The organism is Shinella sp. HY16 (assembly GCF_028534175.1).
Classification (GTDB): domain Bacteria; phylum Pseudomonadota; class Alphaproteobacteria; order Rhizobiales; family Rhizobiaceae; genus Shinella.
Genome location: NZ_JAHYXL010000001.1, coordinates 2,162,854 through 2,217,234, shown reverse-complemented (window position 1 = coordinate 2,217,234; position 54,381 = coordinate 2,162,854). Strand labels below are relative to the sequence as shown.

Genomic DNA, 54,381 nt, shown 5'->3' with positions numbered 1-54,381 from the left:
GCGAAATGCCGAGCCGTTCGGAAATCTCGATCAAGGCGTCCACCTTGGCCTGCTTGCCGAGGATCGGCTCGGCCACTTCGCCGGTCAGCTTGCCGTCGGCGTCGATGAGCAGGTTGGCGCGGTTCTCGTCGAAGCCGAGTGTCGCGGCGATGCGGCTCGTGAAGACGGTGAAGCCGCCGGAGACGAGCGCCGTGTAATAGCCCTTCGCCTTCATGGTCGCGATCAGTTCGCGCCCGCCCGGCGTCAGCGTGATGCGCTTTTCGATGACCTCGTCGACAACGGAGACCGGCAGCCCCTTGAGCAGGGCGACACGCTCGCGAAGCGCAGGTTCGAAGGCGATCTCGCCGTTCATGGCGCGGGCCGTGATGGTCGCGACCTTGTCCTTGAGGCCGACTTCGGCGGCGAGCTCGTCGATGCATTCCTGGCCGATCATCGTCGAATCCATGTCGGCGATCAGCAGCTTCTTGCGCCGCGTTTCCGCTTCCTGGATGGCAAGGTCGACCGGTTCGCTGCCGATGACAGCGCGGATGGCCGCCTCGGATGCCTCGAGATCGCTGCCGTCGCGCAGCGCGATGTCGCAGGCAATGCCGTCGGCAAGCCAGTAGAGGCCGGACGCCTTGACCGCATCGGCAGCCTTTTCGGCGAGGGCGGGCGTCAGGACAGGATTTGACGGATTGGCGACAAGCGTGGCAACGAAAGCCATGATGAGAAACCTTGATCGAAAGCGGGACGCGATCCTGATAACGGGCCCGACGGCCAGCGGCAAGTCCGCGCTCGCCGTGCGGCTGGCGGCCGAGCACGGCGGCGTGGTGGTAAACGCCGACAGCATGCAGGTCTATGACACGCTCGATATCCTCACCGCCCGACCGCAGCCGGACGACATGGGGGGCATCGAGCACCGGCTCTACGGCCATGTGCCGGCCGGCGCGACCTATTCGACCGGCGACTGGCTGCGTGAGGCGACGTCGGTCGTCACGGAGTTGCGGCAGCGGGAAAAGCTGCCGGTCTTCGTCGGCGGAACGGGACTTTATTTTCGCGCGCTGATGGGCGGGCTCTCCGACATGCCGGCGATCCCCGAGGCCGTCCGCACGCGCCTGCGTGCCCGGCTTGTGCAAGAGGGGGCCGAAGCCCTTCACCACGCGCTCGAGATTGGCGATCCGCAAACGGCGGCGCGGCTGAAGCCGGCCGACGGCCAGCGCATCGTGCGGGCGCTGGAGGTGCTGGAGGCGACGGGGCAGTCGATCTCGGCCTTCCAGGCAGCGAGGGGACCGGCCGTCATCGATGCGGACAGGGCACAGAAGATCGTCGTCCTGCCGGACCGTGCGGTGCTCGCTGCCCGTATCGACCGGCGCTTCGGCGCGATGCTTGCCTCCGGCGCCGTGGCGGAGGTGCAGGCGCTGCTGGCGCTCGATCTTTCTCCAGCCATGCCCGTCATGAAGGCGATCGGCGTACCACAGATCGCGGCGATGCTGGCCGACGAGATGAGCGCGGCTGAGGTCGCCGAGCGCGGGGCGGCGGCGACGCGGCAATATGCCAAGCGCCAGATGACCTGGTTCCGCAACCAGCTCGACGAGAGCTGGCAGCGCATCGATCCGCTGGCCCCTACGGGCACGCCCGGCGAGCCTTTTTAGAGGTTTTTGCGATCGGCCCCTCCCAATGTCCTGACGCGCAGGACATTGGGAGGGGCCGTCGTGCTTAACGCCGGATCAGGCTGCTCAACGGCTTCTTGAGAAGCTGTTCGCGAATGGAACCCTCTCGCCGCGGCTCCTGCTGCTCGCCGAAAGCCGGTGCAGGACGCGTTACCGGCTGGCGGTAGGGATCGGCAGCGGCGCGCTGCGGTTCGGAGGTCAGCTCCCGGCGGATCGCCTCGAAACGTTCCTGGGGCGATGGGTCGTAGACACTCTGGGCGCCCGGCAGCATATCGGGTCGGTACGGCTCTGGTTGGGTCGCGGCGGCTGCTTGTAGCGTCTCGACGTAGCCTTCCTCGTCCTCGTAGGGTGCATCCTCGTAGCCGGTCGGGAGTGGCATGGTCTGGCCCTGGGCGGCAAGGTAAGAATTCTGGAAGCCGGAAATATCAGGTCCGGTGATGGCGCGCATGCGGGCGACGATGGAGCGCAGGTCCACACTTTGCGGCGTCTCCTCGTTGATTTTGACGCCGGTGCCGTTCGCCTTTGGCAGACGGCTGGTTTCGACACGCGAGAAGCGCATGCGCATCGGCACGGCCACGGCCTCGCCGAAGGCGATCGCTTCGCCATTGCCGATCGAGGAGATGAAGCTGGTCGTCGAGGACGAGGAGTTGGGGATCGCCGAGCGGATGATCTCCTGGTCGTGCTCGTTGGCAAGGCGCATGGCAAAGATCGTCGAGCACTGCGAGAGGATCGTCGGGTCGAGCTCGCCGGGGCGCTGGGTGATGATGCCGAGCGAGACGCCGTATTTGCGACCCTCCTTGGCGATGCGGGCGATGGCCTGGCGCGTCGGCATGAAGCCGAGCTTCATGTCGGCCGGCACGTAGCGGTGTGCCTCTTCGCAGACCACGAGCATGTGTACGCCGCCATTGCTCCACAGGCCGATTTCGAAGGCCATGCGGCAAAGCACGGACGCGACCGAATTGACGACCTCCGAGGGGATTCCGGCAAGCTGGAAGGTGGTGACCGGCTTACCGTCGCCGGGAATGCGGAAAATGCGGGCGATCGTGTCGAGGATCGTGTCGGTGATCGTGTTCGAGGAGAACATAAAATGGTAGCGCGGGTCATTGATCGCCGACATGATCTTGACCTTGAGCGAGCGCAGATGCGGCTTTTCCGCCCGGCCTTCGAGGCGTCCGATGCGTTCGTCGATGAGCGCCAGCAGATCGGCTATGCGGAAGGGCACCGGCGTATCCGAGGTCACCGAACTCTTTTCGCTGGTACGGCGCATCAGGCCGTTGTCGCTTGTTCCGCGGAAGGCGCGCTTGGCCTCCGGGATCAGGTCGCGCAGGATATCCATCTCCTCGTGCACCGGCGGGCGGCCGCGGAAGACCACTTCGGCGAATTCCTCGAGCTTGAACAGCCAGAACGGCAGGTCCAGCGTTTCGGTGTCGATGACGACGGCGAGGTCGCCGAAGGCCGAGGCGAACTCGTTGTGCGGGTCGAGGATAAGCACGCGCAGGCGCGGGTCGGCCTGGATCGCCTTATGCAGCAGCAATGTGACCGCGGTGGATTTGCCGACGCCCGTCGTGCCGACGACGGCAAAGTGCTTTTCCAGCATGGAGGGTACGTGGATCGTTGCGTCGAGCGTCTCGTCCTGCGTCAGCTTCCCGATGGCGCAGACATTGTTCTTGCCGGTATCGTAGACCTTGGCGAGATCCGAGGCGCGGATGCGGTGAGCGACGGCGCCGAGATGCGGGTAGTCGGTGATGCCGGCGGAAAACGCTTCGCGGCCGTCGGCTCCGACATGGACCTCGCCCAGCAGTTCCACCTCGATGCGGAAGACGGTGTCGTGATTCTCCACCCAGCTCTTCTGGTCGGTGGACATGGAATAGACGAGGGCGACGACGCGGTTGCGGCCAACGGAAATGGAAATGAGGCGGCCGACCGCCCACAGTTCCGTGAGCGCTGTCTCTCCACTTTCCGCAACGGCGCTGATGGTGGCGTGCGATCCGTTGCAGGCGACGACGCGGCCCAGCAGGCGGTTGCCCGTCGATACGCCATCCCGGCGATCCTGCTCTCCAGCCACGATGGAGCTTTGGAAATCATTGTTCAGCAATCACGGCACTCCTTGCCATCAATGGAGAAGTCTAGCGCCTGCCGCTTAATAAGACGTTTCGTCCCGGGGCGTCCTCGGCGGGCCTTTTCCCAAAGGGGGCGCAATTCGTGCCGTTTCGAAACAGGCGGAAAGGCGTTGACGCGCGCGGCCTTTGCCGTTAACACTTCGGCCCATGAAAAAACTGACGGCTATCATTCTTGTGGTGGGAAGGCGCATGGGCAGGGTGGTGTAACCACCCGGCGAAAGCACCCATGCGCGGTAAGCAGGCTCCTCCAAGGGGCCTTTTTTTATGCCCAGAAGTTCGATATTCACACCTGAAATACCAAAGAGACGGACGGAAATCCGATGAGCGGAACAGAAAATCAGATGACGGGCGCCGAAATTGTCTTGCAGGCCCTGAAGGACAACGGCGTAGAACATATCTTCGGCTATCCGGGCGGTGCCGTCCTGCCGATCTATGACGAGATCTTCCAGCAGGAGGACATCGAGCATATCCTCGTGCGCCACGAACAGGGCGCAGGCCATATGGCCGAAGGCTATGCCCGCTCCACCGGCAAGGTCGGCGTCATGCTCGTCACCTCGGGGCCGGGCGCGACCAATGCGGTCACGCCGCTGCAGGACGCTCTGATGGATTCCATCCCGCTCGTCTGCCTCACCGGTCAGGTTCCGACCACGCTCATCGGGTCGGACGCCTTCCAGGAATGCGACACGGTCGGCATCACGCGCCCCTGCACCAAGCACAACTGGCTGGTCAAGGACGTCAACGAGCTCGCCGGCGTCATCCACGAGGCCTTCCGCATCGCGCAGTCCGGCCGCCCGGGTCCCGTCGTCGTCGACATCCCGAAGGACGTCCAGTTCGCGACCGGCACCTATACGCCGCCGTCCGCCGCGCCGATCCAGAAGAGCTACCAGCCGAAGCTGCAGGGTGATGCGAACCAGATCGCGGCCGCCGTCAGCCTGATGCGCTCGGCCCGCCGGCCGGTCATCTATTCCGGCGGCGGCGTCGTGAATTCGGGGCCGGAAGCCTCGCGCCTCCTGCGCGAACTGGTCGAGATCACCGGCTTCCCGATCACCTCCACGCTGATGGGCCTCGGCGCCTATCCCGCTTCCGGCAAGAACTGGCTGGGCATGCTCGGCATGCACGGTTCCTATGAGGCGAACATGGCGATGCATGATTGCGACGTCATGGTCTGCATCGGCGCGCGCTTCGACGACCGCATCACCGGCCGCCTGAATGCTTTCTCGCCGAATTCGAAGAAGATCCACATCGACATCGATCCGTCCTCGATCAACAAGAACGTCCGCGCCGATGTTCCGATCCTCGGCGATGTAGGTGCTATCCTGGAGGACATGGTCCGCCAGTGGCGTGCTGCCGCCAAGGACTACGACAAGACGGTCCAGAACGACTGGTGGACGTCGATCGCCAAGTGGCGGGCGCGCAACTCGTTCGCCTACAAGGCAAGCGACGACGTGATCATGCCGCAATATGCCATCCAGCGTCTCTACGAGCTGACCAAGGACCGCGACACCTACATCACGACGGAAGTCGGCCAGCACCAGATGTGGGCGGCGCAGTTCTATGGCTTCGAGCATCCGAACCGCTGGATGACTTCGGGCGGCCTCGGCACGATGGGCTACGGCTTCCCGGCGGCGATCGGCGTGCAGGTCGCGCATCGCGACAGCCTGGTCATCGACATCGCGGGCGACGCCTCGATCCAGATGTGCATCCAGGAAATGAGCTGCGCGGTCCAGTATAACCTGCCGGTCAAGATCTTCATCCTGAACAACCAGTATATGGGCATGGTCCGCCAGTGGCAGCAGCTCCTGCACGGCAACCGCCTGTCGAACTCTTACACGGAGGCGATGCCTGATTTCGTCAAGCTCGCGGAAGCCTATGGCGGCGTCGGCATCGCCTGCGACAAGCCCGGCGATCTCGACGGCGCGATCCAGGAAATGATCGACGTCAAGCGTCCGGTCATCTTCGACTGCCGCGTGGCGAACCTTGCCAACTGCTTCCCGATGATCCCGTCGGGCAAGGCGCACAACGAAATGCTGCTGCCGGACGAGGCCACGGACGAAGCGGTCGCCAATGCGATCGACGCCAAGGGTCGCCAGCTCGTTTGATGTAGAGGTAGAGACAATTATGAACGCACACCTTCAGCCCACCGGCTCTGCCTATTTCATCGCCAAGGAAACGCAGGTCGCCGAGAGCCACACGCTCTCCGTGCTCGTCGACAACGAGCCGGGCGTTCTTGCCCGCGTCATCGGCCTGTTCTCCGGCCGCGGCTACAATATCGAGAGCCTCACCGTCTCGGAGACCGAACACGAGGCGCATCTGTCGCGCATTACCATCGTGACGCGTGGCACGCCCGGTGTTCTCGAACAGATCAAGTCGCAGCTCGAGCGCATCGTGCCGGTGCACCGGGTTGTCGATCTCACCGTTCGTGCCAAGGTGATGGGCCAGGAGCGGCCGATCGAGCGCGAGGTCGCGCTGGTCAAGGTCACGGGGTCCGGCGAAATGCGCGCGGAAACCCTGCGCCTTGCCGATGCTTTCCATGCCAAGGTCGTCGACGCCACCACCGACCACTTCATCTTCGAGATCACGGGCAAGTCGTCCAAGGTCGACCAGTTTGTGGCCGTCATGAAGCCGCTCGGCCTCAGTGAAGTGTGTCGCACGGGCATTGCCGCGATGAACCGCGGCCCGCAGGGCATGTGAGCCGATAACGGGCTGCCCGCGTTCGCTTTGGAGGCGGGAAAAAACATCACAGGGGCCTTCCGCCACAGTGCGAAGCCCCCTTTTTCGTTCCTAGATCATCTCCAGTGGCCGCTTGCGTGTGGGCGGCGGGAAGGCTTCGTCAAGGAGGCGCAGATCCTCCGAGGTCAGGCGGATTTCGGCGGCGCGGACGTTTTCACGCACCCGGTCCGGCGAACCGGATTTCGGGATGGCGATGACGCCGGGGCGGGTCAAAAGGAAAGCAAGGGCGATCTGCGCGGAGCTCGCCTTGTGGATGCGGCCGATCTCGTTCAGCACCGGGTGGCCGACGAGGCGGCCCTCGTCGAGCGGCGAATAGGCCATGATCGGCACGCCTTGCACCTGGCTCCAGCGTAACAGATCATATTCGATGCCGCGGCGGGCGAGGTTGTAGAGCACCTGATTGGCCAGCGGGCGCGCCGGCTCCGCCACGTCGAGCAGTTCGACCATGTCGTCCTGGTCGAAGTTGGAGACGCCCCAGGCGCCGATCTTGCCTTGCGCCTTCAGTGTCTCGAAGGCATCGACCGTCTCGGCGAGCGGATGGCTGCCGCGCCAGTGCAGGAGGTAGAGGTCTATATGATCGGTGCCGAGGCGCTTCAGGCTCGCTTCGCAGGCGGCGATCGTGCCGCTGCGGCTCGCGTTGTAGGGCAGCACCTTGCTGACGAGGTACACCGCGTCGCGCTGTCCTCTGATCGCCTCGCCGACCACGGTTTCGGCACCGCCATCGGCATACATTTCCGCCGTATCGATGAGCGTCATGCCGAGATCGATGCCGGTGCGCAGACTGTTCGCCTCTTCGGCCATCGAGGCATCGCCTTCGCCCATGTGCCAGGTTCCGAGCCCGAGGGCCGGCACCTGCCGACCGCCAGGGAAAGTGACTGCCGGTAGTTCCGCTTTCATGTTGCGCTCCGCTTGCAAGGGCCATGCATCAGCCATTCAAATTGCATGCATGACAAGAATTGGCTGGTCGTTGCAAGGAGATGGACTATCAATCGGAAAAAACAACCGGGATATTCAGGACCTCCCATGCAGATCGAGATTTTTCTGGCGCTTCTGGTCTTTGCCTTTACCACCTCCATCACCCCCGGCCCGAACAACATGATGCTGTTTGCCTCGGGCGTGAATTTCGGCTTCGTGCGCACGGTCCCGCATATGTGCGGCATCGGCGTCGGTTTCCTCGTGCTGCTGCTCGCCGTCGGCTTCGGGCTCGGCGCGCTCCTGGAGGCGGTGCCGATGGTCTACACGGTGCTGAAAGTCGCCGGCGGCGCCTATCTCATCTGGATCGCCTGGAAGATCGGCACGTCGCGCTCGCTGGGCGAGGGCAAGACGGGCGCGCGGCCGATGAGCTTCCTCGAAGCCGCGGTGTTTCAGTGGGTCAACCCGAAGGCCTGGGTCATGGCCGTTTCCGCCATGGCGACCTACACGAATTCGGCCAACTACACGATGAGCGTGCTGATCGTGGGCGTCGCCTTCGCCATCGTCAATTTCCCCAGCGTCTCCACATGGGCGGGCTTCGGCTCGGCGCTGCGCCAATGGCTGTCAGACCCGGTACGATTGAAGTGGTTCAACATATCGATGGCGCTGCTGCTTGTCGCAAGCCTCTGGCCGATGCTGCGCTAGCGGCGTACAACGGAAGCCGGACGGGAGGGATTGCCATGCACGACCACGATCATGACGACCATCATCACGACAACCACTTCTCGCCGATGGAAGCGCGCGTGCGTGCGCTCGAAACCATCCTGACGGAAAAGGGCCTGATCGATCCGAAGGCCATCGACGTCATCGTGGAGACCTACGAGACGAAGATCGGTCCGCGCAACGGCGCGCGCGTCGTTGCCAAGGCCTGGGCAGAGCCGGACTTCGCCGCCTGGCTGAAGCGGGATGCGACGGCGGCGATCGCCAGCCTCGGTTATACCGGCCGGCAGGGCGAGCATATGCGGGCGGTGTTCAACGATGGCGAGACGCACAATCTCGTCGTCTGCACGCTCTGCTCCTGTTATCCCTGGTCCGTGCTCGGCCTGCCGCCGGTCTGGTACAAGGCGCCGGCCTACCGGGCGCGTGCCGTCATGGACCCGCGCGGTGTGCTGGAGGAGTTCGGCGTCACGCTGCCTGAGGACCGGAAGGTCCGCGTGTGGGATTCGACGGCGGAGCTGCGTTATCTCGTCGTGCCTGCGCGGCCGGCGGGCAGCGAGGGGCTCGACCAGGAAGCGCTTGCCGACCTCGTGACGCGCGATGCGATGATCGGCACGGGGCTGGCCCTGTCCCCGGAGGGGCGGGCATGAACGGGCCACACGATCTCGGCGGCCTGCACGGTTTCGGTCCCGTTGCGCCGGAGGTGAATGAGCCATACTTCCACGCCGAATGGGAAAAGCGGGCACTCGGCGTAACGCTGTCCTGCGGCGCCTTCGGTGCCTGGACCATCGACGAGAGCCGCCATGCGCGGGAAAACATCCCGCCGGCCACCTATCTTGCCGCGAGCTACTACGAGATCTGGATCCGGGCGCTGGAAACGTTGCTGCAGCGCCACGGCTTCGTCAGCGGGGCGGAGCTTGCCCAAGGGCGGATGCTGGAAAAGGGCACGCCGCCCAAGCGCGTGCTGACGGCGGAGATGGTTCCGGCCGTTCTTGCCCGGGGCGGGCCGTGCGATCGTCCACTCGACACGGCGCCGCGGTTTGCCGCCGGCGCGCATGTACGCACTCGAAATTTCAATCCGGCGACGCATACGCGCCTGCCGCGCTATGCCCGCGGCAAGATCGGCGTGGTCGAGACCGTGCAGGGCGCTTTCGTCTTTCCGGATGACAGCGCGCATGGCAAAGGCGAGAACCCGCAATGGATCTATACCGTCGTCTTCGACGGCGCCGAGATCTGGGGCGAGGGGGCCGCACCCGGTCTCACCGTATCGATCGACGCCTGGGAGAGCTATCTTGAGCCGGTGTGAAACGCCCGCCGATTCGCCCGGCCTGCCGAAATCCCTCGAGGGCGATCCGGTCTTTGCCGAGCCCTGGCAGGCACAGGCCTTCGCCATGACGGTGCGTCTCCACGAACGAGGCGTCTTCACGTGGGGCGAATGGGCCGAAGCCCTGTCGCGTGAGGTTCACCGGTCCGGACGGGCGGTCGATGGCGCGGACTATTTCGATTGCTGGGTCGCCGCGCTTTCTACGCTGCTGGCCGCCCGTGGCGTTGCCAGCGAGGTGGAGCAGGCCGCGTTGTCCGACCGCTGGGCCCGCGCCGCCGAAGCGACGCCGCACGGCAGCCCCATCCTCCTCGAAAATGCGCCTGGCGATTAGCCGGGCCCGCAGGGCGTTTTTCCGAGGCGCAAACCCCTATTGACCTCAACCGTGGTTGAGCTTCCATAAGGCGCTCCATTCACTCAATGGAGACCCTGATGACGGACCAGCTGCTCTTTCGAAATGTGATGAGGATCAAGACCGGGCGCTTGCAACCCTTCTGCGCGGCCGTGCGTGCCGCGGTCGATTTCGTGGAGAAGAACGCGCCACAGCTGATGGTGCGGGCGTTCATCGACGAGGCGGAGATGCGGGCGGTCAGCTACCAGCTCTATCGCAATTCGGCGGATGTCCTGCATCACTGGGAAATGTCGGATGCGCATATCCAGCGCGTTTCCGAGCACTGCACCGTGGAGCGGCTGGAAGTCTACGGCAATCCGAGCGATGAGGTGGTGCGGGGCCTTTCGCTGTTCCTGGAGGACGGGCGCGGTGTGATCATGCCGTCTCTCACCGGATTTTCGCGCTTTTGAAAGCTCTCACGCCCGATCGGCGACGAAGCGGGCGAGCCAGGGGCCGAACAGGGTCACCAGGATGAGCCGGGCTGTCTGCAGCGCCATGACGAAGGCGACGTCGACATTGCTGGAGGCGGCGATGACGGCGATGGAATCAAGTCCGCCGGGGCTGGTCGAGAGATAGGCCGTCAGCGGGTCGATGCCGAGCACGAGGACCAGCAGGCCGGCAAGCAGGCCTGAAAAACTGATCAGCGCGACGATGGAGAGCACGGTGGGCAGAAGCGCCCGGCGCGCATGCAGGAGAATGGCGCGGGTGAAGCCGAGGCCGATGTTCCAGCCGAGCAGTGTGAAAGCGATGACGAGCAGCCATTGCGGCAGTTCGATCTTGACGGTGCCCGATGCATTGAGCACGGCGGCAAGCGCGAAGGGCACCAGGAAGGCGCCGGCCGGGATGCGCAGCTTCTGGCCGGCGAGGCCGCAGACGATGCCGACTGCCAGCATGGAAACGAGTGGCGGCAGCGGAACCGGCTCGAACCAGGCATGCGGCGGTACTGCCACCCCGTCGTGCCCGCCGAAATGGGCGACGAGCGTAGCAAGGCTGGCGACGAAGACGACGCGCAGATATTGCATGAAGGCGACAAGCCGGGCATCGGCACCATAGGCTTCCGCCATCATCATCATGGTCGAGGCGGCGCCGGCCGAAGACCCCCAGATCGCCGTCGTGCCGGGCAGGATGCCGGTGCGGGTGATCAGCCAGCCGCACAACGTGCTGACGCTGATGACGGAGGCCACGACGAGCAGCATGAGCGGCCAGTTCCGCTGGAAGGTGCCGAGGAAATCCTCGGAGACGGTGGTGGCGATCATCAGCGCCAGAACGACCTGGACGACAAAGAAGAAGATGCGCGGCAGGCGGATCGTTCCCCCGCCCAGCGCCACGGCGATGCCGGCCAGCATCGGCCCGATCAGGAGGGCAGCCGGAAAGCCGCCGAGTTCCAGCGGCACCGTTGTCACAACCGAGAGGGCGCCGACCGCGAGCCATTGCAGGGCGGCGGGCAGTTTGCCGAACCCCATAGGCGGGACGGTGCTCTTTGCGGGAGGAGAGGCGCGGGACAAGCATTGCTCCGGAAAATTGGGCTCTCAATAGCGCGGCAGGGCGCCTGCGAACAGGGGGAAATCGCCGAAGGGGCGTTTCCTGCCGCCGTATCGTGAAACAGCCATGTCCCCCTTGCTTCGCAGCGCCGAATCCTGCCAAGTCCGGACATGGAATTTGCACCCCAACAGGATGAAGCGCTGAAGGCCGTCGCGCGATGGCTGAAGGACGGGCGCGAACCGTTGTTCCGCCTGTTCGGTTATGCCGGCACGGGCAAGACGACGCTGGCGCGCCACTTTGCGGAAAATGTCGACGGCGAGGTGCTGTTCGCCGCCTTCACCGGCAAGGCGGCCCAGGTGCTGCGCTCCAAGGGCGCGAGCAATGCCAAGACGATCCATTCGCTGATCTACCGTCCGCGCGGCGAGGAAGAGGTATCGGACGAAGAGACGGGCAAGACCTCGATCGCGCCGATGTTCTCCATCAACCGCCAGAGCCCGGTGGCCAAGGCCGCCCTTGTGGTTGTCGATGAATGCTCGATGGTGGACGAGGCGCTCGGCAAGGACCTGATGAGTTTCGGCACGCCGATCCTCGTGCTCGGTGATCCCGGCCAGCTGCCGCCAGTGTCCGGCGGCGGCTACTTCACCAACCAGGAGCCGGACTACCTTCTGACGGATATCCACCGGCAAGCGCGCGACAATCCGATCATCCAGCTCGCCATGCAGGTGCGCGAGGGCCGGGAGATCGACTTTGGCGACTATGGTGCTGCGCGCGTCATCGGCCGCAACGAGGTGGACCAGTCGCTCGTGCTCGATGCCGATCAGGTGCTCGTCGGCACGAACCGCACGCGGCGGCGCTACAATCAGCGCCTGCGTGAACTGAAGGGGTTCACCACCGACTATCCGCAATCGGGCGACAAGCTAGTCTGCCTGCGCAATGACCCGGCTAAGGGCCTGCTCAACGGCTCGCTCTGGCAGGTGATGAGTTCGTCCAAGGAGACGGTGAAGCCCGGCATCAACCTGATGATCCGGCCGGAAGACGACGACATGGATCGCGGCGCGGCCAAGATCAAGCTTTTGAAGGCTGCCTTCGAGAATCTCGACGAGGAGATTCCGTGGTCGACCCGCAAGCGCTATGACGAATTCGATTTCGGTTATGCGCTGACCGTGCACAAGGCGCAGGGCTCGCAGTGGAACAATGTCGTTCTGTTCGATGAAAGTTACGCTTTCCGCGACACGCGCGAACGCTGGCTCTACACTGCCATTACGCGCGCCGCAGAAACGCTTACCATCGTGCGATAGATAGGACCCGCACGGCGGACCGCTCTTCAGGAAGCGGATGGAAGGGGCCGGTCGTCATGTCCGGCCCGTCTCATCGGTCTCAGTGACCGACGATGCCGAGCATGACCGCCTTGGCGACGGCCTGGAAACGGTTGTTGCTGTCGAACTTCGTGATGATGTTCTTTTCCATCACCTGCACTTCGCCGGGCTCGATTTCGAGAGCGCGGGCGATGCGGCTCGTCGGATAGCCTTCCGCCATCAGGGCGAGGCAGCGATGCTCGGCGGGTGTCAGATGGGCGCTGGGCGTGTTGTCGTTCGTCTCCGGCTCGTGGGAGGAGCTGAAGTCGAGCAGTTCGTTGATCTGCTGCATCTGCCGGCGGATCGTCGATTGCTGCGCCACCAACTCGCGCTTGCGCGCGGTCATGGCGTTGCGGAAGATGCCATCGGCTTCTTCCTGGTTTTCGGCAGCGGAAAGGCGCTCCAGCAGCTCCTGGATCACTGCGACGGGCATACCCGTCTCGCGGCAGGTGTTGACCACCGCCATCTGCTGGATTTCATCCGGGCCGTAGACCCGCATGGGGCCGACGCGGGCCGCGGTCAAAAGGCCCTTCTCCTCGTAGAAATGCAGCGTGCGGTGGGTCACGCCGAAGGCGTTGGCCATGTCCGCTATCGCAAGGCGCCCGTCGGGCAGGTTCTCCGGCAAGGGCGCGACCGGCAGAAAACGGATGGATCTGCGCGCGCCCTGCCGGCTGTCGGCTTTCTTCGACTCGTTGGTCATCATGAAAGCAGCTCGCAAACAAGTAGATTGGTCATGTGCTTAACCCCCGGTCGCCGGCCCGTGACCAGCTTCACTGTGAAGGCTGGGTGACAAGCCGGCTGACTATGCCCTTCATCGTTTCGCCGACTGTGCATGCCGATGAAACTGTATACGATCGTGCAAGGATTCTGAATCCCATATGCGACTCAATTGTGCAGGATTCTGAATCCGAGCGGCACACATTACCAATCCGCCCTGCATCGTAAAATAAACCCCCGGGGGGCATGTGCCTATCGTTATATCTAGGGATGTATTTTCTGGTGACGCCTCTCGGTTGGGTGCGGCAGATTCAACGCGTCAAGGTGGTGAAGGGGCTTTGCGTCGGCGACACGCCGGCAAGCGCCGCAGGCAGCAGATTGCAGGCGGCGGGCTCATCGGCAACGGGTGTTCCGTGCGGCGGGCCCTGTTCCACCTTCGCGAGACATTCCATGAGGTTGCTGGCCACGCCGATGCGCATGGCGTGGCGATAGAGCGGTCCGGCGGCCGTAAGGGTGCGGGCGGTGAAAGTGACCGCTTCATAGGCGATGCCGCCCTCGCTGCGCAGCTGTTCGCGCGAGAAGTGGCGTGTGAAGACCGTGGTGCCTGACGGTTCGTGGATCAACCGGGCATAGATGCCTTGGCCGTTCGGCCGGTTCTCGATGCGGATGGCATAGGACAGCGCGTGCGGTTCTTCCTCCTTGTGCGAACCGACGAGATGCACGGTTCTGTGGTAGCCGGCCGCTCCGGCAATGGCGCGGGCCAGCGCATTGCACTCGCCGCCCGATGGCCAGCATTGCAGGATGTCGAGGCTCGGCAGCGCCTGGACGCGTCCTGCAAGCTTGTTCTGCACCGACAGCATAAGCTGCGCCTTGGCGATCGCCACACTGGACGTGTCCGGATAGATCGAGGGCGCCAGGAAAAAGAGCGGCAGCAACGAGAGCAGGGCGAGCGGCGAGGAGATCGGCGCGGGAAGCCAGGAACGACGGGTGTCCGGCGTGTGCCGGGGTGTCCGCGTGACGGAGGGCAGCAGGTTCCGGGCTTCGTCCGCGGCCTCCGGCTTCTCGACGGCGGCGCTGTATTCCGGGACGTAGCTGCCGAGGGGAACGCGGATGCGCAGGCGGTCTCCAGCGCCCTCCGTTTCGTAATACTGCTCCAGCAGTTTTCGCAGCTTGCCGGCCTGGACGCGTACGAGCGGATCGTTGCCGGCATCGAAACCCGGCGGCCGTCCAAAAACGTCGATGCCGATGCTGTAGCCCTTCAGCTGGGCTGCTTTGCCGGAGAGTTCGTTCTCGACGATATAGGAAAGAAACGAGCGCAGCCGCTCGGACCGGGAGAATGCTTCGCTCGCGATGATGGCATCCAGCGCGCGCCGCACACGCTCGCACGCCGGCCTGTCGGTCCTGCTCATGGTGTCGCCACAGAGGAGACCATCGCTGCTGCCCGATTTCCTTTCCGTTCCCCAAGACGGGACGCCGCACACGGCATCCCCCAAAAATCACGGGGATTCTACCGGTGATTCTTGCGCAACGGCAAGGGGGCATGCACAGGCCCCCGCCACAAAGCCGCAAGACTGCGGTGCGCCTGGCCTTCGAGGCGATTGCCCTTGTGGAAACAACAGGCTAGACCTTGTGCCCAGCAAGAGGAGTTTGTGTCGCCATGCCTGCGAAACTGTCGGTCAATCTCAACGCCATTGCCATGCTGCGCAACCGTCGGGACCTACCCTGGCCGAGCGTCACCGGCCTTGGCCGGATCGCCCTTCAGGCAGGCGCAAGCGGCCTCACCGTGCACCCCCGGCCAGACCAGCGCCATATCCGCTTTTCCGATCTGGCGCCGATCCGAAGCCTCATCGACACCGAGTTTTCCGGTGCCGAGTTCAACATCGAGGGGTTTCCGGAAGAGAGCTTCATGCAGCTCGTCGAGGAGCACCGCCCCGAGCAGGTGACGCTCGTGCCGGATGATCCCTCCCAGGCGACCTCCGATCATGGCTGGGATTTCCGCAAGAATCATAATCTTCTGGGCAACATCGTCGGCCGGCTGAAGAAGCTCGGCCTGCGTGTCTCCGTCTTTGCCGACGGCGATCCGGACCGCGAGGCGCTGACCATCGCGAAGGAGGTCGGTGCGGATCGGATCGAGCTCTATACCGGCCCCTATGGCGGCTGCTACGACAACCCGGCCGAGGCAGTGCGGATTGCCGAACTGCTCGGGGAGACGGCGGATATCGCCTTCGAGCTCGGCCTCGACGTCAATGCCGGCCATGACCTGACCGTTGCCAATCTGCCGGCGCTCGTCGCGCGCATCCCGCGCCTTGCCGAAGTGTCGATCGGCCACGGCCTGACAGCGGATGCGCTGGAATACGGCATGGCGGAAACCGTCCGGCGCTTCTGCCGCGCCTGCGGCCAGGACGTCTGACAATCCGTGCGGCGCCCGTTCGAGCGCCGCACCCAAGGTTGGATCAACCGAGAAACGCAGCCTTGCTCGCGGCGACGAAGTCCTCGAAGGACGTCAGTGTGCGGCCGGAAAGCGCTTGTGCGTCTTCCGTCACCATGGCGATCTTGCCTTCACGCGTGTTGGCGTCGAAGGAGACGATGGTCGGCACGAAGCCTTCCGGCAGGCCGGCCGCCTTCAGACCCTCGGCGAGCTGGGCATCCGTGACGTGCACGACGGCAAGCGGCTTGCCGGTCGCCGCGGAAACGAGAGCGGCGATCTCCTCGGCCGTGTGCGTCTTCGTGCCGGTCAGGGTATAGGTGCGGCTCTCGCTGCCGGCCTTCAGCACGGCGCCGGCAAGGGCGGCGGCAGTATCGGCGCGGGTGATGTGGGCGATCCTGCCTGCGCCGGTCGAGGTGTACCAGGCGCCTGTCTGCAGCGCATGCGGCAGCGACATGAAGAGGTTTTCCGCATACCAGCCGTCGCGCAGGATCGTGTAGGGGATGCCGGTCGCCTTGATGGCCTCCTCGCTGCCGAGATGGTCGGGGGCGAAGGTGACGAGCGAATCGTCCGGCTGCGGCATCGACGTGTAGAGGATATGCTTCGCGCCGGCTTTCGCTGCGGCGGCGACGGCCGCCTTGTGCTGGGCGAGGCGCTTGCCGGGCGTGTCGAGCGCGTCGGTGGAGATGATGAGCACCTTGCCGGCGCCGGCGAAGGCCGCGTCGAGCGAGGCGGGATCGTCGAAATCGGCGGCGCGCACGGTGACGCCCTTGTCGGCATAGGAGGCGAGCTTCGCAACGTCGCGGGTCGTGGCGATGATGTTGGCGGGCGCAAGCTTGCCGGAGGCGAGAAGCGTGTCGATGACGAGGCGGCCGAGCTGGCCGGAAGCGCCGGTAACGAGAACTGTGTCGGTCATGTCTTTGCCTTTCTGGGGCCTTGCGGCCGGTCCTGCAGGCGTGGCGGGGAGACGCCCGGGACCTGCTGTGTGTTGCTCTCTTATTGAGACTTGCTCTTATCTGGTAATCTGTTAGGAGCTGTAAAGAAGGCAGTTTTTTATGCGGTGGTTACCTGGAGGGAACCGGCTATGAACAAGATCGTCGATCGCGCAGAGGGCGAGCGCGTGTTTCTGATCGATGGTGTTGCAATGTCGATGGACGATTGTCCGGTGCGCGACGTGCTGGACAGTGTCGGCGGCAAGTGGACGTCGCTGATGGTTCTCGGCCTTGCCGACGGGCCGCGCCGCTTTTCGCAGCTGCGCCGCCTCATTCCCGATATTTCGCAGCGCATGCTGACCCAGACGCTGCGCGATCTGCAGCGCGACGGTTATCTCACCCGCACCGTCTATCCCACCCAGCCGCCGAGCGTCGAATATTGCCTGACGCCGCTCGGCCATTCCTTCCTTGCGCTTCTGCGCTCCCTCGTGCAGTGGTCTACCGAGAACCACGCCGCGATCCGGACCGCCCGACAGGCCTACGACGCGGCTCAGGACTGACGCTTCGGCCGCTGCGCCGGACGTTGCATGCGGGAAAAGGGCCATGAAGCCACTCGATATCGGTATCGCCGGCGCCGGGCCCGCAGGGCTTGCGGCGGCGCTGTTTCTGGCGCGGGCGGGCCACCGGGTGGAACTGATCGAGCGCTTCGAGCAGCCGTCGCCCGTCGGTTCCGGCCTTCTGATGCAGCCGACCGGGCTCACCGTGCTCGATGCGCTCGGCCTTTCCCCGACCATTCATGCGCTGGGCAACCGCATCGACCGGCTGCACGGTGCCGATGCGCGGAGCGGCCGCACGGTGCTCGATGTGCGCTATGATGCGCTGGCCGGCGGCCGCTATGGCCTTGCGGTGCACCGGGCGGCACTCTTTACGACGCTGCATGATGCGGTGACAGCAGCAGGCCTGCCGGTCCGCACCGGCATCACGCTTGCCAAGGCCGAGACGCGGCAGGCCCGTACCGCCCTGCACGACCCCGAGGGCGAGATCGTCGGCGACTATGATCTGGTGATCGACGCGACGGGCGCCCGTTCGCAGCTTGCCGCTGCGTCCGTCGTGGCGCCCGATGTGCGCGAACTGCCCTGGGGTGCCTTCTGGGCGACGCTCGATTGTGACGGCATCCCGCATGATGCTCAGGCCCTCGCGCAGCGCTATGACGCGGCCAGGGTGATGATCGGCGTGCTGCCGGTCGGGCGGGGGCACGCGGGCGAGGGGCGCAAGGTCGCCTTCTTCTGGAGCCTGAAGGTGGCCGATGCGGACGCGGTGCAGCAGGCCGGTCTTGCCCGCTGGAAGGCGCGCATCCTCGATTACTGGCCGCAGACCGCGCCCTTCCTCGACCAGATCACGGACTGGGACCAGCTGACGCTCGCCCGCTATGCCCACCGCACCACGCTGCCGCCCGTGGCCGACGGCATCGCCTTCATCGGCGACAGCGCTCATTCGACCAGCCCGCAGCTCGGGCAGGGGGCGAACATGGCGCTGCTCGATGCGGCGGCGCTGGCGCATGCCCTGTCTACGGCCGCCTCCGTGGAGGAGGGGCTGGCGGCCTACGCGGCTGCCCGGCGCAACCATGTGCGGCTGTTCCAGCTGCTCTCCTACGTGTTCACGCCCTTCTATCAGTCGGATTCCCGGGCGATCGCCTGGCTGCGCGACCGGCTGGTGGCGACGGTCGCGAAAATACCGCCGGCACCGCAGCTCCTTGCGGCCATCGTTTCCGGCACGCTCGCCGACCCCTTCACACGGGCCGGGCTTCAGGAATGCCGCTGGCTGGAGCGCGCGTTGCAGGAGGCGTGACCAGCTCCTGCCAGCCGGCAAGGTCGAGCGCCCAGGTCTGCCCCATGAGATCCTGGCCAAAGCTGTGGTGTGGCTCCTCGTTCTCCAGCGTGAAACCGGCCGTCTGATAGATGCGGCGGGCGGCGGTCAGAATGTCGTTCGTCCAGAGCTCCAGCCGCCTGTAGCCGGCGCCCTGCGCAAAACGGATGCAATCCGTCACCAGTCGTGTGCCAAGTCCGTGGCCGCGCGCCGCCCCGTCGACATGCAGCAGGCGCAGCTTGGCCGTCGTTTCGCTCGCCTTCACCAGGAAGACGCTGCCGACGAGGGCGCCATCCCGCTCGGCGATCCAGCAATGTTCAAAGGCCGGGTCGAAATCGCGCAGGAACTTCGCGCAGATCTCGGCGACCAGCGCCTCGTACTCCTCGTTCCAGCCATAGGTCTCGGTATAGCTCTGCGCCTGGCTGGCAATCACCCTGCCCATATCGCCGGCCCGGTGGGGGCGGATTTCGATCGGGGCTGGAGGGTTTTTCCCGGCGAGCAGGGTCGTGACGTCACGGAGCGCCGTCGTCAACCGGCGCCGTGCGGTGGCGTCAAGCGGCGAGATCAGGGTTGCGATGCTCGCCCGCGACCGCGTGGCGAGGTCGGCTGCCACTGTCCGGCCGCTCTCTGTCAGGCTCAGCAACCGTCCGCGGCCATCGGTAGGGTCCTTGCGGATGTCGATGACACCGGTGCCGGCGAAGCTCTTCAACATGCGGCTGACATAGGCGGGGTCGAGCGACAGCTCCGTCGTCAGCTGCGAGGCGGAGGTAGCGCCGCCATTGGCGAGCTCGTAGATGACGCGCGCTTCGGTCAGCGTATAGGGCGTGTCGAGATAGGCGCGGTCGAGCACGCCGATACGGTTCGTATAGAAGCGGTTGAAAGCGCGGACCGCTTCGATCGTGTCCGCACCGGCTTCCTCATGGATAACAGCCGTCATGATGATCTCCTTCGATCACCATCGTTGCTATTTATTTGACTCAGTCAAGTAATTTGTGTGGTCGCCTGGGAGAGCTGGAGAGCAGATGCAAAAAAGGCCGGATTGCTCCGGCCTTTCCAATTCCAATGCTGTAGCGGCCTATCAGGCTGCGACGAGCTGGTCAGCCGACATCTTGCCGGACTTGCGGTCGCGGATCAGCTCGAAGCTGACCTTCTGACCTTCGTTGAGCGCTGCGAGGCCAGCGCGCTGAACGGCGGAGATGTGGACGAAAACGTCCGGCTCACCGCTGTCCTGCTGAATGAAGCCGTAACCCTTGGTCGTGTTGAACCATTTTACGGTACCAGTTGCCATGACGAAACCTTTCCTAAGCCGTCAAATCAATCTTCGGCCGCCGGGATGGCGACCATGGGAGGTCGAATTTGAAGGGTAGGTTCGTAACTGCAGGCGCGAGCGCCTGCAAATGCAGAAGTCAACGTTCAAATCTCGATGCGAGAGAAATAGGTGGTTCGGCGTTCCGGGTCAAGATGTGTGCGGGCCGGATCGCCTATGGTTTTCATTCGGCCGCCGGCAGCGCCGTATCGTTCGAGCATTGTGAAATCGGTAGCTGCCGGAAGCTGTGAATGGCGACGATCCGGCCTTCGGAGGCGTCGGTCTCCACTTTCATGCAGGCGCAGGCATAACCGTAGTTGCCGTTGGTTCGCACATAGTCGCCGGTGGAAATGTCGGGAATCCGGTCGAAACCGGCAGGCTCGTCGCCGGCACCCTGCGTCATGAGCGTCCAGGTTCCCTCACTGTCGTCCAGCCACCAGTTGGCGGGGGTCGGGTTCTGCAGCCAGCCGCAGCGGGTCTCGGCTGCCTGGGCAAGAGGGGCGGTGGCCAGCAGGGCGAGCAGGGTGCAAAGGATCGGCTTCTTCATCGTCGCGTCCTCAATTCTTGATTTTCTTGCAATGGAACGTGTCGCCGCTGGCCTCGGAGGCCCAGTCCATCTCGCTGGCGGTGATGTTGGCTAGGCCGATGCGGTAGTCGTCGGCGAAGGTCAGCGTGTAGGCGCCGCCGTCCTGTTCGCTTTTCAGGATCGGCATCGGTCCTTCGCCGGAATCATAGGTTTCGGCGGTGAAGGTGAAGGTCGAGACCTCGCAATCCCAGGTGCCGACATAGGGCGGCTCCTCGGCGGCGTGAGCCGACAGGGTGGAGAGAAGCAGAGCTGAGGCAAGGAGACGAAGCATGGGGCGGATCCGTCGCAGGAGAGCAGGCGCAGCTATAACGCGCAGCGCCTGCCTCTTATTCGCGTGTTGATCGGCCCATGCAAGAAAAAGTCCCGCCCTTGGCGGGACCGGTGGGAATCACGCCGGACGGCGCTTGTCGACCCGGTGATGATCGAGGAAGGCGGCGATCGCGGCCTCGCCGCACAGGCGGCGTTGCTCGACAAGGGCGCCGGCCAACTGGGCGGCGTCGCCGAACGTGCTGATCTCCGCTTCGGCTGTTGCCGGATTGCGGGCGAGCGTGTCGGAAACGATGTCCACCAGGGTGCGCGGCAGGATATCGGTGCACGTGCGCATGCTTTCGAAGACGGTGCCGATGGGCACGATCTGGTCCTCGTAGATCACCATCGGTTCGGCGCGCTCGTCCTCCCAGGCGTCGAGCGCTTCAAGGGCGGCGCCGAACAGCTGTTGCAGAGTGATGGGAGCATGTCCTTCGTGAAGGTCTGGCAGGAAATTCATCATTTTCTGTCTCCTTGGCGTAAGGGCGGTTGGCGTCGTACTCCTGACTGAAAGCCTGGATGCCGGCTTGCCGATGCGCGACGCGATCGGCCCTGCTGCACCGCAGGTCTCACAAATCTTAACGAGCGGAAACGGATTGGGAAGCGAAAAATTTTGTCCTGGGCGGGCCGTTTGCTCGTTTGATGGGGAGTTATGTTTCAAATCAGCGACATAGCGGAAAGAAAATTTCGATCTCATTGTGCGTTGCAGCGATTGTTGCATGTCGCATGGCCCGGTTGAAAAGAGATTCGGCAGGGCAAATCACCCTTCTTTTCTTCTTTGTCAGAAGGCTGTTGACCTTCGGCGCGCAGATCGCTAGAAAACGCAGAACCGTACGGTACGGTACGCAATCGATCGGGTGGATATCTTGCAGGTGTTCGAGCAGGCAAAGGCGGGGGCTGCGGCCGCGGGACTGACGGAACGTCAGGGCGCGGTGCTGGAGCGTGCGCTCGGCCTGCTGGTGGAGGGTGGCGAGCGGGCGTTGACGACGGCCGGTGTCGCCCGCGCGGCGAACTGTTCGAAAGAGAGCCTCTACAAGTGGTTCGGCGATCGCGACGGGCTGATCTCGGCGATGATCACCTATCAGGCCGGCAAGGTGCGTACGGTCGAGGTGGGGGCGGGCGCCCTGACGGCCGAGACGCTGCGCACGCATCTCGTCGCCTTTGCCCGTGACCTGATCGATGTGCTCTCGGGCGATGTGTCGCTGGCGTTGAACCGTCTTGCCATCGGCCAGGCGAGCCGCGAGGGCGCCGGTCTCGGCCGCCTCCTGCAGGAGCGCGGCCGCCGGCAGATCAGCAAGCGCGCTGCGGCCCTTCTGGAGGCGGGCCGCAAGGCGAAGCTGCTTGCCTTCGACAGTGCGGACGAGGCATACGGCACGCTCTACGGCCTGATCGTCTCGGACATGCATCTGCGCATGCTGCTCGGCGAGAATGCCGCAGCGCTCAAAAAGGAATTCTCGCCGCGCGCGGAGAAGGCGGTCGATGCCTTCCTGACGCTTCATGGCGTGAAAGGATAAGCCGGCAGGCGAACCCGCCGGTTCAATGGAAACAGACTAGCTAAGGGAAGGAACCATCCATGCGCGTCTATTACGATCGTGATGCCGATCTCAACCTCATCAAGGCGAAGAACGTCGCCGTCGTCGGCTACGGCTCGCAGGGCCGTGCGCACGCCCTGAATCTCAAGGATTCCGGCGCGAAGAACCTCGTGATCGCCCTCAAGGCCGGCTCGCCGACCATCAAGAAGGCCGAAGCCGACGGCTTCAAGGTCATGACCGTCGCCGAAGCCGCAAAGTGGGCCGATCTCCTGATGATGGCGACCCCGGACGAACTCCAGGCCGACATCTACAAGGGCGAAATCGCCGGCAACATCCGTGACGGCGCCGCCATCGCCTTCGCACACGGCCTCAACGTGCATTTCGGCCTCATCGAGCCGAAGGCTTCGGTCGACGTCGTCATGATCGCGCCGAAGGGCCCGGGCCACACGGTTCGCGGCGAATACCAGAAGGGCGGCGGCGTTCCCTGCCTCGTCGCCGTTCACCAGAACGCTTCCGGTAACGCCCTCGACCTCGCGCTCTCCTACGCCTGCGGCGTTGGCGGCGGCCGTTCGGGCATCATCGAGACCAACTTCAAGGAAGAGTGCGAAACCGACCTCTTCGGCGAACAGGTCGTTCTGTGCGGTGGTCTCGTCGAGCTCATCCGCGCCGGCTTCGAAACGCTGGTCGAAGCCGGTTACGCACCGGAAATGGCCTATTTCGAGTGCCTGCACGAAGTGAAGCTGATCGTCGACCTGATCTATGAAGGCGGCATCGCCAACATGAACTACTCGATCTCCAACACGGCCGAGTGGGGCGAATACGTCACGGGCCCGCGCATCATCACCGCCGAGACCAAGGCCGAGATGAAGCGCGTCCTCGCCGACATCCAGACCGGCAAGTTCACCTCCGAGTGGATGCAGGAATGGAAGGCCGGCGGCGCCCGCTTCAAGGGTATCCGCCGCAACAACGACTCGCACCAGATCGAGGAAGTCGGCGCCAAGCTGCGCGGCATGATGCCCTGGATCGGCAAGAACAAGCTGGTCGACAAGACCGTCAACTAATCGCTTCTGCTTCAGGCAGGACGATACCGGCCGGGCGGTTTTCCGCCCGGCTTTCTATTTCAGGCACCCTGAAATAATGCAGTGCATCCTTTTCCTTCTTTGCGGCGCAGCAAGTAATAAACTTGCCACGAGGCGCGAACAGGAACAAAATACGCGCGTGTTTCGTTCCGCTGTCGGGAGGAAAATGCGATGTCCACCATCATGCAATACTTCGCCTGGTTCGATCTCTTTATCCTGAGCAGTATAGCCATGCTTATCCTGCTCGGCCTTTACAGCGACCGCGCCACCTGAGCGTTGTGTTCCGCTGAAACAGGTGCCGGGGCAGGGATGCTGCGGCCAGATTAGACCCGCGCGAAACCTCGGGTCGCGGGCATGTTCTATTGGTGCGAATATTTAGGTCAGCATTATTGACATAAATACTGCGCCGTGATGAGGTGGGTTCAAACAACAAGCCCGAGGAAACCCCTATGTTCAAATGGGAACAAGCCTTCGCGACGCGTGCGTCGCGCATGAAGGCATCCGAAATCCGTGAACTGCTGAAACTCCTGGAACGACCCGACATCATCTCGTTTGCAGGTGGCATTCCGGATCCGGCCCTGTTTCCGAAGGAAGCCTTCTCCGCCGCCTACACCGATGTGCTGGCCGGCGAGGGCGCGGCGGCGGGCCTTCAATATTCCGTCAGCGAGGGCTACAAGCCGCTGCGCGACTGGCTCGCCGGCGAGATGGGCAAGATCGGCATCACCTGTTCGGCGGAAAACGTCTTCATCGTTTCCGGTTCGCAGCAGGGCCTCGATTATCTCGGAAAGCTCTTCCTGTCGCCGAAGGACACGGCGCTTGTCACCTGGCCGACCTATCTCGGCGCGCTGCAGGCCTTCAATGCCTATGAGCCGACCTACGACCGGCTGAACCTTTCCGGCAACCGCACGCCGGAGGCCTATCGTGCGACGGCGACGGAAGCCGGCGGCCGGGTGAAGTTCGCCTATCTCTCCGCCGATTTCGCCAACCCGACCGGCGAGACGGTCGACCGGGCGGGCCGCGAAAAGCTGCTCGAGCTCGCCGAAGAGCTGGAAATCCCTGTCATCGAGGACGCCGCCTACCAGTCGCTGCGGTATGACGGCGAGGCCATCCCGCCGATCCTGGCGCTGGAAATCGACCGCAAGGGCAGCATCGATGCGGCGCGTACCATCTATTGCGGCAGCTTCTCCAAGACGCTCGCGCCTGGCCTGCGCGTCGGCTACATCGTCGCCGCAGCTCCCGTCATCCGCAAGCTCGTTCTGATGAAGCAGGCGGCCGACCTGCATTCCTCGACCATCAACCAGATGGCCATCGCCCACGTCGCCGAGCGCGGTTTCGATGCACAGGTTGCGAAGATCAAGGCGGCCTATAGCGCGCGCCGCAACGCCATGCTCGCTGCCCTGCAGAAATACATGCCCGAGGGCGTCACCTGGACGAAGCCGGAAGGCGGCATGTTCGTCTGGGTCACGCTGCCGGCCGGCATGGACGGCGCTAAGCTGCTCGCCCGTTCCATCGAGACGGAGAAGGTCGCCTTCGTGCCCGGTCAGGCCTTCCATGCAGATGGCAGCGGCGCGAACACGCTGCGTCTCAGTTTCTCCTGTGCCGACGCTGCGACCATCGAGGAAGGTATTTCCCGCCTCGGCCGGTTGCTCGCCAGCGAGCGGCTTGCGGCCTGATCCGCTTCGGATGCGGTAGGGTTTGCCCCTCACCCTAACCCTCTCCCGGTAAACGGGGAGAGGGGACGTGGTCCATGAACCGGTCATTGGTTTGGGAAGCCGGCACTCCATATCCCTTCGCCCCGCTTGCGGGGAGAAGGTGGCCGGAAGGCCGGATGAGGGGCCTATTCCTCCAGGCAGGCCAGCGCCGATTCGAACACCAGATCCGGCAAGACCCCGAACGTATAGGGCGCATGCACGCGCTCCCATTTCTGGTGATAGTCCCGTCCCCACGGGCCGATATTGACCGTCGGGAAGGTGATCAGGCCGTCCGGCGCATCGTCGGTAAAGGCCGCCGATGGCGTGTTGGCGGCGAGCAGGCCGGTTTCGCCGGCCTCCGGCCGATGGCCGAAGAAGCTCATGTCGGAAATGCCGGCAAAGATCTGCTTGAACTTGATCGAGGTGCCGTGCCGCGCTGCGGCCTCCTCCATCACCGGCTGAAGCCGGGCCTGCATCCGGCGGCCGGCCTCGGACTGGTCGAGATGCACCAGCGGATAATGCAGGCTGCCGAAGCCGATGATCACCGCCGGGCCCTCGATGCCGGCCTCGGTCACTGCTGCCGACACGATCTCGCGGCTGACCTTCAGGGGATCGGTGCTGCCGGCAAGCGAGGCGTCGAGGGCTTTCAGCCGGGCGAGCGCCGCACTGCCGCCGCGCGCCGTCACCCGCTCCTGCAGTTCGGCATAGTCGAGCACGAGGCCGTCGGTCCTGCCCGCGTCGCGCCCGCGATAGCGCGCCGCGTGGGCGTCCTGCGTGCGAAGCGCGATCTCCAGCGCGCCGGAAACGAGTGTCCGGAAGTCGCCGATGATGTCGCGGGCGCTGCGCCGGTGGGTCAGCCAGTTGAAGGAGAGCCAGACGCGGTCCGGCGTCGTGACGTCGTAGCCGTCGCGGATGTCGCGCGCCTCGAGGCAGACGGGTGGCGGCGAGCGCTCGCCGAAGGCCTCGTCGCTGAGTTCCGGCACGGTGTCCATGGCGCGCACGATCTCGGCGCTGATGCGGTGGGCGCTCGCGCCGTTGAACGGATAGCCGGCATGGGTCGGCCGGCCGATGACGAAGGCGAAGGGCGCGAACTTGCCGATCGAACCGAGATAGACCGCGCGGCCCTCCTCGCCGTCGCGCTCGCAGCTCGAGGCATCGAGATTGATGCCGCCGACGATATCGAGGTCGAAGCGCCTGCTGATCTCCGGCAGCGCGTTGCGCAGGCTGCGCATGCCGCGTGAACGGTTCTCCTCGTCGGGCGTCGCGACGAAGAGAATGTTGCCTTCCTTGATCTCCAATCCGGCAAAGCGCTCCAGCGCTGCGATGCCGGCGGCAAGGCCGCTTTTCATGTCGAGCAGGCCGCGCCCGGCGATAAAATCGCCGCTTTTGAAATCCTTCAGCGCCTTGGTTTCCGCGGCATTCAGCGGCCGGCTTTCGAGTTCCTTCACCAGCGCCTCGGTCAGCGGCTCGGGATCGCAGGCGAGCGGCGCGAGCGTGCCGTAATTGGCGATCGAGACCGTATCGAAATGGCCGGCGAGCACCACCGTGCGCCGCCCGCTGCCGCGCACCAGTGCGCCGACGCTTCGCGTCAGCGGTTCGCCATGGCTATCCACCGTGAAAAGTTGCTCCGGGTGGCGGCTGAAATAGGGTGTTTCGGCAAGATGCGCCTGCAACTTCTGCGAAAAATCCGCCTCGTCCGGCGAACCCGTCACGCTCGGCCAGCGGGTCATCAGAAGCGAGAGCGCGCGGGTTCGCTCGGTTGCGATGGCATGTGCGGTGTCGTTTGTCATGGGACCTGCCGAAAGCGGTTGCATTGAAGGAAGCACAAGGCTAGCCAAGGACAACGGCAGGCGAAACGGCAATTTTTTGGAAAAATTGCGGGTCGTATTGTCGTTTCGACAGAAGAAACTGACAATTCGGCAGGTGTGATGGATACGATCGACCGCAAGCTCCTTGCCCTGCTGCGCAAGGATGGGCGCGCCTCGCTTTCCGCTCTCGCGGAAGAGCTGAAGGTCTCGCGCGGCACGGTGCAGAACCGGATGGAGCGGCTGACGCGCGACGGGGTCATTGCCGGCTTTTCCGTGCGCGTGACCGAGGCGGACGACCCGCATGCCGTGCGCGCCATCATGATGATCGAGATCACCGGCCAGAAGACGCTGGCCGCGATCCAGGCGCTGCGCGGTCTCCCGGAAGTCCGGGCGCTGCACACGACCAACGGCGCCTGGGATCTCGTGGCGGAAATCCACGCGGACAATCTCGTGGAGTTCGAGCGCGTGCTGCGTGGCGTCCGCGCGATGGATGGCGTTTCGAAATCGGAGACCAGCCTGCTGCTGACGACCTTGTGAGGGCGTGCAGGCCTACGGCATCACGATGTCGATTTCCTCGCCGGTCGAGGAATAGGTGATGCGTCCACCCTTCCAGCCATCGGCCGCCTCCAGTCGGATTTCAAGCGTTACCTTGCCGTCCGGCGAAGGCACCATGAAGCTGCCGTCCGGCGACATCAGCTGGCCAATCGAGAAGGTGTAGCGCGCCACGGCCATTTCCGAGCCCACCTGCAGGCGGGTGAAGGTGCGGGCTGTCAGTGCGCGGAGCTTTTCGGTGGAGAAGAAGGCGAGGTCCTGCATGCGGAAGAGCCGCTCCGGCCGGAACTCCGCATCCCACGGCATCATCATGCTCGAGGCGGTGATGCCGCGATCGTTGGCGTTGTAGTCGCGCATGGTGCCGGGCGTATCGGGCACTTCGGCGAGCAGGCTCATCGAATCCTTGCTGATGATGATTTCGGCAAAGCGCGCGTTCTTGCCGAACTGCTCGCCGATCGTGTCGAGCGTCTGCCATGCCGTGGCCGGATCCAGCCAGTTGCGCTTCGGCTTGCGGGCATCGGGCAGGTTGGCGGCGCGCACGGTGCCGTCCGTGGTCACCTCCACGGTGCCGCTGGCGCTGAACAGCGTCATTTCTCCCGGCTGGCCGAGATCGGTGAAATGCACCACCCAGCGCAGCTCGGGCTTGCCGGGGCCGTCTGTCGAGAGCTTCAGCATCATGTAACTCATCGTCGACTTGTCGTTCTGCCAGGCAGCCTTCGCCTTGTCGCGGATCATCGAGAGTTTCGAGAGGTCGACATCCCCGATCGAAAAGCCGGGCAGAGCCGATGTGCCGGGGAACATCGGCGACGTGATGGGCGAGCGCGTGACGCCGGAAATGTCCCAGGAATAGCCGACCGTGGTTTCCGGCAGGCTGGGATGGTCGGCCTTCACCTGCACGGATTTCGGATAGACCGTCAGATCGCGGACAATGGGCTTGCTGCCAATGACGGAGGCGAGGCTTTCCAGCGCGGCCTCCTTCGGCCAGTCCTCGTCCCTGAAGAAATCCATCTGGCGGGCGCGGTTGGTGTTGGAGAGGTCGCCGCCGATGATCGTGCCCTCGGCATCCGCATAGACGGTGGCGCTTTCACGCGGCGAAGCGACGTAGATCGCCCAGCGGATATCGCCATAGGAGGGCGTCGGCAGAAGGTTCACGCGCCGCGATATCTCGATCGACTGCACCGCGCCGCCGCCTTCGAGCTTGGCATAGCCGATGGCGCGGGTGGCGACCTGGTCGGCCTTGGCAAGGGGAACCGCTTCGAGCGGGAAGAGGCCGCTTGCAAGATCGGACACCATGGCCGGCGCCGATCGCGCGGACGGGCCGCCGACGATCTCGGCCTGGAAGAAGAGGAGGCGGGTCGCCTGACGCACCCGCCACTCATCCACGTCGCCGGTTCCGGCACCCTCGACGACGAGGTTCACTTCCTTTTCGGTGATTCGGATCGTGTGCACCCGCGGCGTCTTGCCGAGCGCTTCGGCGACCCGCCCTGCTGCGCGGGCGGCTTCGCCGGGGCCGGTAATGTAGCTTTCCGCGGCGCCGGCGGGCGAAAAGGCAAGGAGGAACAGCGCGAACCAGGCGGCCAGGAATGCCCGTACTGTGCAGGAAACAACACCCATGAGCGATCCTCCGCCCGCAACCGGAATGCGCATCATCCGCACTGGGTAACGGTGTGGCAAGCCGGTTTATTCCGCGAGCGACGAAAAGCGGCTTTCCATTGCCGGTCAGCCGGTTACACTTGCCCGGCATTGCCGGAAAACCTCGAAAGCCCCCATGTCGCTGCGCCTCGCCACGTTCAACATCGAAAACCTCATGACCCGTTTCGATTTCACGGGTTTTCGCAACCAGCTTCGCCAGGACCGCGTGCTGCGCCTCTTCGACATCCGCAACGAGGCGGAGTACCAGCGGCTGGAGGAGGCGCGCACCATCGCGCATACCGACGATGCCCGTCAGCATTCGGCGCTCGCCATCGCAGACGCGGATGCCGACATTCTCTGCCTGCAGGAAACCGACAACATGGCGGCTCTGCAGGCGTTCGAATACGGCTATCTCTTCCGCATGGTCGGCAATGGCTACCGGCAGAAATACCTGATCGAGGGCAATGACAGCCGCGGCATCGACGTGTCCGTGCTGATGCGTGAGGAGACGCGTGACGGCCAGCGCATCGAATGCGTCGATATCCGCAGCCATGCGGCGGTCACCTATCGCGATTTCGACCTCTACACGCCGGATCTCGGACAGGGCCACAATCCGGATGACAGGATCTTCAAGCGGGATTGCCTGGAGATGGACCTGCGCATTGGCGGCCGGCCGCTGACGCTCTATGTGGTGCATTTCAAGTCGATGGGGTCGAGCAGGGACGGTGTCGACGGGCGCCAATCGACCATGCCGGTGCGCATGGCCGAGGTGCGGGCGGTGCGCCGGATCATCGAGAAACGCTTCGGTGCCGGCCACACGGCGGACAAGGCCTTCGCGATCTGCGGCGACATGAACGACTATCAGGAGAAGCTGGCGGTCGAGGGCGACAAGCGCAACGGCTATCGTTTTATCCCCCGCAGGGAGCCGGTGAGCGCGCTTGACGCCTTCACGGTGGATGGTTTTGCCGTCAACCCGATGCTGCGCCGGCCGGTGGACGATCGCTGGACGCTCTATCACAGCCGGGGGCCGGAGGAGCGCCACCTCTGCCAGCTCGACTATATCTGGCTTTCGCCCTCGCTTGCCGAGCGCAATGCACAGCGCATGCCCGAAATCATCCGCGCCGGCCAACCCTTCCGAACACCCTTCCCGCCGGGGCAAGAGGTGGAACGGTATCCGCGCGTCGGCTGGGACCGGCCGAAGGCCTCGGACCATTGCCCCGTCGTGATGACGCTCGATCTGTAGGCGCCCGGGCGTGCGGGAAGCAGAAAGTCCAGGCGGCGCGCATGGCATGATTTTCCCTTGCCCGCTGCCTGTGCCTCGGGCAATTCTAGCACAATGCCTTCGGGCAAAAACTGAACAGGGAGAATACCTTGCCCCGTCGCTACGCCATCTATGATGTCTTCACCGACACGCGGCTTGCGGGCAATCCGCTGGCCGTCGTCTTCGATGCCGATGATCTCGACGACGGCACGATGCAGCGCATTGCCGGCGAGTTCAATCTTTCCGAGACCGTCTTCGTGAAGACGCCGGAAAACCCGGCGCACAGCGCGCGCCTGCGCATTTTCACGCCGGGCCGGGAGCTGCCGTTTGCTGGCCATCCGACGGTCGGCGCGGCAATCGCCATTGCCGAGGCGGGCGAGGGCGGCGAGGCCGGCCCGCGTGATCTCGTCAGCGTGCTGGAGGAGAATGTCGGCCCGGTGCGCTGCGCGGTGAAGCTCGGCATCCAGAAGGCGGCCTTCGCCGAGTTCGACCTGCCGCGCAAGGCGGCACGTCTGGAGGCGACGTTCGACCGGCAGGCGCTCGCCGATGCGTTCAGCCTGAAACCCGGCCAGATCGGCTTCGAGAATCACGTTCCCTCGCTGTGGAGCGCCGGCGTCGCCTTCGTGATGATCCCGGTGCACGATCTTGCGGCCGCCGCAGCGGTCGAGTTCGATCCGACGCTCTGGGAGCGCTGCGCGCCCTTCGCGGAAGGGCGGCTTGCCTCGGCCTATCTTTATTGCCGCGGCGGCGTCAATCATCTCGCGCGCTTCCATACCCGCATGTTCGCGCCCGATATGGGCATCGCCGAGGACCCGGCGACGGGCGCCGCGGTCGCCGCCATGTCCGGTGCCATCCACTTCTTCGACAAGCCGGTGGACGGCCACCATCCGCTGCTGATCGAACAGGGTGTCGAAATGGGCCGTCCCTCGTTCATTCACCTGCACCTCGATATTGCGGGCGGGGCGATCGCCGGCGCGCGCATCGGCGGCGAGGCGGTTCGCATCGCGTGGGGAACGCTGGATTTGTGACGGATATTTTGCGGTGCGGAAGAAATTTATCCGCAGACGCATCTTTTTTCGGGATGGCTATAGACAAGCTCCGCGAACGCCTTTATACGCCCGGTCAGACCGCTGGAGCGGTCAAGTGGGTGATTAGCTCAGTTGGTAGAGCAGCTGACTCTTAATCAGCGGGTCCACGGTTCGAGCCCGTGATCACCCACCATTTTTCTCTTAAGAGAGAAATGGTTACGCTGATTTCTTCCTGTAAAACATAAACTAGGCCCTAGGGGCCTCTCCGCTGATCCGGGACGTTTTCTGCCGTGCAGGTGCTTGCTGCCGAAGGTGCTGGCTGGGCCGGTTCTGCTGCGACCTTTTCAGGCGTATTGCTGACCGGCGCGGGTCTGGGCGGGGACCGGTTTTGGGGCGAACCTCTCCGGGAGGTCGGTGCCAAACTGCATCTGCCAATAGAGGGTCAGGATGTAGTTGCGCGTCAGCGGGGCGAGCGGCAGGGCGGGGGTGTCCTGGACCGGGGTCCATATCGCCTCGTCGATCTCCGTCGTCGGTGCGACCGTTTCATCCTGCAACCTGACCAGAAACACATAGGCGATGATGAGGTGGTCCGGCGCATCGGCCGACTCGGCTTCGAAGCAGCCGAAGGGTGCCATCCGCGAGGGCGGGATGACAAGGCCGAGCTCCGCATGCAGCCGGCGGGCAAGGGCCGCCTTGGGCGCTTCCCCATCCCGTATGGTGCCGCCCGCCTGCATGAACAGGGGCATGCCGCGCTTGCGCAGCAGGAGCGTCTCGCCGTTTTCGCGAACGACGAGGGCGACAGCGATGCGAATTTCTTCCTGCATGGTATCCGTCGGCCTCTTTCATCAGGGGACCCTTCGGCCGGTGTTTCGCCGCTTAGAGGCGCCGCCCTGTGGATTATCCCTATCGTTATATTTCATGAAATATAACGATAGGGAAGAGGGCGCGTTGCGCGTCTCTGCCCGATCGCCTCGCGAACCGGGAGCGCCTGGCCTCAGGTGAGGACGTAGTCGACCGGGGCGGGCATGGGCGGCAGGTCGGTTTCGCCGAGTGCGGAGCGCAGATGGATTTCGATCGTCGTGGCATAGGCCGAGATCGGCAGGTCGTTCGGCATCAGGCCAAAGGGCTCTTCCAGTTCCTCGCCGAGCGCATCGAGGCCGAAGAACGTATAGGCGACGAGCATGACGGCGAGCGGCGTCGCCCAGCCCAGCATGTCGGCGAAACCGAAGGGCAGGATGAAGCAGAAGAGATAGGCGGTGCGGTGCAGGAGCAGGGTATAGGCGAAGGGCAGAGGCGTGTTGGCGAGGCGTTCGCAACCGACCAGCGCCTGCGTCAGTCGCCCGAGGCTTTCGTTGAGGGCAAGGGCCTCGACGGGCGCGAGGCGGTTCTGGCGCAGCATGCGGCCGATCAATGCCGCCACGCTGTGCAGGATCGCGTCCGCCGGATGGGCGGGCAGCGCGGCCTCGCCTGTCGCCTGGCTGGTCGTTTCCCGGCGCAGCTGCCGGACGGCAGCGTGGCCGAAGGCGATGATCGCGGCGAGGATCTCCCGCCGCTCCTGCGACGGTGTGCCGGAGCCGTCGTCGAGCACGACCGTCTGCCGCGCGATATCGCGGGCGGTGTGAAGGATCTGCCCCCAGAGCTTGCGCGCTTCCCACCAGCGATCGTAGCAGGCGCTGTTGCGAAAGCTGAGGAAAATGGAGAGGGCGATGCCGATCAGTGTCAGGGGCGCAGGATTGACGCCGGGAACGAGGTTTGGCGCATAGCGGTGTGCGGTGACGACGGCGGCGGAGAGCACGCCGACTGCGGCGAGCTGCGGCCATGTGCGCAGGATCACCGACCCCTTCAGAACGAAGAACAGCATGAGCAGGCTGGGTCGAGGGCGAATGATCATGGGCGGCGATCGTCCGTTCGGCTATGGAGAGAGGATTCGGTTTGTAGAAGCATGGCCGTCGCTATATCTTTGAAAATACATCGTGCCGCCGGAGGGCCGGATGCGGCCGTCTTGTCGACGGAAGGACGCTTCCGGCGCCCGGAACGCCCTGCCGTGCAAAGGACCCTTGAATGACCGAACCCGCCGATATCCTCTTGTTTTCCTACGGCACGCTCCAGTTGGCAAGCGTTCAGCTCTCGTCCTTCGGCCGCCTGCTGGATGGCGAGGACGATGCGATGACGGGCTATCGCACGGACAAGGTCGAGATCACCGATCCGGAGGTGTTGCGCAAGAGCGGCGAGCGCTTTCATCTGATCGTCGTTCCCTCGGAGAAGGCGGAGGACGAGGTGCCGGGCAAGGTCTTCCGTATCACCGCGAAGGAACTCGCCGCGGCAGACGCCTATGAAGTCTCGGATTACAAGCGGGTCGAGGTCTTCCTGAAATCGGGCCGGCGTGCCTTCGTCTACGTCAAGGCATAGGGGACGGGCGCGGCGATGAACGAGGAGGCGCCGAAATCGCTCCGGGATGCGCTGGCCTTCATAGCCGGCTACATCGAAGCACCGCTTCCACCGGTGCGCATGGCGCTCTCCGCAGCCTTCGGCCATGTCCTTGCCGAGGATATCGTCGCATCCACCTGCCTGCCGCGCTTCGATAATGCCGCGATGGACGGTTTTGCCATCCGCTCGTCTGATATTGGCCCGGACGGGACTGCGGTTCTGGGGATCGTGCAGACGATCACCGCGGGCCAGATTGTCGTGCCGGCGCTGTGCCCCGGCGAGGCGGTGCGCATCACGACGGGCGCGCCGGTTCCGCCCGGTGCCGACCGCATCGTCGTGCAGGAGGCTGCGGAGATTAAGGGCGGGGAGGTGCGCCTTCGTGTCCGGGACGGAACCAAGCCGCATATCCGCCGCGTCGGCGAGGACGTTTCGCGGGGTGATACTCTGCTTGAGGCGGGTGCACGCATCGGCCCCGGCCAGATGGCGCTGCTTGCTGCCCTCGGTCTACGCTCCGTGCTGGTGGCGCCGCGGCCGAAGGTGGCGCTGCTGTCCACCGGTGACGAACTGGTGGACAGTCCCGGTTCGCTGGCGGCTGGCCAGGTTTTTGACAGCAATCGTCCGATGCTGTCGCATATGCTGCTTGCAGCCGGCGCCGCGGTGACGGATCTCGGCATGGCGCATGACGATCCGGAGGTGATCCTTGAACGTCTCGTCGAGGCGGCGGCGGATCACGACCTTCTGATCTCGTCAGGCGGCGCGTCCGTCGGCTTTGCCGATCATCTGGCGAGGGTTGTTTCCCGTCGCGGCTTCCTCGAGTTCTGGAAGCTGGACATGCGGCCGGGCAAGCCGGTCGGCTTCGGCGATATCGATGACTGCCCGATCCTGCTCCTGCCGGGAAACCCGCTGGCTGCGGCTGTCGGCTTCGCACTTCTCGGCCGGGCGGTTCTCGCGCGGCTGGAGGGGCGGCCGTTAAATGCCAGCGTCCTGCGCCTGCCGGTCGATCGCCCGCTCGCAAGATCCGCCGGGCGGATCGAGGTGCATTTGGGGCGGCTCCGGCTCGATTCCAGGAGCCGCGCAACGGCCGTGGAGCCGCTACCCTATGGCGGATCCGCAAGCTTGCGCCATCTCGCGCTTGCGGATGTCATGATTGTTCTCGAACCCGGGGAGGGGATGATCGACGCGGGGGAGAATGTCGACACGCTGCCGGTCTGGCAGGGATTTCCCGGCTGATCGGCGCTCCTGCCTGTTGCCATGTCGATGCAAAGCACGGATATATCCCTCAAAATATATCGTGGGAGAGATTCATGCCGGCCTTGCGCTGCCTTGTCGTTCTTTTTGCCCTGTTCCTCTCGGCCTTGCCCGCTGCGGCGCGTTCGATCACCGATGCGGCCGGGCGCGTCGTGGACATTCCCGACAAGGTGGAGCGGGTGCTCGCCGCAGGCCCACCGGCCTCGGTGCTGGTCTATGTGCTGGCGCCGGAAAAGCTCGCCGGCTGGGTGCGCGAGCCGAAGGCGGAGGAAAAGGTCTTTCTGCTGCCGGCGACCCGGGACCTTCCCACGTTCGGCCAGCTCACCGGCAAGGGTGGCACGGCCAATATCGAGGCGGTGCTGGCGGCAAAGCCTGACATCATCATCGATGTCGGCACGGTGAACCCGACCTATGCCTCGCTTGCCGACAAGGTGCAGGCGCAGACCGGCATACCCTATGTGCTTGTCGACGGTGCCTTTGCCCGAACCGGCGCGATGCTGCGCGAGACCGGGGCGATACTCGGCGTCGCGGCGCGGGCGGAGACGCTTGCCGCCTATGCCGATGAGAGGCTGGCCGCGCTGGAAAAGGGTCTTGCCGACATTCCTGAGGACAAGCGCCCCGCCGTCTACTACGGCCGCGGCGCGGAAGGGCTGGAGACGGGCCTTGCCGGCTCGATCAACATGGAGATCCTCGAAGCGGTCGGCGCCCGCAATGTCGCGGCGGCTGCGGGCAAGGGCGGCCTCACCCAGGTCTCGCTGGAACAGATCCTATCCTGGAAGCCGGACGTCATTCTCGCCGCCTTGCCGAAATTTGCGAAAACCGTGAAGGACGACCCGCTCTGGGCGGGGCTGGAGGCGGTGAAGGCCGGCCGCATCCATGCAACGCCGACGCTACCCTTCGGCTGGATCGATTCGCCGCCCGGCATCAATCGCCTGATCGGCATCGCCTGGCTGGAACACACGCTCTATCCGGACGCGTTTCCCGCGGCGCTCGATGAGGAGGTGCGTACCTTCTTCAAGCTGTTCTACCAGGTGGAGCTCAGCGACGAGCAGCTTGCAACGCTGCTGAAAGGTGCGGCGAAGTAGATGCGGCTACGCGCTGCCCCACCGGGCCGGCTTGCCGTGATGCTCGGTCTTGCCGGCCTCGTTGGGTTGGCGGCCCTCTCGATGATGGTCGGCAAATACGGCGACGGGCCGCAGCCGCTTTTTACCGCCCTCAGGCAGCTCGTGACGGGCGAGACGACAGATCCGCTGCTCGCCACCGTCCTCTGGAACGTGCGCCTGCCGCGCGTCATGGCGGCCGTCGTCGTCGGCGCGGGACTGGCGGCGGCGGGCGCGACCTATCAGGGCCTGTTCCGCAATCCGCTCGTCTCGCCGGACCTGCTCGGCGTCTCGGTCGGCGCCAGTCTCGGGGCGGTACTCGGCATCTTCCTCTCCCTGCCTGTGCTCGCCATCCAGCTCGCCGCTTTTGCCGGCGGGCTCATGGCGGTGTTTGTCGTCACCGGTATCGGCGCGCTGGTGCGCGAGCGCGATCCGGTGCTGACGCTGGTGCTTGCCGGCATCGCCATCCAGGCGCTGATCGGCGCCGGCATTTCGCTGATCAAGGTCTTGGCCGACCCCTACGACCAGCTCCCGGCCATCACCTATTGGCTGCTCGGCAGCATGACGGCGATCACCCGCTTCGACGTGCTCTCCATCCTGCCCGCCGTCGTCCTCGGCCTCGTGCCGCTGCTGCTGCTGCGCTGGCGGATGAACATCCTGACGCTCGGCGAGGAGGAGGCGCGCACGCTGGGCATCGATACGGTGAAGACGCGCATCGCCCTTATCGCCGGTGCGACGCTGGTGACGGCCGCGACGGTCTCCGTGACCGGCATCATCGGCTGGATCGGCCTCGTCATCCCGCATATCGCCCGCATGCTCGTCGGGCCGGATTTCCGGCGCCTGCTGCCGGCCGCCATGCTCTTCGGCGCGGCCTATCTCCTCGTCGTCGACATGCTGGCGCGCTCCATCGCGGACATCGAGGTGCCGCTCGGTATCCTGACGGCAACCGTCGGCGCGCCCTTTTTCCTGTGGCTGCTGATCGCCGGAAAGCGGGGCTGGTAACGAGGCGCTTGCCGCGCGCGTCGTCGCGGCAAGCGGTGTTCAATTGGGATGTTAGTCGACCGCGACCATCACGTCGGACGCCTTGACGACCGCATAGGCTTCGCCACCGACGGCAAGGTCCAGTTCGTCGACGGCTTCGTTGGTGATCGACGCGGTGACGACGGCGCCGCCGGCGACCTCGATACGGACATGGGCGGTGGTCGCACCCTTCGTCACTTCGATGATCTTGCCCTTGAGGCGGTTGCGGGCGCTGATTTTCATCGGGCTCTCCTGTGCTCGTGTGTTTGACGGCGCGCCATAATACGCCGCGTTACCCGGTGACTACCACGCAAACCGGGAGAACACCTCCAGATTTGCCGGCGCTTTTCAAAAAACCGCCGTACGTAATATTTCTAAAAATATAACGTTGTTGCCGACCGGGGATAGCTGCTATCCCTTCGCTTCCGATCGGAGGATTCCTTCATGCTCGCACGTCTTGCCACTGCCCCGAAGATCGCGCTCGCGATCGCCGGCCTTCTCTTCGCCGCGCCTGCCTGGGCGGATCGCGTCGTCACCGACCAGATCGGCCGGCAGGTGCACGTTCCCGACGTGGTGAACCGTGTCGTCATCCTGCAGCACCAGACCCTCAACATCGCCGTGCAGCTCGATGCGATGGACAAGGTCGTTGGCGTGCTCGACGAGTGGAAGAAGCAGCTCGGCGCCAAGTACGTGCGGCTGGTGCCGAACCTTCCCGACCTTGCCATGCCGGGCGGCCTGACCAAGGTAAACATCGAGGAGCTGCTGACGCTGAAGCCCGACGTGGTGTTCGTCACGAACTACGCGCCGGCCGACATGGTCAAGCAGATCGAGGAGGCCGGGCTTGCCGTCGTCGCCATATCGCTGCTCGATGTACCGCCGGAAGAAGCCGTCAAGATGAACCCTGATGTCGCGGATGAGCCGGCGGCGATCGATGCAGGGTTTGCGGCCGGCGTGCGGCTGATTGCCGATATCCTCGACCGCGAGGAGAAGGGCGAGGCGATGATCGCGGCCACAAGGAAGACCCGTGCCCTTGTTGCCGAGCGCCTTGCCGACATTCCCGAGGACAAGCGTGTCCCCGTCTACATGGCCAACCCCGAACTTTCGACCTATGGCCGCGGCAAATACACCGGCCTGATGATGGAGCGCGCCGGCGCCCGCAACGTCGCCAACGAGATCGCCGGCTTCAAGCAGGTGACCATGGAGGATGTGCTCAAATGGAACCCCTCCGTCATCTTCGTGCAGGAGCGCTACCCGGCCGTGGTCGACGAGATCAAGGCGGCGGCCTCCTGGCAGACGATCGACGCCGTCAGGAACGGCCGCATCTATCTGATGCCGCAATATGCCAAGGCGTGGGGGTATCCGATGCCGGAAGCCATGGCGCTCGGCGAACTCTGGATGGCGAAGGAACTCTATCCGGAACGTTTCGCGGATATCGACATGCAGAAGGAAGCGGACGCCTACTACAAGGAATTCTACCGCACGGACTATCGCGCCGGCCAATGAGCGGTGGGGTGACTGCGCGACGGCCGGCCGGGGCAACGGTGGCAGTGCTGCTGATCGTGCTGGCGGTCGCCGCCATCGCCGCGCTCGGCATCGGTCGTTACGACATTCCCTTTGCGCGTGTGATCGCCATTCTGCTGGCGCCGATCAGCCCGCCGGAGGTTCCCGTCACGCCGATGGAGGCGAATGTCGTCTTCACGGTGCGTCTGCCGCGTATTCTCCTCGCCGTGCTGGCGGGGGCGGGGCTTGCCCTGTCCGGGGCGGCACTGCAGGGTGTGTTCCGCAATCCGCTGGTCGGGCCGCAAGTGGTCGGCGTCTCCTCGGGGGCTGCCTTCGGCGGGACGCTCGCGATCCTCTTCAGCCTCCCGCGTTATGGGCTCCTCGCCTCGGCCTTCGCCTTCGGGCTGTCGGCCCTCGTTCTCGTCTACGCCCTCAACGGCATCGTCGCCCGCCGCAACATTCTCGCGCTGGTTCTCGCCGGGGTCGTCATCACCGGCTTCTTCAGCGCTCTCGTCAGCCTGCTGCAATACCTTGCCGATACCGAGGACAAGCTGCCGGCCATGGTGTTCTGGCTGCTCGGCAGTTTTGCCACCGCGAACCGGGACAAGCTTCTCCTGGTTGCCGCGCCGGTCGTGTTGGGCGGTGTGCTGCTCATCGGCCTTCGCTGGCGCGTCAATCTCCTGTCGATGGGCGATGAGGACGCCCGCACCCTCGGTGTTTCCGTCGAGCCGCTGCGCTGGCTGGTGCTCGTTCTGGTCTCGTGCATCGTCGCCGCCCAGGTCGCCGTCAGCGGGGTCATCGGCTGGGTCGGGCTCGTCGTGCCGCATATGGCGCGTTTGCTGGTCGGGCCGGATCATCGTGTCATGATGCCGGCCTCGCTCCTTCTCGGTGCCCTCTATCTCCTCGCGATCGACACGGTCGCGCGTACGGCCACGTCGACGGAAATCCCGCTCGGCATCCTGACGGCGCTGATCGGCACGCCAGTCTTTGCTCTGGTGCTGCGGCAGACCCAGAAAGGCGGTCATGGCCTCTGATCTCGTCATGTTGCATCTCGACACGGCTGGTCACTCCTATGACGGCGACCGCTGGCAGTTCCGCGCACTCGATCTCGATCTCCGCGCCGGGGAGATCACCGCGATCCTCGGCCCGAACGGTCGCGGCAAATCCACCCTGCTGCGTGTGCTCGCGGGGCTGCTGACGCCGACCTCCGGCACCGTCGAAACCAATCCGCGAACCGGTGTCGTGCCGCAGGAGTTTTCCGGTGCCTTTCCCTATTCCGTGCTGGATATCGTGCTGATGGGCCGCGCCCGGCACGTCGCCCTGTTCGGCACGCCGGGTGCGGCGGACGTCGAGAAGGCGATGACGGCGCTGGAGGCGACCGGCATGGCCGGCTATGCGGCGCGCAGCATCGGCTCCCTGTCGGGCGGGGAGCGCCAGCTCGTCCTGATCGCCCGGGCGCTGGCCGGGGAGAACGATGTGCTGCTGCTCGACGAACCCGCCTCCGCGCTCGATTTGAAGAACCAGGACATCGTGCTCTCGCTGCTCGGACGGCTGGCCGACAGCCAGAAACTGGCGATCGCCTTCACGACCCATCAGCCGAACCATGCGACCGCGATCGCCGACAAGGTCCTCCTGATGCTGCCGGAAACACAGACCCTGTTCGGCCCGACCACGACGGTCATGACGGAAGCGAGCCTCGAGGCGCTCTACGGTGTTCCCGTCCGCGGCGTTCGGCTCGGCGGCGGGGAGCGGGAGGAGACCGCTTTCGTGCCGCTTTTCCGGCAGAGGGTGCGCAGGAGAAAGCAGGATGACTGAGGGGATCCGCATCTTCGCCGCCGGCAGCCTGCGGCACGCCCTGCCGGACATTGCCGATGCCTTCCGGGAGGCCGCCGGCGTTCCAGTTTCCGTATCGCTGGGACCGGCCGGGCTGTTGCGCGAACGGATCGAGGCGGGCGAGCCCTTCGATCTCTTTGCCTCCGCCAACATGGCCCATCCGCAGCATCTTGCGTCGACCGGGCTGACGGAGGAAGCGGTCTGTTTTACGCGCAACCGGCTCGTCGTTCTCGCCCGCACCGGCCTCGGGCTGACCGCGGAAAATCTCGTGACGGTGCTTTCGGCCCCTTCGACCCGGATCGGCATGTCGACGCCGGGCGACGATCCGTCGGGCGACTATGCGTTCGACATGTTCGATCGTCTGGAGGCCCATCATCGCGGTCTCGGCGAAACGCTCAAGACCCGGGCCCTGCAACTGGTCGGCGGGCGTCATTCGCCGCCGGGGCGTAGTGCCGCGGGTCTGATCGCCGAGGGCATAGTCGATCTTTTCCTCGGCTATGCATCGAATGCCCGTCTCCACGCAAAGGACCCCGCTTTCGGCATCGTGGCGATCCCGCCCGCCTATGCGCCGGATATCGCCTATGGCCTGGCGCTACGCAAAGGCGCGGCAGAGGACGCCGTCGCCTTTCGGGACTTCCTGTTGTCTGAACCGGCAGAGCGGCTTCTGCTGCGGAACGGGTTCGAAAGCCGTGACGGCGCAGTGCATCGCCGTCAGCGATGACTTGAGAGCAGGTGGGACAGCCTGCCGGCGGCCGACTTCACGAACGTCGCCATCTCGGTTTCCTCGAAGCGGCTATGCATCCTCGCGCTCATGCCCACGATGCCGACGGTGAGGAACACGTCTCCGTGTTCGAAGGTGACGGGGGCCGCGAGCGCGAAGACGCCTGGGTCGAACTCCATGTCGTTCACGGCATATCCCCGCTGGCGCGCCGCATCCAGTTGCTGCCGGATCTCGGCCCGGTCGACGGTCGTGCCGGCCTGAAACCGGGGGATATCCGCGCTGAGCACGTCCGCGATGAAATCCTCGTTCTGGAATGCCAGCATGGCCTTGCCGCTCGCGGTTGCGTGAAAGGGGAATTCATATCCGGGGTGGATCAGCGAGGATGGCGCTTCCTGCGGGAAGGCAAAGGCCTCCAGCTTGATCTTTCCGGCCACCAGCCGGCAAATGAAAGCCACTTCCTGCAGCTTGTTGGCCAGTTCGGTCAGGAGCGGCGAGGCGATCTTCTCGATCGGGGCATCCCCGAAGCTCAGGTTGAGGAGGCGCCGCAGGCGTGGGCCAGTGAGATAGACCTTCTTGTTCGGCGCCGCCTCGAGATACCCGACATCCAGCAGGGTATTGGTAATGCGGTGGGCCGACGAGACCGGGATCTGCGCCGCGTTGGCGATATCCTGAAGGGTCAGGCCGGACGACGAAAACGCAACGGCGTCCAGGACGGTCGCGATCCGCCGCAGCGGGTTCGATCCCTTTTCAGACCCATTTTCTTTCGTTTTGCTCATTCACTTGATCCATGCTCGCATATGAGAATTCTGTTGCTCCCTCAAGGGTGGTCCGGAAGGAAGATCTTTCCCGGGTTCATCAGCCCCTGTGGGTCCAGTGCCTGCTTTATCGACTTCATGACTGCAAGGCCTGCGCCATGCTCGGCTTCCAGATACGGACGCTTTCCAAGGCCGATGCCGTGTTCGCCGCTGACGGTTCCGCCAAAGCCGAGCGCGCGTGCAACCAGCCTTGCGTGAAGGCGCTCGGCTTCGTCAATCTCTGATTTCGCGGCTGGATCGATCAGGATCGCCAGATGGAAATTTCCGTCGCCGACATGGCCGACGATCGGGGCGCAGAGCCCGGTGGATGTCAAATCGGCCTGCGTCTCGGCGATACAGGCCGCCAGGTTCGATAGCGGCACGCACACATCCGTCACCATCGCCTTGGCGCCCGGCCGTAGCAGTGGCTCCGCATGGGCCGCATTGTGCCGGGCCCTCCAGATTTCCGCCCGCTCACGGGCCGTCGAGGCCCAGTGAACGGATTTCGCACCGCACTGCCTCAGAAGATCCTCGACAGCCTCGGCCGTTCCGTCGAGCGGGCCGACACCCGAATGAAATTCGAGGAACAGGGTGGGGCGGCGCTCATAGTCGAGCCTCTCGTATCTGCACACCGCTTCCAGCGCCAGCTCGTCCATGAATTCGGCTCTCGCCACGGGGTAGCCGAGCTGCATCAGGAGAACGACGAACTCCACCGCCAGCCCTACTTCTTCGAAAACGGCGCGCAGGGCGACGACATGTTCCGGGATGGGATGAAGCCGCAGGGTCAATTTCGTGATGATCCCCAATGTCCCCTCCGAGCCGACGAAGAGTTTTGTCAGATCGTAGCCGGATGACGATTTCCTTGCACGCCCTCCCGTCTGCACGACCGTTCCATCCGCCAGAACGGCTTCCAGGCCGATGACGTTGTCGCGCATGGAGCCGTATTTCACGGTCATCGTTCCGGATGCGCGGGTGGCGGCCATGCCGCCGAGGGTCGCATCGGCGCCGGGATCGACGGGAAAGGCAAGGCCGGTGTCCCGGAGAAACGAATTCAGCACCGAGCGAGTGCACCCCGCCTCGACGGTGCAATCCATGTCGGATGCATTCACCGACAGTACGGCGGTCATGCCGGAGAGATTGATGGAGAGCCCGCCAAAAACGGCGTTGACGCTGCCTTCCATGGCGCTGCCGCTCCCGTAGGGAATGACCGGAACCCCGTATGCTGCACAGATGCGCACGGCATCGACGACATCCTCGGTCGTCGTTGCAAACAGCACGCCATCGGGTGGCGCTGCCGGATGCCACCCTTCGTCGTGGCCGTGATGGTCCCTGGTGGCGAGAGCGACAGTGAACCTGGACGCAAACCGCGTGTCCAGTTCGCCGGCGGCGGCCTCGAAATCGACCTTTCTGGCGCGCGCTTCGGGCTTCATCGAAGATACTCGGCATCCTGCCTGACGAGGATGACCGTCGGGCGGTCGGCAGAAAGGGCGCCGCGAATCGCATCTTCGATCTCTTCCAGCGATCGGGGCGTCGCCGTGCGGCAGCCGAAGGCGTCGGCAAGGGGCACGAAATCGGGGTTCAGCGGGCGGACGCTCACTTCCGGGATATTTCTTGCCCGCATGAAATCGGCGATCTCGCCGAGGCCGTCATTGTCCCAGAGAACGATCGGCAGGGGTAGTTTTTGTTCGACCGCGGTCGCGAGCTCCTGAAGGGTGAAGAGAAGGCCGCCATCGCCGACAAGCGCGAGACAGGCGCGTCCGGGCGATCCGGCGGCGCCGCCGATCGACGCGGGCAGGGCGTATCCCAACGTTCCGTACCCGACTGGAAAGTGCCATGTGCCGGGAACGTCGACGGGGAAATAGACGCATCCCGTGTAGGCGATCTGCGTCATGTCGGCGTAGACCAGTGCATCCGGGGGAAGTGCATTCCTGATGGCGTCGAGCACGGCGACGTGCTGGCGCTCCAGCGGCGATATCTCCTGCCGGACCTGTTGCCGGATGGTCTCGAAATCCAAATCCCAGGTCGAGGCGAGGGGCTGCCGGCTCATCTCATCGGCAAGCGCCGCAGCGGCAAGCCCCGCATCCGAAACGATTGCCGCGTCGGGCGTGTAGTCCCTGACCGTTGCCGCGGGATCGATGTCGATCCGGACGAACCTTCCGGAAATGGCGAGGCGGGTCGTGTCCGTGCGCGCCGGCCCATCGGAAGCCGCCTCGCTGTCTGCGGTGACATAGAGGTCCGGCTCCGAGATCTCGGTGCCGATCGCGATCACAAGATCGGCCTCGACCTCGACGAGCCTGCGGATTCTTGCCCTCTGGAGCGTGGATCCCAGCGAGAGGGGATGCGATTCCGCAACCACGCCCTTGCCGGCGACCGTGGTGACGATGGGTGCCTGCAGGCTTTCCACGAGGCGCGTCAGGGCGGCCCCCGCGTTGCGGCAGCCGCCGCCGGCCAGGACAATCGGCCGTTTCGCCGCGCGCAACAGGTCTGCCGCTGCCTTTACGTCCTCGGGGTTCGGGCCGGGCTGGCGGGGAAGGAAAGTTCGGACTGGGCGCGGCGCAACGTCCTCGTCGAGAATGTCGAGGGGGATCGAGATGTGAACCGGGCGCGGCCGTTCCGTCCGGAACGATGTCATCGCCCTCGCCAGATGCTCGCTGATCTGCCGGCCCGTCAACGCCGTGGCGCTGAAGCCGGTGATCGGCGCGGTCACGGCCTGCTGGTTGGTGATCTCGTGCAGCATGCCGCGCCCGAGGCCCATGTCGTCGCGGGCGATCGCACTCGTTACCGCCAGAACGGGAATGGAATCGGAATAGGCTTGCCCGATCGGCGTGGCGGCATTGGTGACCCCCGGGCCGCTGATGATGAGGCAGACACCGGGCTTTCCAGTGGCACGGGCATAGCCGTCGGCCATGAAGCCGGCGCCCTGTTCGTGTCGTGCGCCGATATGGCGGATCGTGCTTTTTGCCAGGGGGTCGAAGAAGGCCAGGGTGTGCACGCCGGGCATGCCGAAGACCGTATCGACGCCGTATCCCTCGAGCTGTGCGACGAGTTCTCTTCCGCCGGTATTTTTCATGGATCCTCCAATTCCGTTTTTCGGAAGCAATTTCTGCTATACTGAATATGCTGTTGACAAGGTTCCGGCAACCCCCTACTCATTCTGAAAAATGAAAATAACTTCCGTAATTCGGAATTTTATCAACAAAGAGTGGGAACTCGGAACATGAAACGATTTTTGACGTCCGTCGCCGCCATCGCCATTGCCGCCGGTGGCCTTTCCGTGCCGGTGTTTGCCGCGGAGGCGATCACCGTCGTCTCCTGGGGTGGCGCCTATACCGAAGCCCAGAAGAAGGCGTTCTACGAGCCCTTCACCAAGGCAACCGGGATCGCCGTCAACTCCGTCGATTACAATGGCGGCCTCGGCCAGATCAAAGCGCAGGTCGAAGCCAGGAACGTCACCTGGGACGTGGTTGTCGGGGAGAAGGCGCTTGCGGAAACGGGCTGCTTCGACAACATCCTCGAAAAGCAGGATGCCGGGGGGCTTCCGGCCGCCACGGACGGCACGGCGGCCAGCGAGGATTTCGTCGAAGGGACGCTCAGCGACTGCGGTATCGGTTCGGTGATCTGGTCGACATCCATGGCCTACAACACGTCGAAGCTGGCCGATGGCCCGAAAACCATCGCGGACTTCTTTGATCTGGAGAAGTTTCCCGGCAAACGGGGTCTGCGCAAATCGGCGGATGTGAATCTCGAATGGGCCTTGCTGGCGGATGGCGTGCCGGCTTCCGATGTCTACAAGGTTCTGGAGACCAAGGAGGGGATCGACCGCGCCTTCGCGAAACTCGATACGATCAAGTCCTCTGTCGTCTGGTGGGAGGCGGGCTCGCAACCGCCGCAGCTTCTGGCGGATGGCGAGGTCGTCATGACCTCCGCCTACAGCAGCCGCATCTTCAACGCCATCAACGACGAAAAGCAGCCGTTCACCATCGTCTGGGACGGGCAGGTCTGGGACAGGGATGTCTGGATGATCCCGAAGGGAACACCGAACCTCGAGGCTGCAACGAAATTCGTCCATTTCGTCAGCGAGACCACGCAGCAGGCCGCAATTACGAATTCCAGCTCCTACGGGCCTGTCCGCAAATCCGCCATCGCCCTGATCGGCAAGAACGACAAGACCGGCGTCGAGATGAAGGACTTCGTCCCGACCGCGCATCTCGAAAACGCCATCGAGTCCGACAGCGAATTCTGGTCGACCTACCGCGACGAGCTGTTTGCCCGGTTCAATTCGTGGCTGGCTAAGTAGCCGTCCCTTCAACCTGCGAGATTTTACCTGCTGGCAGCCGTGGCTGCCGGCAGCCGGTGAACGATTGGGTGGAGACAGGACGTTGGCGTCAGTCAATTTTGCGAACGTTAGCAAGACCTACGATGGCACTGTATCGGTGGTCGACAATCTGAATCTCGATGTGCGGGAAGGGGAGTTCCTGAGCATGCTCGGGCCTTCCGGCTCCGGCAAGACGACATGCCTGATGATGCTTGCCGGTTTCGAGACCGCGACATCCGGCGAAATCTTCCTCGACGGCCGGCCCATCAACCGGGTGGCTCCCCAGCGCCGAAACATCGGCATGGTGTTCCAGAACTACGCTCTGTTCCCACATATGACGGTTGCGGAAAACCTCGCCTTTCCCCTGCAGGTCCGGAACATTTCCAAGGCCGATACGGCCGAGAAGGTGAAGCGGGCGCTGGACATGGTCGAACTGCCGCATCTCGGCAACCGCCGGCCGGCACAGCTTTCGGGCGGCCAGCAGCAGCGCGTCGCGGTCGCGCGCGCCCTCGTCTTCGATCCGAAACTCGTGTTGATGGACGAGCCGCTCGGCGCGCTCGACAAGCAGCTGCGCGAGCAGATGCAATACGAGATCAAGCGCATCCACGAGCGGCTCGGCGTCACCATCATCTATGTCACCCACGACCAGGCGGAAGCCCTGACGATGTCGGATACGATCGCGGTGTTCAATTTCGGCAAGATCCAGCAGCTGGCGAAGCCGGACGCGGTGTACGAGACGCCGAGCAACAGCTTCGTGGCCCAGTTCATCGGCGAGAACAATGTCCTGCCTGGAACCGTGACGGAGCGGGACGGGGACGTGTGTCGGGTCAGGATCGACAATGGCGACGTCCTCAGTGCGCTTGCCGTTACAAAGGCTGCCGTCGGTGGGGCGACCCTGCTTTCCCTTCGGCCCGAACGCATCGTCGTCGAACCGGCGACAGAGGGGCCTGGGCAAACCGTGGTGGGCGGGGAGGTGGTCGATCAGGTCTATGTCGGCGACCACTCGCGCATCCAGGTGCGTGTGTTCGGCAAACACGAATTCGTGGTGAAGGTTCAGAACGCCTCGCTCCGGCGGACCTTCAGGAAGGGCGAACCCATTCGGCTTGGCTGGCAGGTCGGCGACTGCCGGGCTCTCGACGAGGCATCCGGCTGCGGTCGGGAGGCGGCGTGATGAGGGGAAGCACCGCCACCGCGGGATGGCCGGCTCCGGAGCCTGCTGCTCTGCCCGCCACCTCGGTCATGAAGCAGCACCGACGCTCGAAGAGACAAGCCCAGTTGCGGGCGCTGGCCCTCGTTGCGCCACTCTGCATTTTTCTCCTGGTCATGTTCGCGTGGCCGCTGGCAACCATGTTGCAGCGGGCCGTCAGCAATGATGAATTCGGGGCGGTTCTGCACCGTACCTCCCTTTCGCTTGCGGAATGGGACGGCAACGGCACGCCTCCGGAAAATGTCTACGCGGATCTCGCCGCCGATCTCAGGCAGGCGAACGACGAGCAAAAGCTGGGGCAGGTCACGTCGGCGCTCAATTTCGACTGGGCAGGGGCCCGGCCGCTGGTGATGCGGACGGTCAGGCAACTGTCGTCCGAGCCCGCGAACGGCTGGAAGCAAACGCTTGTCGCGGCGGCCCCTGACTGGGGAAATCCCGGGCTTTGGGCACTCATCAGGCGCTTGAGCCAGCCGTACACGTCGCGGCATTTCCTTGCGGCACTCGACCTGCAGCATGCTGCCGACGGCTCGGTCGAGCGCGTCGATGCGAACATGGCGATCTACCAGACGCTCTTCCTGCGCACGCTCTGGGTCAGCGCCGCCGTGGCGGGTCTCTGCCTCGTGCTGGGCTATCCCGTCGCCGCGCTGCTGGCAAGGCTGCCGCTGAAGACATCCAACCTGCTGATGATGCTCGTCCTCCTGCCGTTCTGGACGTCTCTGCTCGTCCGCACGACGTCCTGGATCGTCCTTCTTCAGGGGCAGGGTGTGATCAACGACATCCTCGTCTTCGTCGGCGTGGTGAACGACGCGAACCGGCTGCCGCTCATCTTCAACGTCACGGGCACGCTCATCGCCATGACGCATGTGCTGCTGCCGTTCATGATCCTCCCGCTCTACAGCGTGATGAAATCGATACCGCCGTCCTACGTCCGGGCTGCGCTCTCGCTCGGTGCATCGCCTGTCACCGCCTTCCGCAGGGTCTATCTCCCGCAAACCGTTCCCGGTGTTCTTGCCGGTTCCCTTCTCGTCTTCGTGCTCGCCGTTGGCTACTACATCACGCCGGCACTCGTCGGCGGGCAGAGCGGCCAGCTCATTTCCAATGTCATCGCCTATCACATGCAGCAGTCACTGAACTGGGGTCTTGCTGCTGCCCTCGGTTCGATCCTGCTGGTGGGCGTTCTCCTCGTTTACTGGCTGTTCAACCGCCTCACCGGCGGCAACGGTCTCAGGATGGGTTAGGAGCTGACCATGGCGCTTCCCGCACATACTTCCGTCGCCGGCCGCATCGCCCATTACAGCTATCTGGCGTTCTGCGGCCTCGTTCTCCTCTTTCTCATCGCCCCGGTCCTGGTGATCATTCCGCTGTCGTTCAACGCCGCGCCCTACTTCACCTTCTCGCGCGACATGCTTCAGCTCGATCCGTCGGCGTTTTCGCTGCGGTGGTATCGGGACATCATCCAGAACGGAATGAACGATCCGAATGCGCCATTCGGCTGGGGCTATCTGGTCGACAGCTGGAACAATGCACAGTGGATCCATTCGCTGAAGAACAGCTTCGTCATCGCCGTCGCGACGACGCTTCTGTCGATGCTGCTCGGCACGCTGGCGGCATTGGGGCTGACGAGCCCGAACATGCCGGCGCGTGGCCTCGTCATGAGTGCGCTCATCTCGCCGATGGTCGTTCCGCTCGTGATCACCTCCGCCGGCATGTATTTCGTCTTCTCCCAGCTGGGGCTGACGGGCACGTTCGCAGGCCTCATCATCGCTCACACCGTTCTGGGCACGCCCTTCGTCCTGATCACCGTCGCCGCGACCCTCGAAGGTTTCGACCGCAACCTGATCAGGGCCGGGCTCAGCCTCGGCGCCTCTCCGGTCCGCGTGTTTTTCAAGGTCATCGTGCCGCTGATCCTGCCCGGCGTGATCTCGGGCGGCGTCTTTGCCTTCGCGACGTCCTTCGACGAGGTCGTGACGGTCATCTTCCTCGCCGACTACGACCAGCGCACCGTTCCGAGACAGATGTGGGCCGGCATCCGGGAGCAGATCAGCCCCACGATCCTGGCGATGGCGACCATCCTCGTTTTCCTCTCTCTCGGTCTTCTTACGGCGGTCGAACTGCTCAGACGGCGATCGGACCGGATGCGCGGCGTCGCCGCCTGATCCAGCACAATCTCAAACAACAAAATTCAGGAGACACCCATGCTTGACAAGAGCAACTTCCAACCCGTCGATGCGGCCGTAACGCCGCGCTTTTCCGACGTCGCGACGTTCCTGCGGACGCGACGCCACGACATCGTGCGCGGCATCGATATCGGACTGTGCGGCGTTCCCTTCGATCTCGGCCTGAATTATCGCTCCGGCCCCCGCCAGGGACCCGCCGGTGTGCGCGAGGCCTCGCGCATCATCCGCCGTATCCACCCCGTGACGGGCGTTCGCCCGTATGACCTGTGCACCGTCGCTGATATCGGCGACGCGCCGATCAATCCCTTGAACAAGGACGCGTCGATCGATCAGATCCAGGCGTATTTCCAAGAGGTCAAGGACGCCGGCATCCGGCCCATTGCCATCGGCGGCGACCACACCATCCCGACTCCGATCCTGCGTGCGCTTGCCTCCGACCGGCCGGTCGGCATCCTGCATATCGACGCCCATGCCGACGTCATGGACACGATGTGCGGCACGAAGGTGAATCACGCCACGTTCATGCGCCGCGCCTATGAGGAGAACCTCATCGATCCCCGGCGCGTCGTGCAGCTCGGCCTGCGCGGCAGCCGGTTCGGCGATGACGATGTCCAGTTCGGCTATGACAAGGGGTACAACATTATCACCCTCGACGAGTACGAGGAGATGGGGCGCGCCGCGGTGATCGAGAAGATCAACAGCGTTCTCGGCGATGGCCCCTTCTACATCTCCCTCGATATCGACAGCATCGACCCCGCCTATGCGCCGGGCACCGCCGTGCCGGAAATCGGTGGCCTTCTGCCCCGCGACCTCCAGGTGATCATCCGCTCGCTACAGGGCAAGGACCTCGTCGGCGCCGACATCAGCGAAGTCGCTCCGGTTTACGATCCGACCGGCATCACCTGCGTCACCGCCGCGAACATGATGTTCGAGATGCTGTGCGTGATGGCGAAGGCGGTCGAGAAGGCCAGGTAACCGGATGGACACCGCCAGGACCAACCCGGGCATCGCCGGGAAGACCAACGGCCGCCGGACCGAAAGGGGTGTGACAAGAATGACGAACGACATGATCCTTGCAGCAATAGACGGGTGCCTTGACGCCGACAAAATGGTCGCGGCGTGCCAGGAGGTCGTCCGGACGCCCAGCCTCTCCTTCGGGGAAGGTGCCGTGGCGGCAATCTACGCCAGGCATCTGCGGGAGCTCGGCTTCGATACCGTCGAAACCGATGCGAACGGCAATGTGATCGCGGTGCTGCGCGGTGCAGGCAATGGACCGTCCCTGATGGTCAATGGCCATATCGATCATGTCCCGACCGGGGAGATGAAGGACCCTTTCAGCGGCGCGCTGGTCGATGCGTGCCGTTGGGGCGAGGAGGGGACCGCGATTTACGGCCGCGGTACCTGCGACATGAAATGCAACGTCATGGCAAGCGCCTATGCGATCGCGGCGATCAAAAAGGCCGGGGTGAGACTTTGCGGCGATGTGGTTTTCGTCGCCGATGTGGGGGAGGAAGTGGATTCGCCGCTGGGTGTGCCATCGGTCATCGCCCGGGGTGTGCGCACGGATTTCGGACTGAACACCGAATCCAGCCGTGGCCGCGTTCACATCGGTCACCGCGGCAAGATCGATGTGGAGATCACGGTCCACGGCCGCACCTCCCATGCGTCGGAACCCGGCAATGGCGTCAATGCGGTGTTCGAAGCTGCTCCGTTCCTTGACGAACTGCAACGCTATGCGGCGGCCATGAAGGGCGACGCCGTTCTCGGACCGGCCACGGTGACGTTGATTTCCATGAAATCCTCGCCGGACAACGGGACGGCGGTGGTGCCCGACCGCTGTATCATCCGGGTCGACAGGCGATATGTACGCGGCGAGACGGCCGAAAGCTGCGAGCGGGAGCTTCGCGACATTCTCGAGCGGATCGCTTCCGGCAATGCGGGCTTCACCTACGACCTTGCCGTCATCGTGCACTACCCCTTGATGTGGGTCGATCCGGAAAGCCCGGTCGTCTCGGCTGCGCTTCGTGCGCGGGAAGCCATGACCGGACGGCTCGACACGGTCGCCTCCTGGCGGTTTGGCGTCAACGGCACGTTCATGTGCGCGGCGGGCATCCCGACGGTCGGCCTCGGGCCCGGCAATGAAAAATGGGCACACACGCCCGACGAACACATCCTGGTTGCGGATCTCGTCGAAGCCTGCGGCATCTGGAGCCGCATGATCGTCGATCTGTGCGGGGTCGCTTCGGCGGACTGACGCGACCAAATCACTCATTCATCTCTACATGGAGGCTCTCATGAGCAGACTTCTTCAAACCGGTCTCAACGCGGGCAAGGACCCGGTCATCAAGGTCGTCGATGGCGAGGGCGTATATTTCATCCTGGCGGACGGTCGGCGCCTGATCGACGGGAGCAACACCGGCGGGCCGCTCGGCCACAAACATCCGGCGATGGTCGAGGCGGTGGTCAAGGCGGCATCCAACCCCGTCATCAACGAAGGCTGGTTCTGGGCCGAGCGTGAGGCGGCTGCCGAGGATCTGATCGACATCGCCTTCGGCGGGGAGAAGAGCTGGGTGGGCGCCGTCCGCTTCTTCCTGTCGGGAAGCGAAGCGAACGATCTCGCGCTGACCTTTTCCCAGGCGCTTACCGGCCGAACGGAGCTGGCGACCCGCGAGCGCGCGTATCACGGCATGGCAGGGCTTGCCCGGCAGATGACCGTGCAGCCGCACTGGCACGGTGGCCTTGCCATCCAGGGCGGCGGCAGCAAGCCGGTTCCCGCGCAGGTCCCCGTGCGGATCATCCCCGGCCCGGTCAATGCCAGATATGGCGGCGTTTCCGACAACCGGCCGCTCGCCGATCGCATGGCGGGCACCGAGGAGGCACTCTCTTCTGTCGCCGCGACGATCATCGACTACACGCAGGGCGGCACCTACTACGACGCGGACTATCAGGACTATGTGGCGAGGGCCGCACGCAAGGCCGGATCCCTCTGGATCGCCGACGAGGTCGTGACCGGTCTTGGCCGCAGTGGTCGCTGGTTCGCTTTCCAGGGCGGCGAGACCCGCCCGGATATCGTCACATTGGGCAAGTGCCTTGCCGGCGGTTCTGCTCCTGCCGGTGCGGTCGTCATGTCGAAGGACATCGTCGATGAGATGAAGGACAAGAGCTGGCAGACCTACAGCACCTTCCGGGCACATCCCAGTGCGGTTGCCGCGATCCGTGCCTACCTTTCTGTCATGAAGGACGGTGACATCATCCGCCGCGTCAAGGCGCTGGAAGGGCGAATGCAGCAGGGGCTGGTGGATATCGCACGGCGGCATCCGAGCGTTGCGCGGGTCGACGGATTTGGCCTGCATTGGACCGTCGAACTCCACGGCCCCGACTGGCGCGACTGGTATGCCGACACGGCTGTGTCCCCCGTCGCGTCACGTGTGGCGGCCCGGGCAATCGAGGCGGGGGCGATCATCGGTACCAGCGGCGAACAGACGTCCCTTTTCCTTGCGCCGTCGTTCATCATCTCGGATGCTGAACTCGATACGCTGCTGGCGGCTCTCGACCATGGTCTGAACCTGGCGGATGCCGAATTCGAACGCGGCGCAGCTTGAAAAGAGGAAGATATCAACATGACTGACAATTCTGCGGCTGAAGGCATCCACGCGGCAGTCCAGGCATATCTGGACGCACTGTATTTCGGTGATGTGGAGGGGTTCCGCTCGGTCTTTCATCCCCGCGCGCAACTCTATTCCGCGACGGAGGGGAAGCTCGTGAACCTGGATGTCGATGCCTATCTCGATCTGGTGGCCAATCGGCCGTCTCCTGAAGGGAAGGGCGATGTGCGCCAGGACGAGATCCTCTCGATCACGGTTTCCAGCCCCACGACCGCGCATGCCCGCGTGAAGGACGTCTACCTGCCGAAAAGGTTCGTTGACGAGCTGACCTTCGTCCTCATCGACGGCAAGTGGCAGATCGTCGCGAAAGTCTGGCATTTCGAGATCTGACCGGTCTGTCGTTCCCTCTGTACGGGGAAGCGCCTTGTTTCGGGGCGGAGGTTTCTCGGGGAGTGGAAGGCGGGAATGTCGTGAGATCGGATGGTGCGGCGCTGATCGGGGTCTATGGGGCTGCCTTGCTGGCGGTGTTGTTGTGGGGCGCCTCTCCGGTCGGCACCAAACTCGCGCTCGGCGAAGTTTCACCGCTCGGCGTGATGGCGATCCGCACGGTTGCTGGTGGTCTCGTTGGGCTGGTGCTTGCCCTCTTGCTTGGTATCAGACTTCCGCCGACGAACCGGGAGGTCGCCCAGGTCGCGCTTGCGGGATTTTGCGGCATGGTCGCCTTTCCAACGCTTTTTTCCTGGGGAATGCAGTCAACGTCCGCCACGCACGGCGCGATGATCCTTGCATGCATGCCGGTGACGACATCGGCGATCGCCTATGCGTCGGAAGGGCGATTGCCGTCCGGTCTCTGGTGGATCGGATCTGCCGTGGCCCTCGGCGGAGAAAGCCTGCTGGTGTTTGGGCGCGGGGGCGCCACGGATGGCGAGGCGACGCTGGGTGGCGATCTGCTTGTCCTCTCGTCGACGCTGTTCGCCTGCGGGGGATATGTCATCGGCGGGAACCTGCAGAAGCGCGGGTATCCGGCGCGCGCGAT

At 64.4% G+C, this 54,381-nt stretch carries 55 protein-coding genes and 1 tRNA gene (2 of these 56 cut by a window edge); 36 read left to right on the top strand and 20 right to left on the bottom strand.

The annotated features are described in order from the left end of the window. Positions 1–703 carry the 5' portion of a phosphoserine phosphatase SerB gene (gene serB / locus K0P03_RS11170; RefSeq protein ID WP_272789610.1) on the bottom strand. The gene continues 188 nt to the left of window position 1, outside the view, so the window shows 703 of its 891 coding nt (coding positions 1–703); it begins with the start codon at positions 701–703; the stop codon falls past the left edge of the window. Here serB and miaA point away from each other — a divergent pair. Beyond that, entirely contained in the window at positions 702–1,631 is a 930-nt protein-coding gene (gene miaA / locus K0P03_RS11165) for a tRNA (adenosine(37)-N6)-dimethylallyltransferase MiaA (RefSeq protein WP_272789609.1), read from the top strand. The genes serB and miaA overlap by 2 nt on opposite strands. A 64-nt stretch (positions 1,632–1,695) precedes the next feature. On the opposite strand, the gene K0P03_RS11160 is transcribed toward miaA, so the two are convergent. Beyond that, complete coding sequence (locus K0P03_RS11160) at positions 1,696–3,744, bottom strand: ATP-binding protein (protein WP_272789608.1); 2,049 nt, start codon at positions 3,742–3,744, stop codon at positions 1,696–1,698. Positions 3,745–4,089: 345 nt separating this feature from the next. Here K0P03_RS11160 and K0P03_RS11155 point away from each other — a divergent pair, with 345 nt between their 5' ends. Both K0P03_RS11155 and ilvN read left to right on the top strand, forming a co-directional pair. Then, the gene (locus K0P03_RS11155; protein ID WP_050744586.1) at positions 4,090–5,868 is read left to right on the top strand and encodes an acetolactate synthase 3 large subunit; all 1,779 of its coding nucleotides are present in this window, start codon (positions 4,090–4,092) and stop codon (positions 5,866–5,868) included. Between the two features lie 19 nt (positions 5,869–5,887). Beyond that, on the top strand, positions 5,888–6,460 hold the full coding sequence (gene ilvN / locus K0P03_RS11150; RefSeq protein WP_023515971.1) for an acetolactate synthase small subunit: 573 nt from the start codon (positions 5,888–5,890) through the stop codon (positions 6,458–6,460). 90 nt (positions 6,461–6,550) lie between these two features. Here ilvN and K0P03_RS11145 read toward each other — a convergent pair whose 3' ends face one another. Further along, positions 6,551–7,396 (bottom strand): aldo/keto reductase, encoded by an 846-nt coding sequence (locus K0P03_RS11145; RefSeq protein WP_050744587.1) that lies wholly within the window; start codon positions 7,394–7,396, stop codon positions 6,551–6,553. A gap of 126 nt (positions 7,397–7,522) precedes the next feature. Here K0P03_RS11145 and K0P03_RS11140 point away from each other — a divergent pair, with 126 nt between their 5' ends. The 5 genes from K0P03_RS11140 to K0P03_RS11120 all read left to right on the top strand — a co-directional run bounded on the left by K0P03_RS11140 (position 7,523) and on the right by K0P03_RS11120 (position 10,250). Next, complete coding sequence (locus K0P03_RS11140; protein WP_272789607.1) at positions 7,523–8,116, top strand: LysE family translocator; 594 nt, start codon at positions 7,523–7,525, stop codon at positions 8,114–8,116. A 35-nt stretch (positions 8,117–8,151) separates the two neighbouring features. After that, positions 8,152–8,778, top strand: coding sequence for a nitrile hydratase subunit alpha (nthA, locus tag K0P03_RS11135; RefSeq protein ID WP_023513698.1), 627 nt, complete (start codon positions 8,152–8,154; stop codon positions 8,776–8,778). After that, on the top strand, positions 8,775–9,434 hold the full coding sequence (nthB, locus tag K0P03_RS11130; protein ID WP_050744589.1) for a nitrile hydratase subunit beta: 660 nt from the start codon (positions 8,775–8,777) through the stop codon (positions 9,432–9,434). The genes nthA and nthB overlap by 4 nt, the downstream gene beginning before the upstream one ends. After that, positions 9,421–9,783, top strand: coding sequence for a nitrile hydratase accessory protein (locus K0P03_RS11125; RefSeq protein ID WP_023513700.1), 363 nt, complete (start codon positions 9,421–9,423; stop codon positions 9,781–9,783). Before nthB ends, K0P03_RS11125 begins: the two co-directional genes overlap by 14 nt. A gap of 98 nt (positions 9,784–9,881) precedes the next feature. After that, entirely contained in the window at positions 9,882–10,250 is a 369-nt protein-coding gene (locus tag K0P03_RS11120; RefSeq protein WP_050744590.1) for a hypothetical protein, read from the top strand. 6 nt (positions 10,251–10,256) lie between these two features. Here the strand turns inward: K0P03_RS11120 and K0P03_RS11115 are convergent, their stop codons facing one another. Further along, complete coding sequence (locus K0P03_RS11115) at positions 10,257–11,303, bottom strand: AbrB family transcriptional regulator (protein WP_272789606.1); 1,047 nt, start codon at positions 11,301–11,303, stop codon at positions 10,257–10,259. Between the two features lie 189 nt (positions 11,304–11,492). On the opposite strand from K0P03_RS11115, the gene K0P03_RS11110 reads away from it, so the two are divergent. Next, positions 11,493–12,620 carry an ATP-dependent DNA helicase gene (locus tag K0P03_RS11110; protein WP_023513703.1) on the top strand — a complete coding sequence of 376 codons (1,128 nt, stop codon included), beginning with the start codon at positions 11,493–11,495 and terminating at the stop codon, positions 12,618–12,620. A 79-nt stretch (positions 12,621–12,699) separates the two neighbouring features. Here K0P03_RS11110 and K0P03_RS11105 read toward each other — a convergent pair whose 3' ends face one another. Then, positions 12,700–13,377 (bottom strand): MerR family transcriptional regulator, encoded by a 678-nt coding sequence (locus tag K0P03_RS11105; protein WP_050744608.1) that lies wholly within the window; start codon positions 13,375–13,377, stop codon positions 12,700–12,702. A 328-nt stretch (positions 13,378–13,705) separates the two neighbouring features. Beyond that, positions 13,706–14,803, bottom strand: coding sequence for a hypothetical protein (locus K0P03_RS11100; RefSeq protein WP_272789605.1), 1,098 nt, complete (start codon positions 14,801–14,803; stop codon positions 13,706–13,708). A gap of 248 nt (positions 14,804–15,051) precedes the next feature. Here K0P03_RS11100 and K0P03_RS11095 point away from each other — a divergent pair, with 248 nt between their 5' ends. After that, entirely contained in the window at positions 15,052–15,804 is a 753-nt protein-coding gene (locus K0P03_RS11095) for a pyridoxine 5'-phosphate synthase (protein WP_023513502.1), read from the top strand. Positions 15,805–15,847: 43 nt separating this feature from the next. Here the strand turns inward: K0P03_RS11095 and K0P03_RS11090 are convergent, their stop codons facing one another. Beyond that, entirely contained in the window at positions 15,848–16,735 is an 888-nt protein-coding gene (locus tag K0P03_RS11090; protein WP_023513501.1) for an NmrA family NAD(P)-binding protein, read from the bottom strand. Between the two features lie 168 nt (positions 16,736–16,903). Between K0P03_RS11090 and K0P03_RS11085 the strand changes: the two genes are divergently transcribed. Continuing rightward, positions 16,904–17,311, top strand: a complete 408-nt coding sequence (locus tag K0P03_RS11085; RefSeq protein WP_023516662.1) for a winged helix-turn-helix transcriptional regulator — start codon at positions 16,904–16,906, stop codon at positions 17,309–17,311. 43 nt (positions 17,312–17,354) lie between these two features. Further along, the gene (locus K0P03_RS11080) at positions 17,355–18,599 is read left to right on the top strand and encodes an FAD-dependent oxidoreductase (protein WP_023516661.1); all 1,245 of its coding nucleotides are present in this window, start codon (positions 17,355–17,357) and stop codon (positions 18,597–18,599) included. Here K0P03_RS11080 and K0P03_RS11075 read toward each other — a convergent pair. The 5 genes from K0P03_RS11075 to K0P03_RS11055 form a co-directional block, all read right to left on the bottom strand. Next, positions 18,541–19,554, bottom strand: coding sequence for a bifunctional helix-turn-helix transcriptional regulator/GNAT family N-acetyltransferase (locus K0P03_RS11075; RefSeq protein ID WP_023516161.1), 1,014 nt, complete (start codon positions 19,552–19,554; stop codon positions 18,541–18,543). The genes K0P03_RS11080 and K0P03_RS11075 overlap by 59 nt on opposite strands. A gap of 141 nt (positions 19,555–19,695) precedes the next feature. Beyond that, the gene (locus K0P03_RS11070; RefSeq protein ID WP_024270543.1) at positions 19,696–19,905 is read right to left on the bottom strand and encodes a cold-shock protein; all 210 of its coding nucleotides are present in this window, start codon (positions 19,903–19,905) and stop codon (positions 19,696–19,698) included. Positions 19,906–20,107: 202 nt separating this feature from the next. Further along, a complete protein-coding gene (locus tag K0P03_RS11065) occupies positions 20,108–20,470 on the bottom strand; it encodes a DUF4087 domain-containing protein (protein ID WP_023514553.1) in 363 nt (120 codons plus the stop codon). Positions 20,471–20,480: 10 nt separating this feature from the next. Beyond that, positions 20,481–20,780, bottom strand: coding sequence for a hypothetical protein (locus tag K0P03_RS11060; protein ID WP_023514552.1), 300 nt, complete (start codon positions 20,778–20,780; stop codon positions 20,481–20,483). A gap of 117 nt (positions 20,781–20,897) precedes the next feature. Then, complete coding sequence (locus K0P03_RS11055; protein WP_050743369.1) at positions 20,898–21,278, bottom strand: hypothetical protein; 381 nt, start codon at positions 21,276–21,278, stop codon at positions 20,898–20,900. Positions 21,279–21,687: 409 nt separating this feature from the next. Between K0P03_RS11055 and K0P03_RS11050 the strand changes: the two genes are divergently transcribed. From K0P03_RS11050 to K0P03_RS11040, 3 genes are all read left to right on the top strand, one after another. Then, on the top strand, positions 21,688–22,329 hold the full coding sequence (locus K0P03_RS11050) for a TetR/AcrR family transcriptional regulator (protein WP_023515599.1): 642 nt from the start codon (positions 21,688–21,690) through the stop codon (positions 22,327–22,329). Between the two features lie 59 nt (positions 22,330–22,388). Beyond that, a complete protein-coding gene (ilvC, locus tag K0P03_RS11045; RefSeq protein ID WP_023515598.1) occupies positions 22,389–23,408 on the top strand; it encodes a ketol-acid reductoisomerase in 1,020 nt (339 codons plus the stop codon). 467 nt (positions 23,409–23,875) lie between these two features. After that, entirely contained in the window at positions 23,876–25,099 is a 1,224-nt protein-coding gene (locus K0P03_RS11040) for an aminotransferase-like domain-containing protein (RefSeq protein WP_130515429.1), read from the top strand. Between the two features lie 164 nt (positions 25,100–25,263). Here the strand turns inward: K0P03_RS11040 and K0P03_RS11035 are convergent, their stop codons facing one another. Then, the gene (locus K0P03_RS11035) at positions 25,264–26,907 is read right to left on the bottom strand and encodes a M20/M25/M40 family metallo-hydrolase (protein WP_272789604.1); all 1,644 of its coding nucleotides are present in this window, start codon (positions 26,905–26,907) and stop codon (positions 25,264–25,266) included. A 138-nt stretch (positions 26,908–27,045) separates the two neighbouring features. On the opposite strand from K0P03_RS11035, the gene K0P03_RS11030 reads away from it, so the two are divergent. Further along, a complete protein-coding gene (locus K0P03_RS11030) occupies positions 27,046–27,462 on the top strand; it encodes an Lrp/AsnC family transcriptional regulator (protein WP_023515667.1) in 417 nt (138 codons plus the stop codon). Between the two features lie 12 nt (positions 27,463–27,474). On the opposite strand, the gene K0P03_RS11025 is transcribed toward K0P03_RS11030, so the two are convergent. Beyond that, positions 27,475–29,091, bottom strand: coding sequence for a hypothetical protein (locus tag K0P03_RS11025; protein ID WP_272789603.1), 1,617 nt, complete (start codon positions 29,089–29,091; stop codon positions 27,475–27,477). A gap of 154 nt (positions 29,092–29,245) precedes the next feature. Here K0P03_RS11025 and K0P03_RS11020 point away from each other — a divergent pair, with 154 nt between their 5' ends. The 3 genes from K0P03_RS11020 (at position 29,246) to K0P03_RS11010 (ending at position 31,591) form a co-directional block, all read left to right on the top strand. After that, complete coding sequence (locus K0P03_RS11020; protein ID WP_272789602.1) at positions 29,246–30,352, top strand: endonuclease/exonuclease/phosphatase family protein; 1,107 nt, start codon at positions 29,246–29,248, stop codon at positions 30,350–30,352. Between the two features lie 128 nt (positions 30,353–30,480). Next, positions 30,481–31,398, top strand: coding sequence for a PhzF family phenazine biosynthesis protein (locus K0P03_RS11015; protein WP_272789601.1), 918 nt, complete (start codon positions 30,481–30,483; stop codon positions 31,396–31,398). A 117-nt stretch (positions 31,399–31,515) separates the two neighbouring features. Continuing rightward, a tRNA-Lys gene (locus K0P03_RS11010) sits at positions 31,516–31,591 on the top strand. 151 nt (positions 31,592–31,742) lie between these two features. On the opposite strand, the gene K0P03_RS11005 is transcribed toward K0P03_RS11010, so the two are convergent. After that, on the bottom strand, positions 31,743–32,222 hold the full coding sequence (locus K0P03_RS11005) for an NUDIX hydrolase (RefSeq protein WP_272789600.1): 480 nt from the start codon (positions 32,220–32,222) through the stop codon (positions 31,743–31,745). 170 nt (positions 32,223–32,392) lie between these two features. Further along, positions 32,393–33,289 carry a bestrophin family protein gene (locus K0P03_RS11000; protein WP_023516790.1) on the bottom strand — a complete coding sequence of 299 codons (897 nt, stop codon included), beginning with the start codon at positions 33,287–33,289 and terminating at the stop codon, positions 32,393–32,395. Positions 33,290–33,459: 170 nt separating this feature from the next. On the opposite strand from K0P03_RS11000, the gene K0P03_RS10995 reads away from it, so the two are divergent. The 4 genes from K0P03_RS10995 to K0P03_RS10980 all read left to right on the top strand — a co-directional run bounded on the left by K0P03_RS10995 (position 33,460) and on the right by K0P03_RS10980 (position 37,175). Further along, positions 33,460–33,807, top strand: a complete 348-nt coding sequence (locus K0P03_RS10995; protein ID WP_272789599.1) for a gamma-glutamylcyclotransferase family protein — start codon at positions 33,460–33,462, stop codon at positions 33,805–33,807. Between the two features lie 15 nt (positions 33,808–33,822). Beyond that, positions 33,823–35,055, top strand: a complete 1,233-nt coding sequence (locus K0P03_RS10990; protein WP_272789598.1) for a molybdopterin molybdotransferase MoeA — start codon at positions 33,823–33,825, stop codon at positions 35,053–35,055. Positions 35,056–35,129: 74 nt separating this feature from the next. After that, positions 35,130–36,158 carry an iron ABC transporter substrate-binding protein gene (locus K0P03_RS10985; RefSeq protein ID WP_272789597.1) on the top strand — a complete coding sequence of 343 codons (1,029 nt, stop codon included), beginning with the start codon at positions 35,130–35,132 and terminating at the stop codon, positions 36,156–36,158. Further along, a complete protein-coding gene (locus K0P03_RS10980; protein WP_050743361.1) occupies positions 36,159–37,175 on the top strand; it encodes a FecCD family ABC transporter permease in 1,017 nt (338 codons plus the stop codon). A 51-nt stretch (positions 37,176–37,226) separates the two neighbouring features. Here the strand turns inward: K0P03_RS10980 and K0P03_RS10975 are convergent, their stop codons facing one another. Continuing rightward, positions 37,227–37,436 carry a TOBE domain-containing protein gene (locus K0P03_RS10975; protein WP_272789596.1) on the bottom strand — a complete coding sequence of 70 codons (210 nt, stop codon included), beginning with the start codon at positions 37,434–37,436 and terminating at the stop codon, positions 37,227–37,229. A gap of 201 nt (positions 37,437–37,637) precedes the next feature. Here K0P03_RS10975 and K0P03_RS10970 point away from each other — a divergent pair, with 201 nt between their 5' ends. The 4 genes from K0P03_RS10970 to K0P03_RS10955 are packed head-to-tail and all read left to right on the top strand — an operon-like array spanning position 37,638 to position 41,247. Next, positions 37,638–38,696 (top strand): ABC transporter substrate-binding protein, encoded by a 1,059-nt coding sequence (locus K0P03_RS10970; RefSeq protein WP_130515448.1) that lies wholly within the window; start codon positions 37,638–37,640, stop codon positions 38,694–38,696. Continuing rightward, entirely contained in the window at positions 38,693–39,727 is a 1,035-nt protein-coding gene (locus tag K0P03_RS10965) for a FecCD family ABC transporter permease (protein WP_443020542.1), read from the top strand. Before K0P03_RS10970 ends, K0P03_RS10965 begins: the two co-directional genes overlap by 4 nt. Then, positions 39,717–40,508: an ABC transporter ATP-binding protein gene (locus tag K0P03_RS10960; protein ID WP_272789594.1), complete on the top strand. Its 792-nt coding sequence runs from the start codon at positions 39,717–39,719 to the stop codon at positions 40,506–40,508. The genes K0P03_RS10965 and K0P03_RS10960 overlap by 11 nt, the downstream gene beginning before the upstream one ends. Beyond that, on the top strand, positions 40,501–41,247 hold the full coding sequence (locus K0P03_RS10955) for a molybdate ABC transporter substrate-binding protein (RefSeq protein WP_272789593.1): 747 nt from the start codon (positions 40,501–40,503) through the stop codon (positions 41,245–41,247). Before K0P03_RS10960 ends, K0P03_RS10955 begins: the two co-directional genes overlap by 8 nt. On the opposite strand, the gene K0P03_RS10950 is transcribed toward K0P03_RS10955, so the two are convergent. The 3 genes from K0P03_RS10950 to K0P03_RS10940 are packed head-to-tail and all read right to left on the bottom strand — an operon-like array spanning position 41,238 to position 45,111. Next, positions 41,238–42,023 (bottom strand): IclR family transcriptional regulator, encoded by a 786-nt coding sequence (locus K0P03_RS10950; protein WP_272789592.1) that lies wholly within the window; start codon positions 42,021–42,023, stop codon positions 41,238–41,240. The two genes, K0P03_RS10955 and K0P03_RS10950, sit on opposite strands and share 10 nt — an antisense overlap. A 41-nt stretch (positions 42,024–42,064) precedes the next feature. Further along, positions 42,065–43,471 carry an FAD-binding oxidoreductase gene (locus K0P03_RS10945; RefSeq protein WP_272789591.1) on the bottom strand — a complete coding sequence of 469 codons (1,407 nt, stop codon included), beginning with the start codon at positions 43,469–43,471 and terminating at the stop codon, positions 42,065–42,067. Next, the gene (locus tag K0P03_RS10940; protein WP_272789590.1) at positions 43,468–45,111 is read right to left on the bottom strand and encodes a 5-guanidino-2-oxopentanoate decarboxylase; all 1,644 of its coding nucleotides are present in this window, start codon (positions 45,109–45,111) and stop codon (positions 43,468–43,470) included. Before K0P03_RS10940 ends, K0P03_RS10945 begins: the two co-directional genes overlap by 4 nt. A 147-nt stretch (positions 45,112–45,258) precedes the next feature. On the opposite strand from K0P03_RS10940, the gene K0P03_RS10935 reads away from it, so the two are divergent. The 9 genes from K0P03_RS10935 to K0P03_RS10895 form a co-directional block, all read left to right on the top strand. Next, on the top strand, positions 45,259–46,338 hold the full coding sequence (locus K0P03_RS10935; RefSeq protein WP_272789589.1) for an ABC transporter substrate-binding protein: 1,080 nt from the start codon (positions 45,259–45,261) through the stop codon (positions 46,336–46,338). An 82-nt stretch (positions 46,339–46,420) separates the two neighbouring features. Next, on the top strand, positions 46,421–47,527 hold the full coding sequence (locus K0P03_RS10930) for an ABC transporter ATP-binding protein (RefSeq protein WP_272789588.1): 1,107 nt from the start codon (positions 46,421–46,423) through the stop codon (positions 47,525–47,527). Then, on the top strand, positions 47,527–48,801 hold the full coding sequence (locus K0P03_RS10925) for an ABC transporter permease (protein ID WP_272789587.1): 1,275 nt from the start codon (positions 47,527–47,529) through the stop codon (positions 48,799–48,801). Before K0P03_RS10930 ends, K0P03_RS10925 begins: the two co-directional genes overlap by 1 nt. A gap of 9 nt (positions 48,802–48,810) precedes the next feature. Further along, positions 48,811–49,719, top strand: a complete 909-nt coding sequence (locus tag K0P03_RS10920) for an ABC transporter permease (protein ID WP_272789586.1) — start codon at positions 48,811–48,813, stop codon at positions 49,717–49,719. A 39-nt stretch (positions 49,720–49,758) separates the two neighbouring features. After that, positions 49,759–50,715, top strand: coding sequence for an agmatinase (gene speB, locus K0P03_RS10915; protein ID WP_272789585.1), 957 nt, complete (start codon positions 49,759–49,761; stop codon positions 50,713–50,715). 79 nt (positions 50,716–50,794) lie between these two features. After that, the gene (locus tag K0P03_RS10910; protein WP_272789584.1) at positions 50,795–51,994 is read left to right on the top strand and encodes a M20 family metallopeptidase; all 1,200 of its coding nucleotides are present in this window, start codon (positions 50,795–50,797) and stop codon (positions 51,992–51,994) included. 40 nt (positions 51,995–52,034) lie between these two features. After that, the gene (locus K0P03_RS10905) at positions 52,035–53,342 is read left to right on the top strand and encodes an aminotransferase class III-fold pyridoxal phosphate-dependent enzyme (protein WP_272789583.1); all 1,308 of its coding nucleotides are present in this window, start codon (positions 52,035–52,037) and stop codon (positions 53,340–53,342) included. Between the two features lie 18 nt (positions 53,343–53,360). Further along, positions 53,361–53,735, top strand: coding sequence for a nuclear transport factor 2 family protein (locus K0P03_RS10900; protein ID WP_023512238.1), 375 nt, complete (start codon positions 53,361–53,363; stop codon positions 53,733–53,735). Positions 53,736–53,815: 80 nt separating this feature from the next. Next, positions 53,816–54,381, top strand: the 5' portion of a protein-coding gene (locus K0P03_RS10895) for a DMT family transporter (RefSeq protein ID WP_272789582.1). It continues 337 nt past the right edge of the window; only the first 566 of its 903 coding nucleotides appear in the window; the start codon lies at positions 53,816–53,818; its stop codon lies beyond the right edge, outside the window.

What these genes read in the sequence shown, in the direction of transcription:
- miaA (WP_272789609.1), top strand. Translation starts at nt 702, where the DNA reads ATGATGAGAAACCTTGATCGAAAGCGGGACGCGATCCTGATAACGGGC.
- K0P03_RS11155 (WP_050744586.1), top strand. Translation starts at nt 4,090, where the DNA reads ATGAGCGGAACAGAAAATCAGATGACGGGCGCCGAAATTGTCTTGCAG.
- ilvN (WP_023515971.1), top strand. Translation starts at nt 5,888, where the DNA reads ATGAACGCACACCTTCAGCCCACCGGCTCTGCCTATTTCATCGCCAAG.
- K0P03_RS11145 (WP_050744587.1), bottom strand. Translation starts at nt 7,396, where the DNA reads ATGAAAGCGGAACTACCGGCAGTCACTTTCCCTGGCGGTCGGCAGGTG.
- K0P03_RS11140 (WP_272789607.1), top strand. Translation starts at nt 7,523, where the DNA reads ATGCAGATCGAGATTTTTCTGGCGCTTCTGGTCTTTGCCTTTACCACC.
- nthA (WP_023513698.1), top strand. Translation starts at nt 8,152, where the DNA reads ATGCACGACCACGATCATGACGACCATCATCACGACAACCACTTCTCG.
- nthB (WP_050744589.1), top strand. Translation starts at nt 8,775, where the DNA reads ATGAACGGGCCACACGATCTCGGCGGCCTGCACGGTTTCGGTCCCGTT.
- K0P03_RS11120 (WP_050744590.1), top strand. Translation starts at nt 9,882, where the DNA reads ATGACGGACCAGCTGCTCTTTCGAAATGTGATGAGGATCAAGACCGGG.
- K0P03_RS11115 (WP_272789606.1), bottom strand. Translation starts at nt 11,303, where the DNA reads ATGGGGTTCGGCAAACTGCCCGCCGCCCTGCAATGGCTCGCGGTCGGC.
- K0P03_RS11110 (WP_023513703.1), top strand. Translation starts at nt 11,493, where the DNA reads ATGGAATTTGCACCCCAACAGGATGAAGCGCTGAAGGCCGTCGCGCGA.
- K0P03_RS11105 (WP_050744608.1), bottom strand. Translation starts at nt 13,377, where the DNA reads ATGACCAACGAGTCGAAGAAAGCCGACAGCCGGCAGGGCGCGCGCAGA.
- K0P03_RS11100 (WP_272789605.1), bottom strand. Translation starts at nt 14,803, where the DNA reads ATGAGCAGGACCGACAGGCCGGCGTGCGAGCGTGTGCGGCGCGCGCTG.
- K0P03_RS11095 (WP_023513502.1), top strand. Translation starts at nt 15,052, where the DNA reads ATGCCTGCGAAACTGTCGGTCAATCTCAACGCCATTGCCATGCTGCGC.
- K0P03_RS11090 (WP_023513501.1), bottom strand. Translation starts at nt 16,735, where the DNA reads ATGACCGACACAGTTCTCGTTACCGGCGCTTCCGGCCAGCTCGGCCGC.
- K0P03_RS11085 (WP_023516662.1), top strand. Translation starts at nt 16,904, where the DNA reads ATGAACAAGATCGTCGATCGCGCAGAGGGCGAGCGCGTGTTTCTGATC.
- K0P03_RS11080 (WP_023516661.1), top strand. Translation starts at nt 17,355, where the DNA reads ATGAAGCCACTCGATATCGGTATCGCCGGCGCCGGGCCCGCAGGGCTT.
- K0P03_RS11075 (WP_023516161.1), bottom strand. Translation starts at nt 19,554, where the DNA reads ATGACGGCTGTTATCCATGAGGAAGCCGGTGCGGACACGATCGAAGCG.
- K0P03_RS11070 (WP_024270543.1), bottom strand. Translation starts at nt 19,905, where the DNA reads ATGGCAACTGGTACCGTAAAATGGTTCAACACGACCAAGGGTTACGGC.
- K0P03_RS11065 (WP_023514553.1), bottom strand. Translation starts at nt 20,470, where the DNA reads ATGAAGAAGCCGATCCTTTGCACCCTGCTCGCCCTGCTGGCCACCGCC.
- K0P03_RS11060 (WP_023514552.1), bottom strand. Translation starts at nt 20,780, where the DNA reads ATGCTTCGTCTCCTTGCCTCAGCTCTGCTTCTCTCCACCCTGTCGGCT.
- K0P03_RS11055 (WP_050743369.1), bottom strand. Translation starts at nt 21,278, where the DNA reads ATGATGAATTTCCTGCCAGACCTTCACGAAGGACATGCTCCCATCACT.
- ilvC (WP_023515598.1), top strand. Translation starts at nt 22,389, where the DNA reads ATGCGCGTCTATTACGATCGTGATGCCGATCTCAACCTCATCAAGGCG.
- K0P03_RS11040 (WP_130515429.1), top strand. Translation starts at nt 23,876, where the DNA reads ATGTTCAAATGGGAACAAGCCTTCGCGACGCGTGCGTCGCGCATGAAG.
- K0P03_RS11035 (WP_272789604.1), bottom strand. Translation starts at nt 26,907, where the DNA reads ATGACAAACGACACCGCACATGCCATCGCAACCGAGCGAACCCGCGCG.
- K0P03_RS11030 (WP_023515667.1), top strand. Translation starts at nt 27,046, where the DNA reads ATGGATACGATCGACCGCAAGCTCCTTGCCCTGCTGCGCAAGGATGGG.
- K0P03_RS11025 (WP_272789603.1), bottom strand. Translation starts at nt 29,091, where the DNA reads ATGGGTGTTGTTTCCTGCACAGTACGGGCATTCCTGGCCGCCTGGTTC.
- K0P03_RS11020 (WP_272789602.1), top strand. Translation starts at nt 29,246, where the DNA reads ATGTCGCTGCGCCTCGCCACGTTCAACATCGAAAACCTCATGACCCGT.
- K0P03_RS11005 (WP_272789600.1), bottom strand. Translation starts at nt 32,222, where the DNA reads ATGCAGGAAGAAATTCGCATCGCTGTCGCCCTCGTCGTTCGCGAAAAC.
- K0P03_RS11000 (WP_023516790.1), bottom strand. Translation starts at nt 33,289, where the DNA reads ATGATCATTCGCCCTCGACCCAGCCTGCTCATGCTGTTCTTCGTTCTG.
- K0P03_RS10995 (WP_272789599.1), top strand. Translation starts at nt 33,460, where the DNA reads ATGACCGAACCCGCCGATATCCTCTTGTTTTCCTACGGCACGCTCCAG.
- K0P03_RS10990 (WP_272789598.1), top strand. Translation starts at nt 33,823, where the DNA reads ATGAACGAGGAGGCGCCGAAATCGCTCCGGGATGCGCTGGCCTTCATA.
- K0P03_RS10985 (WP_272789597.1), top strand. Translation starts at nt 35,130, where the DNA reads ATGCCGGCCTTGCGCTGCCTTGTCGTTCTTTTTGCCCTGTTCCTCTCG.
- K0P03_RS10980 (WP_050743361.1), top strand. Translation starts at nt 36,159, where the DNA reads ATGCGGCTACGCGCTGCCCCACCGGGCCGGCTTGCCGTGATGCTCGGT.
- K0P03_RS10975 (WP_272789596.1), bottom strand. Translation starts at nt 37,436, where the DNA reads ATGAAAATCAGCGCCCGCAACCGCCTCAAGGGCAAGATCATCGAAGTG.
- K0P03_RS10970 (WP_130515448.1), top strand. Translation starts at nt 37,638, where the DNA reads ATGCTCGCACGTCTTGCCACTGCCCCGAAGATCGCGCTCGCGATCGCC.
- K0P03_RS10965 (WP_443020542.1), top strand. Translation starts at nt 38,693, where the DNA reads ATGAGCGGTGGGGTGACTGCGCGACGGCCGGCCGGGGCAACGGTGGCA.
- K0P03_RS10960 (WP_272789594.1), top strand. Translation starts at nt 39,717, where the DNA reads ATGGCCTCTGATCTCGTCATGTTGCATCTCGACACGGCTGGTCACTCC.
- K0P03_RS10955 (WP_272789593.1), top strand. Translation starts at nt 40,501, where the DNA reads ATGACTGAGGGGATCCGCATCTTCGCCGCCGGCAGCCTGCGGCACGCC.
- K0P03_RS10950 (WP_272789592.1), bottom strand. Translation starts at nt 42,023, where the DNA reads ATGAGCAAAACGAAAGAAAATGGGTCTGAAAAGGGATCGAACCCGCTG.
- K0P03_RS10945 (WP_272789591.1), bottom strand. Translation starts at nt 43,471, where the DNA reads ATGAAGCCCGAAGCGCGCGCCAGAAAGGTCGATTTCGAGGCCGCCGCC.
- K0P03_RS10940 (WP_272789590.1), bottom strand. Translation starts at nt 45,111, where the DNA reads ATGAAAAATACCGGCGGAAGAGAACTCGTCGCACAGCTCGAGGGATAC.
- K0P03_RS10935 (WP_272789589.1), top strand. Translation starts at nt 45,259, where the DNA reads ATGAAACGATTTTTGACGTCCGTCGCCGCCATCGCCATTGCCGCCGGT.
- K0P03_RS10925 (WP_272789587.1), top strand. Translation starts at nt 47,527, where the DNA reads ATGAGGGGAAGCACCGCCACCGCGGGATGGCCGGCTCCGGAGCCTGCT.
- K0P03_RS10920 (WP_272789586.1), top strand. Translation starts at nt 48,811, where the DNA reads ATGGCGCTTCCCGCACATACTTCCGTCGCCGGCCGCATCGCCCATTAC.
- speB (WP_272789585.1), top strand. Translation starts at nt 49,759, where the DNA reads ATGCTTGACAAGAGCAACTTCCAACCCGTCGATGCGGCCGTAACGCCG.
- K0P03_RS10910 (WP_272789584.1), top strand. Translation starts at nt 50,795, where the DNA reads ATGACGAACGACATGATCCTTGCAGCAATAGACGGGTGCCTTGACGCC.
- K0P03_RS10905 (WP_272789583.1), top strand. Translation starts at nt 52,035, where the DNA reads ATGAGCAGACTTCTTCAAACCGGTCTCAACGCGGGCAAGGACCCGGTC.
- K0P03_RS10900 (WP_023512238.1), top strand. Translation starts at nt 53,361, where the DNA reads ATGACTGACAATTCTGCGGCTGAAGGCATCCACGCGGCAGTCCAGGCA.